Source organism: Leptothrix ochracea, from assembly GCF_041083635.1.
GTDB classification, from domain to species: Bacteria; Pseudomonadota; Gammaproteobacteria; order Burkholderiales; family Burkholderiaceae_C; genus Sphaerotilus; species Sphaerotilus ochraceus.
In genome coordinates this window covers 1-55178 of sequence record NZ_JBFPHB010000040.1, presented here as the reverse complement: position 1 = coordinate 55178, position 55178 = coordinate 1, and the positions used below count along the sequence as shown (strand labels likewise).

The following is a 55178-nucleotide window of genomic DNA, read 5'->3' as shown; positions in this document are numbered from 1 at the left end:
GGCCGTGGGTAGTGCGGTGCGCGAAAGCAAGATGCGCCGTGAGGCTCCCTCGTATTTGACGGCCTGTGGATTGGCCTTGCGGAGATTCAAACAATGATTTTGATCAATCTGCTACCTCACCGGGAAGAGAAGCGTAAATACCGAAAGCAGGTTTTCTTTGTCGGGTTGGGGGTCGCCGCCGCTGTGGGGGTGCTCATCGCCGGGGCTTGGATGATGGTGCTCACCGAGTTGACGTCTCAGCAGCGTGGTCGCAACGATTTTCTCAGTGTTGAGATCAAAAAGCTCGAAGATCAAATTCATGACATTGCGTCTTTGAAGGCTGAGATCGAAAGTTTGAAGGCACGTCAAAAAGTTGTGATTGATTTCCAAATTGATCGCAATATGCCCGTCCATCTGCTTAATGAATTGGCCATTCAGACCCCAGAAGGGGTCTATCTCAGCTCGCTGCGTCAGGACGGGCAAAAAATTGTCGTGACTGGGATCGCACAGACAAACGAGCGTGTCTCGGAGTTGTTGCGCAACATTGCGAACAATTCGATCTGGCTTGAGCGTCCAGAGTTAGCAGAGACCAAGGCATCTTTGGTCGTTACCTCAACGCGTGAGCAGAAACGCTTGTACGATTTCTCTATGAAATTCGATTTGAAGAGACCCCTTGAAAAGCCCAAATCGGCGGTGCCCGCGGTTTCGGCCCCGAGTGCTTCTTCCGCACGGCCCTCTTGATGAGGTATCACCGAGAAAGGGGCGATCATGGCCATAAAAATTGATCTTGAAGGTGTCTTCGAACGCGCGAAGGCCCAATTTAGCAACCTCAATCCGAGCGAGCCTGGGCAGTGGCCGATCCTTCCCAAAGTGGCGGCTTGGGCCGCTGCTTCCGTGGTTGTGGTCTTTGTCGCTTGGTTTGTGCTGGTGTCGGGAGCGATGGGCGACTTGGAAGCTGAAAACGCCAAAGAGCCCGAACTCAAGGACACCTACAACAAAAAATTGGCAGAAGCGATCAATCTTGATGCTTTGCGCAAGCAAAAGCTTGAAGTTCAAGAGTATGTGACACAACTCGAACGACAACTTCCCGCCAAGGCGGAGATGGACGCCTTGCTCTCGGATATCAACCAAGCAGGGTTGGGGCGAGGTTTGCAATTTGAGTTGTTCCGACCGGGTCAAGCGTTGATACGTGAGTACTACGCTGAGCTGCCTATCTCACTGCGTGTGAGTGGTCGCTTCCATGACTTTGGTGCTTTTGTCGCCGATATAGCCAACCTGTCCCGAATAGTGACTCTGCACAACATTGTCATCACCACGCAGACTCAGTCAGCAGTCGGTGGGTCGGGTGCTGCGGGCCTAGCTGTACCGAGTGGTCAATTGACCATGGAGGCGACAGCGAGAACGTATCGATATCTGGACCCCTCTGAAGTGGGTATGGGCCGCAAGGCAGCTGCTGCCAGCGCGGCGAACCCGAGTCCGGGTGGTGCTAAACCTGCAGGAGCTGCCAAATGATGATGCTCCGAGCCCCTTGGTCAAAACGCTGCTGGCCGTTTGCAGCGTCGTCATTTTTGGCAATATGTCTGAGCGCTTGTGGTGATCCAACCGCTGAATTGCATGAATGGATGGATCTTCAGCGCAAGAATGTCAAGCCAAAGGTTTCCCCGCTTGAGAAACCGCGCAAGTTTGATCCGGCCCCTTATGCTGAGTCGAGTGCTGTTGAGCCGTTCAGTACACAGAAATTAGCAGTGGCGGTTCGTCAGGAGAGTCGTCAGCCCAATTCGCTCTTGGCTTCGGAAATGAACCGACGCAAAGAGCCACTTGAGTCGTATCCCCTCGATGGATTGAGAATGGTTGGCAGCATGATGCGCAGTGGGCAGTATTTCGCCATGCTCAAAGCGGATAGCTTGCTTTACCAAGTCAAAGTCGGCGATTACGCCGGCCAGAATTTCGGTCGAATCACTCGTATTAACGAGACAGAAATCGCGCTGCGCGAAGTTGTCCAAGACGCGGCCGGTGAATGGATTGAGCGTACCAGTACGCTACAGCTGCAAGAACAGACCCAGGAGAAGAGTCGATGAAACTCACCGAGAACTGTGCCGAAAATTTCTTCGGTGTGATCCGTCGAGCCCAGCATTGGTTGGCAGCTGTTGCGTTGGTGGTTCCAGCGTTGGTGGCCCATGCGGAGGTGTCCATTCAATCGGTCACAACGTCTGTCCAAGGCGGTAAAGAGGTTGTTCGGATCGAATTGAGTGATGTGCTTGAAATTCAAGCCCCGCTCAGTGGCTTTACGACCAAAACACCGGCACGCGTTGCGGTGGATTTGCCGGGTGTGACCAATGCGACCGGGCGTACAAGTCATGACATGAATCAGGGTAATTTGCGCTCGGTGGTGATTGCGCAGTCCCAAGATCGTTCTCGCTTGGTGTTGAACCTCAAGCAATCGGTGGGGTATCGCGCGGAGGTTCAGGGGAAGGTCGTTTTAGTGACGTTGGATTCGCAGTCTGGGACGGCGATGACACCTGTTGCTGCTGCTTCGGCAGGGCAGGCACCACCACCACCCGTACCGGTTCAGACTGCGCAGCTCGTGACACCACCGATGGGTGTTGCGTCGGATGCGTCCGAACCGATTCACTTTGCCGACAGCATCAATCGCCAATCGTTACCGTTGCGCGACATCGATTTTCGTCGTGGACGTGACGGTGCCGGTCGTGTCGTTGTCGAGTTGCCGAATACCCAAGTTGGCGTTGATATTCGCCAGCAAGGGCAAAGTTTGGTGGTTGAATTTCTTCGAAGCAAGCTCCCCGACAATTTGCGGCGCAAGCTGGATGTGACGGATTTCGGTACACCGGTCCAAAGTGTTTCCTCCAGCCAAGTGGGTGAACGCGTGCGTGTTGTGGTCGAACCACGCGGTGCTTGGGAGCACAGCGCCTATCAAACCGACACTCAATTCGTGCTGGAAGTTCGTCCGCTGAAGGTGGATGCTCAGAAGCTGACACCCGGTGCAGGATTCAATGGCGAGAAGTTGTCGTTGAATTTCCAAAGCATTGAGGTGCGTTCGCTCTTGCAAGTGATTGCGGACTTCACCAACTTCAACGTGGTGACCAGTGATACCGTGACGGGCAGTGTCACGCTGCGTCTCAAAGATGTTCCTTGGGATCAGGCGCTTGAAATCATTCTGCAAGCCAAGGGCTTGGGTGTGCGCAAGAACGGGAACGTGTTACTCGTTGCGCCCAAAGATGAATTGGCGGCCAAAGAGAAACTTGAGTTGGAATCCAAAGCTCAAGTGGCAGCGTTGGAGCCGTTGCGCACCCAAGCGTTTCAGCTCAATTACACCAAGTCAGAGGATGTGGCGAAGGGTTTGATTGGGCAGCAGGGCAACTCTTCCGGCGGAGGGTCTGGCGGTGCTGGTGGTCCTGCCAATGCGATGCGGATTCTGTCGCCGCGTGGTTCAGTCATCTCCGAGCATCGTACCAATCAGCTTTTTGTGACGGACATTGCTGGCAAACTTGAAGAAATTACGCAACTGATTGCCAAGATCGATGTGCCTGTGCGCCAAGTCATGATTGAGGCTCGTATTGTCGAGGCTGATGATAGTTTTGGGCGCTCGCTTGGGGTTCGTTTAGGCTCGTCGGATGCTCGGGGGATCAATGGCGGTGTTCCGGGGTGGCAGGTGTTGGGAGGCCCCCAAGTCGCTGTTGGCGGCAACTACGCATCGGTGGGTGCAACGACTTTGCAGCCCAACAGTTCTGCGACCTTTGCGGATACCCAGTTTGTCAACTTGCCTGCCAATGTGGCCAATGCCAACTTCGGCGGCTCTGCTGCCGGCACTTTTGCCCTGTCACTTTTCAGTGCTACCGCTAATCGGTTCTTGAACCTTGAGTTGTCTGCGCTAGAAGCAGAGAGCAAAGGGAAAGTGGTTTCCAGTCCACGTGTCATCACAGCCGATCAGGTCAAGGCCTTGATTGAGCAAGGGACGGAACTGCCGTATCAAGCGGCGACTTCGAGTGGTGCGACATCGGTGCAGTTTCGTAAAGCCAATCTCAAACTTGAAGTCACGCCGCAAATCACACCTGAAGGCAACATCATCTTGGATGTGGATGTGAACAAGGACAGTGTCGGTGTTCAGACGTCGGCTGGCTTCGCCATCAACACCAAGCATGTCAAAACTCAAGTGCTGGTTGAAAACGGCGGGACTGTTGTCATCGGCGGTATTTTTGAAGTCAATGAGCGTGACCAGATCAGCAAGGTTCCGTTGCTGGGCGATATCCCTTATCTCGGCGAACTCTTTAAGAGTAAGTTGCGTGTGAGCAACAAAACGGAGTTGTTGATATTCCTGACCCCTAAGGTCATCACAGACCGCAATGCGGCTGCGCATTGAATGCGCGGGTTGTCTGAACTGAATGGATAGGGTGGTTTTTATGCGTATTCCAAAGATTTCAGGCTGGTTAGCCATTGGGCTAGTCGCTGCACTAGGCCTCGTCGCGTGTGGTGGTAGCACAGGTAGTGGCAATAGTCTCTACAACACGGGTAGCAATACCGGCACAACAGGGACTGGGACCGGCACAGGGACTGGGACAGGGACGGGGACGGGGACGGGGACGGGGACGGGGACCGGCACAGGGACAGGGACAGGGACGACAACTTCCAACGCAACCTCGATTGAGGTCATGTCCAGCCTGACATCAGTCGGTACAGCTGGCGAGCAAGTGACGATCACGGCCACGGTCAAGGACAGCGGCAATCGTGCTTTGGCGACTGCGCCGGTGCTGTTTTCGACCGATACCGGCACGTTGGTGGTGCCGCCGACTACGACAGATGCGAACGGCATGGCGGCAGCCAAGTTCAATGCTGGCAATAGCAAGAACAACCGCATTGCGACCATCACTGTGACATCGGGTACCAGCACGGCGGTTGGCACCATCACCATTCCGATCGCGGGCTCTCGATTGGCCATTTCCGGTGCGACAACGCTCGTGCTTGGAGCTTCGACCACGCTCACGATCAAAGCGACCGATTCGGCAGGCAATGTCATTGTCAATGCTCCGATCAGTATTGCTAGTGCGCTTTCAAACACCTTATCTGTGACCTCGGGGGTGACCGATAGCAATGGTTTGCTGACGTTGACTTATACCGCCAGAAATCCTGGTTCCGATACCCTGACCTACTCGGGCCTCGGGGTTTCGGGGTCGAGTGCAATGTTGGTCTCGGGTGACAATTTCACATTCGTGAGTCCCGTAGCCAACGTGCAGCTGCCCGTGGGAGCGGCCACATCAGCGCCGTTACAAGTTCAATTCTTGCGTAATGGGGTACCGATCGTGGGCCAAGTCGTGAGTTTTGCGACCACTGGCGGGAGTCTTGACGTGGCCTCTGGGACCACTAACGCTCAGGGTATTGCCGCGACAGGGATTCGTTCCAACTCGGCAGGTCCTGCCACGGTTTTGGCAACTGCTGGTACGGCGCAGGCCACAATTCCATTGAGTTTTATTGCAACCCAGCCAAGCCAGTTGGTTTTGCAAGTCTCGCCGGCAGCGATTGGACCGAATGCCGCCGGTTCGTTCACCAAGTCAGCCCAAGTGGTGGCCAAGGTCACGGATGCCAACAGCAATCCGGTGCCCAATATTGCCGTTAACTTCAGCAAGGTGGTCGATCCGAGCGGCGGTGATGTCTCCTCACCATCGGCTGTCACGGATATCAATGGATTGGCTTCGGTACAGTACTTCTCCGGGCCAAATCCGACCCAAAACAATGGTGTTCAGCTGAAAGCAGTGGTGGCGAATGTTCCGACTGTGGTCGGTACAACCATGCTGACGGTGAATCAGCAAGCCTTATTTCTGTCGCTTGGTACAGGTAATACGATCACCAATCTTGATCCGGCCCAGACGACCTATCGCAAAGATTGGATCGTGACCGTGCTTGATGCTGGTGGCGCGCCTGTGGCTGGCAAGCAGTTGACGGTGAAAATTCTGCCGGTGGCTTATCGTAAGGGCAGCATGATCTGGTGTGCCACGGCTTGGTGTACCTCGTTGTGGGATGGTGCCTTGACGCCTCAGACGATGCCCGATGGTTCCTTGGGTTTGCCCAAGGGAACATTCATTTCTTGCGCCAATGAAGACTCGCTGCTGGGTGTGACGAATCCCTTGTCTTACAACGGGGTGCTTGATGCCGGGGAAGATTTCAACGGGGATGGCAAACTTTGGCCCGGGGGGGTGGTGGCTGTTTCGGCCACGTCGGCTGCTGGAGCCACCACGACAGAAACTGTGTTGATAACCGATGCGACGGGCCGAGCTGCCTTGTCGTTGACATACCCTGAGAGCCTTGTCCCATGGGTTGAGGTTCGTCTGCAAGTTTTGGCGCAAGTAGCGGGCACGGCCGGGATGACCGATGCTGTTTTTGTGGTCGAGGGGATGTCCTCTGATTTGACCGCTCAGGCTGTAACCCCTGCGGGACTCATCAGCCCCTTCGGTCAAGCCACCACGTGCAGTTCCCCCAAGTGATGGTTCAACGCAGCATCAGCCTTGTTGCTTTACCCGGTGCGGGTAAATCAACGGCTGGGCGGCAGTTGGCGGCGTCGTTGGGGTACGCCTTTGCGGATGCGGATGCTGAAATTGAGCGCCGCATCGGCATGAGTATCCGGGCGTACTTCGACCTTGAGGGTGAAGCCGCCTTTCGTGACATCGAGCAGCAAGTGATTGCTGAGTTGGTGCGGCGCCCATTGCAAGTTTTGGCGACCGGTGGCGGCGCGGTGCTGCGAGATATCAATCGCCGTGAGTTAAAGCAAAACACCACGGTGATTTATTTGCGAGCTTCACCGGAGGAACTGTTTCGGCGTCTGCGGCACGACACCAGTCGGCCGTTACTGCAAGTGCCTGATCCATTGCGCAAGCTCCAAGAGCTTTTTCACCAGCGAGATCCGTTTTATCGAGAGGTGGCGCATTACGTGATCGAGACGGGGCGGCCTTCCGTGGCCACCTTGGTGAACATGATCAGCATGCAGCTTGAACTGGCCGGTTTGGTGGATCCACACCGTCCCGGGCGTCAGCGAAGCGCCTGAGCCATCAAGCCTGCCGCTAAACTGGGCGGCATGCAAACCTCCACTTCTTCCCGTTCTAAGCAACTGGTTCACCTTGATCTGGGTGAGCGCAGCTATGACATCCACATCGGTACAGGCTTGCTCGACGCAGCTGATAGCTGGGATGGTTTGCCGCGCAGCGCCACGGCACTGATCGTCACCAACACCACTGTGGGGCCGCTTTACGCTCAGCGCGTAGCTCGTCAGTTGGCTCCTCGTTATGGCCGGGTGCTCGTGATCGAGTTGCCAGATGGTGAAGCCTATAAAGATGCCGCCACGCTTAACTTGATCTATGACCGTTTGTTGGCTGAGGCCTGTGACCGCAAGACCGTGCTTTTTGCCTTGGGTGGTGGGGTGATCGGTGACATGACTGGCTTTGCTGCGTCGTGCTACATGCGCGGTGTGCCCTTTGTGCAGATCGCCACCACGCTGCTGGCCCAAGTGGACTCATCGGTGGGCGGTAAGACCGCCATCAACCACCCCTTGGGCAAGAACATGATCGGTGCGTTCTATCAGCCGCAGCGCGTCATCTGTGATCTGGAGACGTTGGATACTTTGGCCCCGCGTGAATACGCGGCCGGTTTGGCTGAAATTATCAAGTACGGGCCGATCTTTGATGCCGAGTTCATGACGTGGATGGAGGAGCATCAAACCGCTTTGAACGCGCGCGACAAAACGGCTTTGGCCTATGCCGTGCAGCGATCTTGTGAAATCAAAGCGGCCGTGGTTGGCGCGGATGAGCGCGAAGGGGGCCTGCGAGCGATCCTCAACTTTGGCCATACCTTTGGCCACGCGATCGAAGCTGGCATGGGTTACGGGGCGTGGTTGCACGGTGAGGCGGTCGGTGTCGGCATGCTGATGGCTGCCGAGTTATCCGCGCGCTTGGGTTGGATGGATCAGGCCTTCGTATCGCGGCTGCGTCATTTGATTGAATCGATGGGCTTGCCTGTGGTTGGACCTGACCTTGGGCCTGCACGCTATCTTGAACTGATGCGCGTGGACAAAAAGGCGGAGGCCGGTGAGATCCGTTTTGTCTTGATCGACCAACTGGGACACGCCAAAGTCGCGGCGGCACCTGATGACATGGTTGCAGAAGTCATCAGAGCGCATAGCGCCTAACTTTGTACGCGTTAGGTGCCGTTGGCCGTTGGTAGAAATCCATCCACGGTCAGGTAGCGCTCACCGGTGTCGTAGTTGAAGCCCAAGATGCGTGATTTGGGTTCAAAGCTTGCCAATTTCTGGGCGATGGCCGCCAAAGTTGCCCCGCTGGAAATGCCGACGAGTATGCCCTCTTGGCTGGCGCAGCGTCTTGCCATATCCCGTGAGGCGTCGGCATCAACGCGGATCACATCATCCAGAAGGTGGGTGTTCAGGTTTTTAGGAATGAAGCCGGCACCGATGCCTTGGATGGGGTGCGGTGCTGGTTTACCGCCACTGATCACCGGCGAGGCGGTGGGCTCGACGGCGTAGACCCGTAACTTGGGCCATGCCGCCTTGAGGGCTTCGGCGCAGCCGGTCAGGTGTCCTCCGGTACCGACGCCAGCCACCAAAATATCGAGGCCTTCAGGAAAGTCGGCCAAGATTTCTTGGGCGGTGGTGTTGCGATGGCAAGCAACGTTGGCGGGATTCTCAAACTGACGAGGCATCCAAGCGCCGGGTACGGTTGCAAGCAACTCCTCGGCCTTTTCAATGGCGCCGCGCATGCCTTTTTCTCGGGGAGTCAGGACGAAATGGGCCCCGTAAGCCACGATCAGTCGGCGGCGTTCAATACTCATGCTGTCTGGCATCACCAAGGTCAGGGGATAACCTTTGACGGCTGCGACCATGGCCAGACCGATACCCGTATTGCCTGATGTGGGCTCGATGATGGCGCAGCCCGGCTGAAGTAGGCCCTGCGCTTCGGCGTCTTCGATCATGGCCAAAGCGATTCGATCCTTGATGGAGCCACCAGGGTTGCTGCGCTCAGACTTGATCCAGACCTCATGGGTGGTGGCCCCGAATAATCGGTTGATGCGTATATGCGGTGTCTGACCAATGGTCGCAAGTATGTTCATGGCTTTCATGGCTCATCCTCTCGTAGATTTTGTGAATAGCTGGGATCGCGTTGCCTGACCCTGCACGACGTGCATCACAATGCCACATTTTCCTTGCCTTGGCGTCACCTTCACGCTGTCTTTAACCATGGCTCGTTTGCCCCGTCTATCGATTCCTGATTGGCCCCACCATGTGGTGCAGTGTGGACACGATCGGCAGGTGATTTTTCATGATGACGAAGATCGCAAGGCGTATCTGATGGCTCTGAGGGAAGGTGCTGCGACCTTACGCATGGCCGTGCATGCCTACGCCTTGCTTGATCGGGAGGTTCATTTGCTCATCACACCGCCTTCGGCGCAAGCGTTGGGGCAATTGATGCAGGCCATTGGACGGCGCTATGTGACGGCGTTTAATCGCCGCCATGGCAGGACCGGGACTTTATGGGAGGGGCGCTATCGCACCACGATCATTGATCACGGTGCCGATACGCTGACTGCGATGCGCTATATCGAACAAGCACCAGTGCGAGCCGGCCTGAGCGCTGTCGCCGCAGGATGGACATGGTCAAGTGCCGCGCACCATCTTGGGCACGCACGAGATTCTTTGCTTTTGGACGTGCCTGCTTTTTGGTTCTTGGGTAATACGCCGTTTGACCGTCAAGCGGCATGGTTGCGCTCTTTAGAGGACTTTTTACCCGCAGAAGTGGTGGAGCGTATGACGCACAGCGTGATGCATGGTTGGCCTCAAGGGTCGGGTGCATTTCTTGCTTCGTTGGCTCGGTACACTGAGCGACCCTTGTCACCGCGACCGCAGGGTCGTCCGCGTCGCACAGCATAAGCACTTTGTTCTGTCCCTATTTACTTGATTGACTTTATTTTGGCGACAAAAACAGTGTCTGTCCCCATTTAATTGTTCTTGATGCCTTTGCTGCGCCGCAGTAATCTTCCGCCCATTTCCATTTGTTTCCTAGGAGCGCCATGAATCAGGCCGCCTCGGGGTTTTCTGCCCCGCAAGACTTCTCGCCCGCGACGTCTCTCGAAATCGAAGCCCTTGCGCAAGGCGGGTTGTATGACCCTGCGAATGAACACGACGCTTGTGGTGTCGGTTTTGTGGCGCACATCAAGGGGCAAAAGGCCCACGCCATCGTCGAGCAGGGTCTGAAGATTCTTGAAAATCTCGACCACCGTGGTGCGGTGGGCGCTGATGCCTTGATGGGTGACGGTGCCGGTATCCTGATCCAGATTCCGGATGAGTTTTTCCGGGCTGAAATGGCCGCCCAAGGCGTGATGCTGCCACCGCTTGGTGAGTACGGCGTGGGCATGATTTTCTTGCCCAAGGAGCACGCTTCACGCTTGGCCTGCGAGCAAGAAATGGAGCGCGCGATCAAGGCTGAAGGCCAAGTGCTGCTGGGTTGGCGCGATGTGCCGGTGGACGCTGACATGCCGATGTCGCCCACGGTGCGCAAGACTGAGCCGATCATTCGCCAAGTCTTTATCGGCCGTGGCGCTGACGTGATCGTGCCGGATGCGCTGGAGCGCAAGCTGTACGTGATCCGCAAGACCGCGTCTGCGGCCATCCAAGCCTTGAAGCTGACGCACAGCCGCGAGTACTACGTGCCCAGCATGAGCTGCCGCACCATCATCTACAAGGGCCTGCTGCTGGCGGATCAAGTCGGCAAGTACTACAAAGACTTGCAAGACCCGCGCACGGTGTCGGCCTTGGCCTTGGTGCACCAGCGCTTCTCAACCAACACCTTCCCCGAGTGGCCCTTGGCTCACCCGTACCGGATGGTGGCCCACAACGGTGAAATCAACACCGTCAAGGGCAACTTCAACTGGATGCGTGCCCGCGAAGGCGTGATGAAGTCGCCGGTGTTGGGCGACGATTTGAAGAAGCTCTATCCGATCAGCTTTGAAGGCCAGTCGGACACCGCCACCTTCGACAACGCGCTTGAGCTGTTGACCATGTCGGGCTACTCGCTGGCGCACGCCGCGATGATGATGATCCCGGAAGCGTGGGAGCAGCACACCACGATGGACGAGCGTCGTCGGGCCTTCTACGAGTACCACGCTGCCATGATTGAGCCGTGGGATGGTCCCGCCGCGATGGTTTTCACCGACGGTAAGCAAATCGGCGCCACCTTGGACCGCAACGGCCTGCGTCCGGCGCGCTACATCGTCACCGACGACGATCTGGTGGTGATGGCTTCGGAAGCCGGTGTGCTGCCGATTGCTGAAAACAAGATCGTGCGCAAGTGGCGTTTGCAGCCGGGCAAGATGTTCCTGATCGACTTCGAACAAGGTCGGATCGTGGACGACGAAGAGCTGAAGAATCAGTTCGCCTCGGCCAAGCCCTACCGTCAGTGGATTGAGAATGTTCGCATCAAGCTTGACGCGATCCCGGCTGAAGTCACACCCACCGCCTACAGCGAAAGCGTGTTGGATCGCCAACAAGCTTTTGGCTACACCCAGGAAGACATCAAGTTCCTGATGGCGCCGATGGCCGCCAACGGTGAAGAAGCCATTGGTTCGATGGGCAATGACAGCCCGCTGGCGGTGCTGTCGGACAAGAACAAGCCGCTGTACAACTACTTCAAGCAGTTGTTTGCGCAGGTGACGAATCCGCCGATCGACCCGATCCGCGAAGCCATCGTGATGTCGCTCAACAGCTTCATCGGCCCCAAGCCGAACTTGCTGGACATCAACGCGGTGAATCCGCCGATGCGTCTTGAGGTGGCCCAGCCGGTGCTGGACTTTGACGACATGGCGCGTCTGCGTCGCATCGAAAAGCACACGGGCGGCAAGTTCAAGGCCCATGAGCTCGACATCACCTACCCGCTGGCTTGGGGCCCGGAAGGTGTGGAAGCCAAGCTGGCTTCGCTGTGCGCGCAGAGCGTGGACGCCATCAAGAGCGGCCACAACATCTTGATCATCAGTGACCGTGCCATGGACCGTGCCAACGTGGCCATCCCGGCGCTGTTGGCGCTGTCGGCCATCCACCATCATTTGGTGCGTGAAGGCTTGCGCACCACAGCTGGCTTGGTGGTGGAGACGGGCTCAGCACGCGAAGTGCATCACTTTGCTGTGCTGGCCGGTTACGGCGCTGAAGCGGTGCACCCGTACTTGGCGTTGGAAACCTTGGCCGATATGGCCAAGGAACTGCCCGGTGCGTTGTCGGCGGACAAGGCGATCTACAACTACGTCAAGGCGGTTGGCAAGGGTCTGTCGAAGATCATGTCGAAGATGGGCGTTTCGACCTACATGTCTTACTGCGGTGCGCAGTTGTTCGAGGCCATCGGCCTGAACAAGGACTTGGTGGCCAAGTATTTCCGGGGCACGCCGACCCAAGTTGAAGGCATTGGCGTTTTCCAGGTCGCTGAAGAGTCGATTCGCAACCACCGCGCCGCTTTTGGCAACGACCCGGTGCTCGACACCATGCTGGACGCAGGCGGTGAGTACGCTTGGCGTACCCGTGGCGAAGAGCATATGTGGACGCCGGATGCGATCGCCAAGTTGCAGCATTCGACCCGTTCGGGCAAGTTCGAGACCTATAAGGAATACGCCCAGATCGTCAACGATCAAAGCCAGCGTCACTTGACGCTGCGGGGCTTGTTCGAGTTCAAGGTGGACCCCAGCAAGGCGATCCCCTTGGAGCAGGTTGAATCGGCCGCCGAGATCGTCAAGCGTTTTGCCACCGGGGCCATGTCGCTGGGCTCGATTTCTACCGAAGCTCATTCGACCTTGGCCTTGGCCATGAACCGCATCGGCGGCAAGTCCAACACGGGTGAGGGCGGCGAAGATCCGGCGCGTTATCGCAACGAGTTGAAGGGTATTCCGATCAAGCAAGGCACCACGGTGTCGGATGTGATCGGTGCCAAGCAAATCGAAACCGACTACACCATGCAGCAAGGCGACAGCCTGCGCTCCAAGATCAAGCAAGTCGCCTCAGGCCGCTTTGGCGTCACGACCGAATATTTGGCGTCAGCGGATCAGATCCAGATCAAGATGGCTCAAGGGGCCAAGCCGGGCGAGGGCGGACAACTCCCGGGTGGCAAGGTCTCGGAGTACATCGGCAAGTTGCGGCACTCGGTGCCGGGCGTGGGCCTGATCTCGCCGCCGCCGCACCACGATATCTACTCGATCGAGGACTTGGCGCAGCTGATCCACGATCTGAAGAACGTCAATCCGAAGGCGGATATCTCGGTCAAGCTGGTGTCGGAAGTGGGCGTGGGCACCATCGCTGCCGGCGTGACCAAGTGCAAGGCCGATCACATCGTGATCGCTGGCCATGACGGCGGTACCGGCGCATCGCCGTGGTCGTCGATCAAGCATTGCGGCACACCGTGGGAGCTGGGTCTGGCTGAAACCCAGCAGACTTTGGTCCTGAACCGTCTGCGCGGTCGGGTGCGCGTGCAGGCCGATGGTCAGATGAAGACCGGCCGTGACGTGGTCATCGGTGGCTTGTTGGGTGCCGACGAGTTCGGTTTTGCCACCGCTCCTTTGGTGGTGGAAGGCTGCATCATGATGCGCAAGTGCCACCTCAACACCTGCCCGGTGGGTGTGGCCACGCAAGATCCGGTGCTGCGTCAGAAGTTCACCGGCAAGCCTGAGCATGTCGTCAACTACTTCTTCTTTGTGGCTGAAGAAGCACGTCAGATCATGGCGCAGCTGGGTATTGCCAAGTTTGACGACCTGATTGGTCGCGCTGACTTGCTCGATACCAAGAAGGCGCTCAGCCATTGGAAAGCCAAGGGTCTGGACTTCAGCAAGGTGTTCCATCAGCCGGTGGTGCCGGCTGACGTGCCGCGCTTGCATGTCTCCACCCAAGACCATGGTCTGGGCAAGGCGCTGGACATCAAGCTCATCGAAAAAGCCAAGGCAGCCATCGAGAAGGGCGAGAAGGTCCAGTTCATGGAGAACGCGCGCAACGTCAACCGCTCGGTTGGCGCCATGCTGTCGGGTGAACTGATCAAGCACCATCCAGAGGGTCTGCCGGACGACACCGTTTTTGTGCAGATGGAAGGCACCGGCGGGCAGAGCTTCGGCGCTTTCTTGGCCAAGGGCATCACCTTCTATCTGATCGGTGAAGCCAATGACTACACCGGCAAGGGCTTGTCGGGTGGCCGCATCGTGGTGCGTCCGTCGATCGACTTCCGGGGCGACGCGATCCGCAACATCATCGTCGGCAACACCGTGCTGATCGGTGCGACCAGCGGTGAAGCCTTCTTCCGGGGCGTGGCGGGCGAGCGTTTCGCGGTGCGTCTGTCGGGTGCGACAGCGGTGGTGGAAGGCACCGGCGACCACGGTTGTGAATACATGACCGGCGGCACCGCCGTGGTGTTGGGTAAGACGGGGCGCAACTTTGCCGCTGGTATGTCGGGCGGTATCGCCTACGTCTATGACGAAGATGCTTCGTTCGCCAGCCGCTGCAACACCGCCCAAGTGGCGTTGGAAAAGGTTTTGAGCGCTGCCGAGCAGGAAAAGAGCTTGGATCGCGCCATCTGGCACCGCATCGGTGCTGAGGCCCAGACCGACGAAGTCCTGCTCAAGAAGCTGTTGCAGGATCACCATCGCTGGACCGGCTCTTTGCGCGCTCGCGACATCCTTGACAACTGGAGCGAAGCCCGCACCAAGTTCGTCAAGGTCTTCCCGAACGAGTACAAGCGTGCGCTCGGTGAAATGGGTGCGGCCAAAGCGGCTGACGCCACCATCGCCAAGGCCAAAGGCGAGACCAAGGGTGACGGCAAGGCGGTTGCCGCCGCTGCCAAGTAATCGGCACCGTCCTCAAAAAGCTCAGTAAGGAATCGACACCATGGGTAAGGTCACAGGTTTTCTGGAATACGAGCGCCTCGAAGAGGGCTACGAGCCGGTCGAAAAGCGCCTGAAGAACTACAAAGAATTCGTCATCGGTCTCAAGGCCGACGAAGCGAAGATTCAGGGCGCGCGCTGCATGGACTGCGGTACGCCGTTTTGCAACAGCGGCTGCCCGGTCAACAACATCATTCCAGACTTCAACGATTTGGTGTACCGGGGTGATTGGCAAAACGCCATCACGGTGCTGCACAGCACCAACAACTTCCCCGAGTTCACCGGGCGTATTTGTCCGGCACCGTGCGAAGCGGCGTGTGTGATCAATGTCAACGGCGACGCCGTGGGCATCAAGTCGATCGAGCACGCGATCATCGACCGCGCGTGGGAAGAAGGTTGGGTCAAGCCCCAGCCCGCCGCGTTAAAGACCGGCAAGAAGGTGGCGATTGTCGGCGGTGGCCCCGCTGGCTTGGCGGCTGCGCAGCAGTTGGCTCGCATCGGGCACGCGGTCACGGTGTTCGAGAAGAACGACCGTGTGGGTGGCTTGCTGCGCTACGGCATCCCCGACTTCAAGATGGACAAGGCGCACATCGACCGTCGCGTCAAGCAAATGGAGCTGGAGGGTGTGGTCTTCCGCACCAACGTCTTGGTGGGTGAGTTGCCCAAGGGCTCCAAGGTGACCAACTGGGCCAAGGAAACCCTCAGCGCTGAACAGCTCAAGGCCGAGTTTGACGCCGTCTTGCTGACGGGCGGTGCCGAGCAAAGCCGTGATCTGCCGGTACCGGGTCGTGATCTGGCCGGGATCCATTTCGCCATGGAACTGTTGCCGCAGCAAAACAAGGTCAACCACGGTGGCAAGGTGAAAGACGCGATCCGTGCCGATGGCAAGCATGTCATCGTCATCGGCGGTGGTGACACCGGCTCAGACTGCGTTGGCACCAGCAACCGTCACGGTGCTGCCAGCGTCACGCAGTTTGAAGTGATGCCGCAGCCGCCGGTCGAGGAAAACCGCCCGCTGACGTGGCCGTACTGGCCGCTCAAGTTGCGCACCTCGTCGAGTCACGACGAAGGTTGCGTGCGTGAGTTTGCGGTTTCAACCAAGGAGTTCATGGGTGAAAACGGCAAGGTCACGGGTCTGAAGACCGTGAACGTCGAATTCAAGGATGGCAAGCTGGTCGAGATCGCTGGCACCGAAAAGACCTACAAGGCTGATTTGGTGCTGCTGGCCATGGGCTTCGTGAACCCTGTTGCGACCGTGCTCGACGCCTTCGGCGTCGAAAAAGACGGCCGTGGCAATGCCAAGGCTGGTGTGGACGCCGCCATCGGCTATCGCACCAACGTGGCCAAGGTCTTTGCTGCCGGTGATATGCGCCGGGGTCAATCCTTGGTGGTGTGGGCCATCCGCGAAGGCCGCCAAGCGGCTCGGGCGGTGGATGAGTTCCTGATGGGCTCCAGCACACTGCCGCGCTGAGTTTGCTGCGCTTCTTTTTGCGCTTTCGCACCACCTGATCGAGGTGGGTTCCTGAATCAAAGGAGCCCACCTCTTTTTCTTGGCTTCAGGTCATCCCCTATGATTCGGGCTTCTTCGCCCATCCGGGGCGTTTTCCTGGGGTTCCATGACAATTGATGCCAAAGCTGGTTGGTCGCAAGAGACCGACGTGCTGCCGCTGGTGGAGCTGTCTTCGGTCAGTTGCGGCTACGAGGACCGGATCATTCTGAGCGATGTCAACATCGTGGTGCCACGGGGTTCGGTGGTGGCCTTGATGGGGACCTCTGGCGGCGGCAAGACCACCGTGTTGCGGCTGATCGGCCGTCAACTCAGCCCGCTGTCTGGCAAGGTGTTGTTTGATGGTCAAGATCTTGAGCCCTTGAGCCGCGCGCAGATGTTTGCGGCGCGCCGGCGTATGGGCATGCTCTTTCAGTTTGGTGCCTTGTTCACCGATCTTTCGGTGTTCGACAACGTGGCTTTTCCGCTGCGTGAGCACACCGATTTGTCTGAAGAGCTGATCCGCGATCTGGTGCTGATGAAGCTCAACGCGGTGGGCCTGCGCGGTGCGCGTGATTTGATGCCCAGCCAGATTTCTGGTGGCATGGCGCGTCGGGTCGCCTTGGCCCGTGCCATTGCACTGGACCCCGATCTGATCATGTACGACGAGCCTTTTGCCGGGCTGGATCCGATTTCGATGGGTATTTCGGCCCGACTCATCCGGGAACTCAATGACGCCTTGGGGGTGACCTCCATCGTTGTGTCTCACGATGTCGAGGAAACCTTCTCCATCGCCGATCACGTCATCTTCATCGCCAATGGGCGCATTGCGGCTCAAGGCACGCCCGACGAATTGCGCCACAGCGAAGATCCCTTGGTGCGCCAGTTTGTGACGGCTTCGCCCGACGGCCCGGTGTGCTTCCATTACCCCGCACGCTCGATTGCGGAAGATTTGAACTGCGCCCAAGGCGGGAGGTCAGCATGAGGAGTTGGCGTTGGCCGTCGTTATGGGTGGGTCGTGGGGTTCGGCGCTGGCTGGGCAACATCGGCTATGGCACGCGCTTGTTTTTTCGCTTGTTGGCGTTGTGCCCGCAGGCGCTGAAACGTCCTGGTCTGGTGGCGGATCAGGTCCATTTCCTTGGCAACCACTCCTTGGCCATCATCGTGGTCTCGGGCTTGTTTGTCGGGTTTGTGCTCGGTTTGCAGGGCTACTACACCTTGCAGCGCTATGGCTCGGCCGAGGCTTTGGGGCTCTTGGTGGCCTTGTCGCTGGTGCGCGAGTTGGGCCCGGTGGTGGCGACCTTGTTATTTGCTGGTCGGGCCGGAACGTCGCTGACGGCTGAAATCGGCTTGATGAAAGCGGGCGAGCAGTTGGCGGCGATGGAAATGATGGCCATCGATCCGGTGCAGCGGGTGTTGGCGCCGCGCTTTCTGGGGGGGCTGATCGCCTTGCCGGTCTTGGCCACGATCTTCAGTGCGGTGGGGATCCTCGGCGGCTGGGTGGTTGGCGTGGTCCTCATTGGTGTCGATGAGGGCGCTTTTTGGTCGCAGATGGAAGGCGGGGTTGATGTTTTGCGCGATGTCGGCTACGGCGTCATCAAGAGTGTCATCTTCGCCATCACCGTGACCTACATTGCTTTGCTGCAAGGCTATGAAAGCCAACCCACCCCTGAGGGTGTCGCACGTGCTACGACCCGCACGGTGGTGATGTCGGCGTTGGTGGTTCTGGGGATGGACTTCATCCTCACGGCCTTGATGTTCTCGATTTGATAAGGAAAAACGACATGCACAAATCTCGTCACGATCTGTGGGTCGGCGTCTTTGTTTTGCTGGGTGCGCTGGCGCTGCTGTTTCTGGCTTTGAAGGCGGGCAATCTGTTGGCCATTTCCTTCGAAGAGACCTACACGGTGCAAGCGCGCTTTGACAACATTGGCGGGCTCAAGCCGCGCGCGGCGGTCAAGAGTGCTGGGGTGGTGATTGGTCGTGTGACCTCCATTCGCTTCGATGACAAGACTTTCCAGGCCACGGTGGAGTTGGCGTTGCAAAAGCGCTTTGCCTTTCCCAAAGACAGCTCGGCCAAAATTCTGACCGCCGGTTTGCTGGGTGAGCAGTACATCGGCTTGGAGCCTGGCGCGGAAGAAAAGACCTTGGTGGCGGGGGATCTCATTGCCCAGACTCAGTCAGCGGTGGTGCTTGAAGCCTTGTTGAGCCAGTTCCTTTACAACAAGGCTGCTGACAGCGGTGCTGGGACGCATAAATGAAGTTCCGGTTTGGTTCGCTGGTGCTGGTCTGCGTCGTCCTGATCCAGGGCTGTGCAAGCACCAAGGCCGGCTCCGATCCGTATGAGTCGTGGAATCGATCGGTCTTTGATTTCAACGACAAGCTTGATGAGGCTGTGCTGGCCCCTGTGGCCCGGGGCTATCAAACTTGGGTGCCGCAGGCGATACGCACGGGGATCGGTAACTTCACCGCCAATACCCAAGATGCGTGGTCGGCGGCAAACCAGTTTTTCCAAGGGCGTCCGGCCGATGGCATGTCGGATGCCATGCGCTTTTTGACCAATTCGACCTTCGGTCTGCTGGGTTTTTTGGATGTCGCGACCGAGCTTGGACTGGAGCGCCACGGCGAAGATTTTGGTCAGACCTTGGGTGTCTGGGGGGTGAAGCCCGGGCCCTACATCGTCTGGCCTTTGTTTGGCCCGTCCACCGTGCGGGATTCGAGCGTGGCGTTGCTTGACCAGTATGGCTCGGTCGATAACGTGATCACCCCGGTGTACGACCGTTATGCGGTGACGGGCGCCCGGCTGCTTCATACGCGAGCCAGTTTGCTCGGAGCGTCCGGCATGCTGGATTCGATCAGCTTGGACAAGTATCTGTTCATTCGCGACAGCTTTTTGCAGCGCCGTCGCAGTCTGGTTTACAACGGCAACCCACCTGAAGAGGATTTCGACGAGGGTGCTGAGCGCTGAAAAGAGGAGGCAATGCGGGGTTTTGCGCCGGGATGTCCTCCAAACAGCTTGCTGGGCCGTTGTTGTCGTAGCAAAGGAAAAAAGATGATCAAGACCATGCGTTCCATGTTGTGTGCCACGGCTTTGGGGCTGGTGGTGTTTGCGGCTCAAGCCCAAGTGGCTGCTGACGCCTTTGTGCGCCAGTTGTCGGCGGAGGTGGTCGATACCGTCAAGGCCGATAAGGCCATCCAGGCCGGTGATTTGCGCAAGGTGATTGCGTTGGTGGACACCAAGATCTTCCCGCATGTCAATTTTCAGCGCATGACCGCTTCTGCGGTGGGGCGTCACTGGCGTCAAGCCACTCCGGAGCAGCAAAAGCGGTTGCAAGACGAGTTCAAGTTGCTCTTGATTCGCACCTACGCGGGTGCGTTGGCACAAATCAAGGACCAAACCCTTGAATTCAAGCCCCTGCGCGCCAAGCCTGAAGACACCGAAGTGATCGTTCGCTCGGAGCTCAAAGGCAAGGGTGATCCCTTGCAGATTGACTATCGGGTCGAGAAGTCGGGCGATACATGGAAGATCTATGACCTCAATGTCTTGGGTGTCTGGCTGGTGGAAACCTATCGTTCCAGCTTCGCCCAAGAAATCTCGGCGGGCGGGCTCGACGGACTGATCCAAAAGCTCGCAGACAAGAACAAAGCAGCCTCGGCCGCCAAAGGCTGATCCACACCATGACCATCACCTGCCCGTCTAGCCTGACCTTGAGCAACGCTCAAGCTGTTTTGCGGGATTTCCGCGTCGCTTTTGCCCAAGTGGCAGCGGTCGATAAGGGGTGGGCCTTGGATCTTGGCCCCCTAGAGCACTTTGATTCGAGTGCTCTGGCGGTGTTGATCGATTGCCGTCGTCAGGCCCAAGCGGCAGGGCAGCGGTTGATGATCAAAGACGCACCCCATGCGTTGGTGGAATTGGCGCTGGTTTATGGCGTGACGGAGTTGATCGACGTCGATCCAGATTCGTCGCCATAACGGCGTCAGAGGAGGTCAGGCCTCAGGAATCGCGTAGCGTTTGCTGCGCAGATTTTTCTTGATTTCTTGCAGCATGGGTCGCAGGGTGGGGCCCAATCGGAGGGCCACGCCGGTGGTGAGAATGTCCACCACCGTCAGATGCAGCAAGCGCGAAACCATGGGACTGTAGCGATCAAAGTCTTCCGGGTGATCGACGGCGAGCAAGATGCTGGCCTCCCGTGCAAGCGGCGAGCCACTTGCCGTGATGATGATGAGCGTGGCGCCGCGTTTGCGTGCCACTTCCGCCACATCAAGGACATCCCGGCTGCGCCCCGAGTTGGAGATGATCACTGCACAGTCCCCGGGCTCCAGCATCGTGGCTGCCATCAATTGCACGTGGCTGTCGCTGTAGGCAATGGCGTTGACACCGAGTCGGAAAAACTTGTGCTGTGCGTCTTGCACCACAAAGCCGGAATTGCCGACGCCGTAAAACTCGATGCGTTTTTTCTCTTGGCCGGCATGGGCCAAGGCTTCCATGGCGCGCTCAAAAGCATGGCACGAGGCGTCATTACGGTACTTCAGCAAGGCGGAGACGGCGTTGTCGATCACCTTGATGATCAGCTCCGCAGGCTTGTCGTCTTCATCGACGGCGCGGTGAACAAAGGGCACACCCTCGTTCACAGTGCCAGCCAGTTTGAGTTTGAAGTCCGCCAAACCGTCGTAGCCCACGCTGCGGCAAAAGCGCACCACCGTGGGTTTGCTGACGTGCGAGCGTACGGCAAGCTCCACCACAGGCAAGCTTGAAAAGCTGCGTGGATCAGCCAACACCAGCTTGGCGACCCGTTGTTCAGCGGGAGAAAGGGCGGGTAAACAGGCGCGGATGCGATCTAGCATGGGGAGTCTTTGCGGGGGCGCGAACGCCGTGGAGGGGCGTGCCACCCATGAGAGCTGATGGAACATGGCGCGACTTTACTGCTCCTCGCTCCACGCAAAGCCATCGCGGGCGACCAAGGCACTCGAAGCCGCGGGCCCCCAGCTGCCGCAGACGTAGCCCCGGGGACCGCCTGCATCCGCTTCGTCTTCCCGCGCCCACGTGTCCAAGATAGGTTCCACCCAGCGCCAAGCTTGAACTTGTTCATCGCTGCGCACGAATAAATTGAGCCGGCCACTGATGGCGTCCAGCAGTAGACGCTCATAGGCGCCCACCCGTTCGGTGGGGAACGCCTTGCCGAAGTCCAGATCCAAGGAGACGGGAGAAAGGACATCGGCGGCGGCGGCATTTTGAGTTGAGCTTGAGCCTTTGACGGCCATCAAGTGCAATTCCAAGCCGTCTTCTGGCTGGAGCTTGATGACCAGCTTGTTGGCATGTTGTGAACCTCGAAAGATCGGGTGCGGTACGGGACGGAAGTTGACCACGATCTGGGCATCACGGGCGGCAAGGCGTTTGCCCGTGCGCAAGTAAAACGGCACGCCCGCCCAGCGCCAGTTCTGCACTTCGGTGCGCAGGGCCACAAAGGTTTCGCAGCGGCTTTCCTTGGGGACTTTGGGCTCATCCAGATAGCCAGGGGCATTTTGGCCGTGGATGTTGCCACCACGGTACTGGCCGCGCACCACATCTCGGTTCACCGAATCGGGGGTGAAGGGCTTGAGGCTGCGCAACACTTTGAGTTTCTCATCGCGAATAGCATCGGCATCGCTGGAGATGGGCGGCTCCATCGCGATCATGGTGAGCAGTTGCAAGGCGTGGTTTTGCACCATGTCGCGCAGCGCGCCGGTTCGGTCGTAGAAGTCACCTCGGGTGCCCACGCCCAGCGATTCAGCCAAGGTGATCTGAATGTTGGCAATGCTCTCGCGGCGCCACAGGGGTTCAAACAGCGCATTGCCAAATCGCAGCGCCATCAGGTTCTGCACCGAGGGTTTACCGAGGTAATGGTCGATGCGCAGGGCTTGGTTTTCGTTGAAGACCGAACTGACGGCCCGGTTGATTTCGAGGGCGCTCTTCAGATCGTGGCCCAAGGGTTTTTCCAGCACCAAACGGGTGTTGGGTCCATTCAGGCCGGCTTGTCCGAGTCGTTCACAGACTTGGGTGAACAAATGCGGGCTGGTGGCGAGGAAGAACACGACGGTATCGGCGCTGCGTTCGGCCAGCCAGTCTTTGAGTCGGTCGTAGTCCTGTGCTTGGGAGAGATCCATCCGGCGGTAATGGACCATGCTGGCAAATTGCGCGAACTCATCGTCCGACGGCCGTTTGGGGGTGTCCACATGATGGAAACGCTCTTTGAGCCAAGCTCGGTAAGCTTCGTCACTTTGTTCATCGCGGGCCACGGCCAAGATGCGGCCCTCGGTCGGGAGCTTGCCATGCCTGAAGGCCTGAAACAGCGCGGGCATGAGCTTGCGCCAAGTCAGATCGCCGGTGCCACCGAAAAACACGAGATCGAAAGACATGGTCGAGTCCGGATCAAAAAAGTTGTATGGGGGACAACGTCAAACGTTGCTGTGAAACAAAGTTTCATGCGCATGATGCCCATCGTGTGACGTGACGTCAATCAAGAAATTGGTGGCCTCAAGGGTTATCACGTAATTTGGTTACTTATTTCTTGTGTGGTGGAGTACCATAGATATCGCATCAGATCATCTTTTTGAAGTCATGCCGACGCAACTGGAACACCTCAAACAGTTCACCACGGTGGTCGCCGATACCGGTAACTTCCGACAACTGGCACAGTTCGCACCCCAAGATGCGACCACCAACCCTTCATTGATCCTCAAGGCCGTGCAGCAGCCCGAGTACGCCCCTTTGTTGACCGATTGTGTGGCAGCGCACAGGGATTTTCCTCGCCCAGATATCGTGGACCAATTGCTGGTCCGTTTTGGCTGTGAAATCTTGGCACTGATTCCGGGGCGTGTTTCGACGGAAGTCGATGCCTGCCTCAGCTTCGATACGGCGGCGACCGTGGCACGCGCTCACCGACTGATTCGTTTGTATGAGCAGTCCGGGGTGCCTCGTGAGCGTGTCTTGATCAAGATTGCGGCCACATGGGAAGGTATTCAAGCGGCGCGGGTTTTGGAGCGCGAAGGTATTCACTGCAATCTGACCTTGTTGTTCTCCTTTTGTCAGGCCGTGGCCTGTGGTGATGCCGGGGTGACGCTGATTTCACCCTTCGTAGGCCGTATCTACGACTGGTACAAGAAGTCCGCAGGCACCACGTGGGATGAAGCTGCGCACGCTGGATTGAACGATCCGGGGGTCAAATCAGTCTGCCAGATCTATACCTACTACAAGCACTTCGGTCTTTCAACCGAAGTGATGGGTGCGAGCTTTCGCAACGTGGGGCAAATTTTGGCCTTGGCCGGATGCGATCTGCTCACCATCAGCCCGGATTTGCTGGCGCTGCTGCAAAGCGCCGATGTCGAGGCCGCCCCTGTGGTGCGCATCCTTGATCCTGACACCGCGAAGGTGGCTCACATGCCGGCCATCAGTTATCACGAGGCAGCTTTCCGCTACGCACTCAACGATGACGCTATGGCGACCGAAAAACTCGCCGAAGGGATCCGGGCTTTTGCTGCGGATGCCGTCAAGCTCGACAAGCTGATCGAACTGGCTCTTGGTTGAAAAGGCACTATCCATGGTTACTCACGCGCCACGTTGCGATCAGACGGCCACTTGGGCTGCCTTGCGCCAGCATTTCGACACGCAAGGCCATGCCTTCGATGTGCGTCAAGCCTTCGTCCATGAAACGAAGCGTTTTGAGCGCTTCAGCGTGCAAGCGCCCGAGGTGTTTGCGGATCTGTCCAAGAACCGCTGGGATGGTGACGCTCGCGCGATGTTGGTGCAATTGGCGCGGGAGTGTCAGCTTGAGGCTCGGCGCGATGCCATGCTTGCAGGGGCCGAAAGCAACTTGACCGAAGGTCGCGCTGTTTTGCACACCGCGCTACGCGCCCCGCGTGGTGCTGGCCTGTTCAGCGACGAAGTGCACCGCGTGCTTGACGCCATGTTGACCTATGCCGAGAGCGTGCGGGCCGTGGCGGGGGTGGGTGAGAACGGCTTTACCGATGTGGTGAATATTGGCATCGGCGGCTCGGATCTGGGACCGCAGATGGTGGTGCCAGCGCTGGATGCCTTTGTGCATCCCAAGCTGCGCTTTCACTTTGTCAGCAACGTTGATGGCCATGATCTGGTGCCGGTGCTGCGCAAGCTCCATCCTGCGACCACGCTGTTCATCATCGCCTCGAAGACCTTCACCACCCAAGAAACCATGGCCAATGCGCATGCAGCGCGGGCTTGGTTTGTGGCCAACGGGGGCACCGATGTGGCACGCCATTTTGTGGCGACCACCACCAACCTAGAAACGGCTGCGGCCTTTGGGGTGACCACCACCTTTGGTTTTTGGGACTGGGTGGGGGGGCGTTACTCGCTCTGGAGCGCGATTGGTTTGCCCCTGGCCATTGCGCTGGGCGAGCAGGGTTTTCGGGCTTTGCTGGCTGGTGCACACGCCATGGATCAGCATTTCGCCACCGCACCGCTTGAAGCCAATTTGCCGGTTCAGTTGGGTTTACTGGACATTTGGTATCGCAACTTCCATGGGTTCACGAGTCGATCGCTGGCGCCGTATCACCAAGGCTTGCGTCGTCTGCCGGCCTATTTGCAGCAGATGGAGATGGAATCCAACGGCAAGTGCGTGGATCTGAGTGGCGATGCCTTGCCTTTTGCGACCTCCCCTGTGGTGTGGGGCGAAGCCGGCACCAACGGGCAGCACGCTTACTTTCAGATGCTGCATCAAGGCACCGATGTGATCCCCGTGGAATTCATCGCGGTCAAAACCCCCGATTACGGTCCGGCCCCGTTGCCGCAGACCGTGCGTAACGGTCTGGCCGATCAGCATCGCAAGTTGCTGGCCAACTGCTTGGCCCAGAGCCAAGCGCTGATGCTGGGCAAATCAACCGATGAAGCGCTGGCGGAAAAAGCCCCCACGGCCTCAAAAGCCTTGGATGCACAGACCGTGGCGCGCCATCGCACGTTCCCGGGTAACCGGCCCAGTACCACCTTGGTGCTAGAGGCGCTCACACCGACATCGCTTGGGGCCTTGATTGCGATGTACGAGCACCGCGTTTTCACCAGCGGTGCGATCTGGGGCATCAACAGCTTCGATCAATGGGGGGTAGAGCTTGGCAAGGCGCTGTGCAGCCAGCTGCTGCCGCGTTTGGGCAGTGGCGAGGTCACGGGGTTGGACGGCTCCACGGCAGGCTTGTTAAGCCGTCTCAGATCGGTTTAAGCCACGTTTCGGCCAGTCGTACCCAAAACGTAGCGCCCAGCGGCAGCAGGGTGTCGTTGAAGTCGTAGTTGGGGTTGTGCAGCGTGCATGGCCCCAAGCCGTGGCCGGTGGCGCGGTGGTCACCGTCACCGTTGCCGATCACGAAATAGGCCCCAGGTTTTTCCAGCAAGAAATAGCTGAAGTCTTCAGCCCCCATGGTGGGCTCGAAGACGTGGGTTCGTGCTTCGCCCGCCACGTCCTGCATCACTTGGCGCACAAAGCGTGCTTCATGAGCGTGGTTGATGGTCGGCGGGTAATTGCGCTGAAACTCGAAATCACACTCGGCGCCGAAAGCCGCCACGGTGTGCTCTGCGATTTGGCGCATGCGTGCCTCAATCATGTCGAGCACATCCAGCGTGAAGGTGCGCACTGTGCCTTGAACCACACAGTCGTCTGGCACCACATTGGTGGCTTCGCCGGTATGGATCATCGTGACGGATAAGACGGCGGCGTCCACCGGTTTTTTATTGCGCGTGATGATGCTTTGGAAGGCCTGCACCATCTGGCAGGCGATCAGCACCGGGTCGATGCCGTTGTGCGGCAGGGCGGCGTGCGAGCCTTTGCCTCGGATCTTGATGCGAAACTCGTTGCTCGAAGCCATGCAGGGGCCTTCGCAAACGGCGAAATCCCCTTCCGGCAATCCGGGCCAGTTGTGCATGCCAAAGACTGCATCCATCGGGAAGCGCTCGAACAGGCCGTCTTGCATCATGGCTCGCGCGCCGCCGCCGCCTTCTTCGGCCGGTTGAAAGATCAGGTAGACCGTGCCGTCAAAGTTGCGTTGCAGGGCCATGTAGCGCGCTGCGGCCAGCAGCATGGCGGTGTGACCGTCGTGACCACAGGCATGCATGCGTCCGGGGTGTGTGCTGGCGTGGGCGAACTGGTTGTGTTCGGTCATGGGCAAGGCGTCCATGTCGGCTCGCAGACCGATGGCACGTGTGCTGCTACCGTGGCGCAAGATGCCGACCACGCCAGTGCCGCCCAGACCTCGATATACCGGTATGCCCCATTCGGTCAGCTGGGCTGCGACACGCTCAGCGGTGCGGAATTCCTGAAAGCACAGTTCCGGATGGGCGTGCAAGTCGCGGCGGAAGGCGGTCATTTCCGCAGTGGCATCCGCGATGGCGTCGATTGGCTTCATGCGACGAAACTCCGGTCGGCGTGATTGAGCGTGAGTGGCTGTGAGTGATCGGCTTTGATCATAGCCGGGTGGGAGGGGGACTGTTTAGACTGGTGCCATGAAAAAAAGTCGATCGCGGTGTTGGCGTGCAGTGGTGTGGGTGAGCCTGAGCTTGGGGTTGCTGGGGGGCTTGATGGCAGGTTGCTCATCCACCGGTTATCTGTTGCAGTCCGTACGCGGGCATGTTGGTATCTTGCAAGCAGCAAGGCCGGTGGATGACGTTTTGGCGGATCCTCAGAGCTCATCCAAGCTTCAAGAGCGCCTACGCCTGACGCAACAGATGCGAGACTTTGCTGTTTCCAACTTGGCCTTACCGGATAACGCCAGCTACAGGCGTTATGCCGATCTGGGGCGAAGCGCCGCAGTTTGGAACGTGGTGGCGGCCCCCGAAATTTCGCTGACGCTGACGTCCTCGTGTTTTCCTGTGGTCGGTTGTGTGGGATATCGCGGATTTTTTCAGCGTGAGCAGGCGGACGCTCATGCACAGACGCTGCGTGATCAAGGGTTGGACGTGATGGTGTACGGCGTGCCCGCCTATTCAACCTTGGGCCGATTACCTGGGCGCTACTTTGCTGATCCTTTGCTCAACACGTTTATCAACGACACCCCGGCTGATTTGGCCAAGCTGATTTTCCATGAATTGGCGCATCAAGTGGCCTTTGCCGCTGGGGACACCGTGTTCAACGAATCCTTTGCCACAGCGGTGGAGCGCTTGGGGGTCCAGCGCTGGTTGAGCACGCAAGAAGAAGCAAGTTTTCGGCGCGATTTTGAGCGTTTAGAGCAGCATCGCGCCGAGTTCAGGGCCTTGACGATGCGTTTTCGCACGGAGCTAGAGCAGGTTTTTCAGCGTTCTGGCAGCGATGTTGAAAAACGTCAGCGCAAAGTACAGCTTTACGCCGACATGCGGGCCGAATATCGACGGATCAAGACAGAACGTTGGGGGGGCTATGCCGGGTATGACCGCTGGTTCGAACGGGCTAACAATGCCTCGTTGGCTGTTCTGGCGGCCTACAACACCCAAGTTCCCGCTTTTGAAAGCCTGTTTGAACGGTGTGATCGGGATTTCCCGCGCTTTTACGCCGAGGTCCGGCGCCTAGCGGCCTTGCCCAAGGCGGAGCGGGATGCTTTTTTGGTACGTTGAGGCCTGATGGAGATCATCTTTCCACCTGATAATGCCCCATGGTCCGACTTCTCATCGTTGCCCACGCGCCTCTAGCATCTGCTTTGCAGGATGTTGCTCGACATGTTTTTCCGGAGCCTGTCGTTGCTCTGGAAGCTGTCGATGTGCAGCCACAGCATCGTCCAGAGGACATTGAGGCGGCGGTGCGTGCCGCCCTTGATCGGCATCGTCCCACCAATGCAACGGATCCGGATGAAGCGTTGATCCTGACGGATGTTTTTGGCGCCACCCCTGCCAATGTGGCTCAGAGAGTGGCGGACGGTCAGCATGTCCGGATCTTGGCTGGTGTCAATGTTCCGATGCTGTGGCGGGCGCTCGCTTATGCTGCCTTGCCTTTGGATGAATTGATCAATCGTGCGATGGTGGGCGGAGCCCAAGGGGTCATGCCGATCACGCCAACGCGTCCTCAAAACCAGGTTTTACAACCTAGCCATGATTCAAAGCACCATCACCATCAGCAATAAGCTCGGGCTGCATGCTCGGGCTTCGGCCAAGTTCACCAAGCTGGCGGCCAGTTTCCCCTGCGAAGTCTTCTTGACGCGCAACAGCAGGCGGGTGAATGCCAAGAGCATCATGGGCGTCATGATGTTGGCTGCCGGCATGGGGACTCAAGTCGAGATCGAAACCCATGGCGAGCGTGAGCAAGACGCCATGGATGCTTTGCGCGCCTTGATCGCCGACAAGTTCGGCGAGGGCGAATAGGGAGATTTGCCATGAGCATGCAGATCTTCGGGTTGCACGTTTCGCGGGGTGTCGCCATCGGTCGGGCTGTGCTGGTGGCTTCCAGTCGCATCGACGTGGCGCATTACTTCATCGATGTGACCCAGATCGATGCTGAGATTGCCCGCTTGCGCCAAGCCAGAGATCGGGTTGGGGCCGAGTTGCTGGCGCTGAAGCGAGATTTGCCTGAAGACGCGCCCCAAGAGTTGGCGGCTTTGATGGACGTCCATCTCATGCTGTTGCATGACGAGTCTCTCGAAGAGGCGATTCGACTCTGGATCACGGAGCGGCATTACAACGCTGAGTGGGCGTTAACGGCGCAGCTTGATGTTCTGGTCCGTCAATTTGACGAGATGGAGGACGAGTATCTGCGCGAGCGCAAGGCCGATATTGAGCAGGTGGCTGAGCGCGTGCTCTCGGCGTTGGTGGCGACGCATGAACGCCCCCGTTCGGCGTGGTCTTTGGGTGCCGGTTCGGGCCCTGACGCTGGCACAGAGGGGCCGTTGGTGCTGATTGCCAATGACATCGCTCCGGCCGATATGCTGCATTTCAAGCGCAGTGTTTTTACCGGGTTTGTGACGGACGTGGGCGGGCGGAACTCGCACACGGCCATCGTGGCCCGCAGTCTCGATATTCCGGCCGTGGTGGGTGCGCGCGAGGCCAGTCGGCTGATCCGCCAAGATGACTGGGTGATCATCGACGGTGATGCGGGCTTGGTCATCGTGGATCCCTCGCCGATCGTCTTGGAAGAGTATGTCTTTCGCCAAAGGCAGGGGCGACTGGAGCGTGAGCGACTTTCTCGGATCAAACATCGCTCAGCGGTGACCTTGGATGGCGAACGCGTGACCTTGATGGCGAACATCGAGATGCCTGAAGATGCTCAAAGTGCCTTTGAGGCGGGTGCTGAAGGTGTTGGGCTCTTTCGGAGTGAATTCCTCTTCATGAATCGGGGCGGTCAATTGCCTGATGAAGAAGAGCAATTCGAGGCTTACCGTGCGGTGGTCATGGCGATGAAGGGCATGCCGGTCACGATTCGCACGGTGGATATCGGCGCCGATAAACCCTTGGAACGGCTGTCCAACGCCGAACTGCGCCATGAACATACGCTCAATCCCGCATTGGGCCTACGCGCCATCCGCTGGAGCTTGGCCGATCCAAGCATGTTCCGCCGTCAGGTGCGGGCCATTTTGCGTGCTGCCGTTGACGGTCCTGTGAAGTTGCTGTTCCCGATGATTTCGCGAGCCAGCGAAATTCGCCAAACCCTCGACATTCTCAAGCGTTGCCGTGAGCAACTGCGTGATGCCAAGGTGAATTACGGGGATGTCGAGATTGGCGCCATGATCGAAATTCCGGCGGCCACCATGATCCTGCCGGTTTTTCTACGGCACTTTGATTTCGTGTCACTCGGCACGAATGATCTTATTCAGTACACCTTGGCCATCGATCGTGCAGATGAGGCTGTGGCGCATCTTTACGATCCATGGCATCCAGCCGTCTTGCATCAGATTGAACGCACGATCCGGCTGGCCCGTGAGGCGGGCAAGGGTGTGAGTGTCTGCGGTGAAATGGCCGGCGATCTGGAGTTCACCGACTTGCTGCTGGGCATGGGGTTGCGCAGCTTTAGCATGCATCCGACGCGGGTGCTTTCCGTCAAACAGCGGGTGTTGCGGGCTGATACCAGCCGGTTAGCACGCATGGCGGGCCAGATCATGGAGGCTGAAGAGCCTCGCAGTCTGGCTGCCGTGATGTCGCTGGATGGCGGCGCGGGCATTTGACCACGCGTCGCCATCATGTCCTTCTTGATGGGCTTTAAGCGCGACGGCGGGCTGCGACAGCGTCGCTGAAGATCGCCAAAACGCGCTCTGAATCGTCCCAGCCGATGCAGGCATCGGTGATGCTCTGACCGTAGTTCAGCTGAGCTGGGTCGTCTTTGCCGGCGCTGAACTTTTGTGCACCCGCCACCAAGTGGCTTTCCACCATCACACCGAAGATCGCGCGTTGGCCTTGGGCCATTTGGGCCGCGATGTCTTGGGCGACGTTGACTTGGCGCTCATGCTGTTTGCTGGAGTTGGCGTGCGAGCAGTCGATCATCAAGGATGTTTCGAGCTTGGCGCTTTCCAAGGCTTTGCAAGCTTCGCCCACCGCCGCGGCGTCATAGTTCGGGGCTTTGCCGCCGCGCAGGATCACGTGGCAATCCTTGTTGCCACGCGTTTCGACGATGGCCACTTGGCCATTTTTGTGCACTGAGAGGAAATGGTGCGGGCGTGCTGCCGCTTGGATGGCATCGATGGCGATGCGGGTGTTACCGTCGGTGCCGTTCTTGAAACCGATCGCGGCTGACAAGCCCGAAGCCAATTCACGGTGCACTTGGCTTTCCGTGGTCCGGGCACCAATGGCGCCCCAGCTGATCAGATCGCCGATGTATTGCGGGCTGATGGTGTCGAGGAACTCGCTGCCGGCGGGCATGCCCAAGCGATTGATGTCGATCAGCAACTGGCGGGCCATGCGCAGGCCTTCGTCGATGCGATAGCTCTCATCAAGGTATGGGTCATTGATCAAACCCTTCCAGCCGACGGTGGTGCGGGGTTTTTCGAAGTACACCCGCATGACGATTTCGAGCGTGTCGGCATAACGCTGACGCAGCGGCAGCAGACGGCGAGCGTAGTCGAGCGCCGCAGCCGGGTCATGGATGGAGCACGGACCGATGACGACCAGCAGCCGATCATCTTTCTTTTGCAGAATTTGCCGAATGTGATGCCGTGTCTGGGCCACCAAGGTTTCCACCGCCGTGCCACGGATCGGGAAAAAACGGATCAGGTGTTCGGGAGGGGGCAGGGGGGTCACGTCGCTGATCCTTTCATCGTCGGTCTGCGAGGTCTTGTCCATCAGGCTGTCGGTCGTGTTCATCGGTGAGTTCCGCGAGCGGTGGGGGTTCATAAAAAAACCCGCCGGGTTGGATGCCCGGCGGGTTGGAGATGGTTCGTGTGGGTTTCGATGCGCCTACACGTCTCCGCCGCCGCAGCGGTACGAGAACCAAAAGTAGACAAAAAAGAAAGCCAACAAGCGCATGGGCTTCAATGTAGCACGTCAGGCGGTCCCGCCGACCGTCATGCCGTCGATGCGCAGGGTGGGTTGTCCGACGCCGACGGGGACGCTTTGACCGTCCTTGCCGCAGGTGCCGACACCACTATCGAGCTCAAGATCGTTACCAATCATCGACACCCGGGTGAGGGCATCGGGGCCATTGCCGATGATGGTGGCGCCCTTGACGGGATACAAAATCTTGCCTTTTTCGACCCAATAAGCCTCGCTGGCCGAGAACACGAACTTGCCGCTGGTGATATCCACTTGGCCGCCGCCGAAATTGGTGGCGTACAGGCCCCGATCGATCGAGGCGATGATTTCCTCACGGCTGCGCTCACCCGCCAGCATGTAGGTGTTGGTCATGCGCGGCAGGGGCACGTGGGCATAACTTTCGCGTCGGCCATTGCCGGTGGGTTTGCGGCGTGAGAGTCGGGCATTCATGCTGTCTTGCAGGTAGGTTTTGAGGATGCCGTCCTCAATCAAGACATTGCGCTGGGTGGTGTGTCCTTCATCGTCGATGTTGAGCGAGCCGCGTCGATCGGGCAAGGTGCCGTCATCAAGCACCGTGACACCCTTGGCGGCCACCCGCTGCCCGATCCGACCCGCGAAAGCGCTGGAGCCCTTGCGGTTGAAGTCGCCCTCTAAGCCATGGCCGATGGCTTCATGCAGCAGCACACCGGGCCACCCTGGGCCCAAGACCACGGTCATTTCGCCGGCCGGGGCGGGGCGGCTTTCAAGGTTGGTGAGGGCCGCATCGACAGCTTCCTTGGCGTATTGCTCAAGGACCGCGTCGCGGAAATAGCTGAAATCGAACCGACCACCACCGCCCGAAGAGCCCACCTCGCGGCGGCCGTTTTGTTCGGCGATCACCGTGACCGAGAGGCGCACGAGCGGGCGGATATCCGCTGCCAAGGTCCCATCCGCGCGGGCGATCAGCACGACGTCGTATTCACCAGCCAGTCCAGCCATCACCTGAACCACGCGCGGATCACGTGCTTTGGCGAGCCGCTCGACCCGTTCAAGCAGGGCAACTTTGGCCGTGCTGTCGAGGCTGGGCAGCGGGTCGCGACCGACATAGAGTGAGCGACTCGGAGCAATGCTGCGCACAGGGTTGACCTTGATGCGCCGTGATTGGCCGGCTGCGGCAATGCTGCGTACCGTGCGCGCCGCGTCGAGCAAGGCGGCCTCGGAGATGTCATCCGAGTAGGCAAAGGCAGTCTTCTCACCGCTGATGGCCCGCACGCCCACACCTTGATCAATGCTGAAACTGCCACTTTTGACGATGCCCTCTTCAAGGCTCCAACCTTCGCTGCGGGTGTACTGGAAGTAGAGGTCGGCGTCATCAACCTTGTGAGCCGTGATGGTGTTCAAGGCTCGACGCAGGGCGCTCTCATTGAGACCGAAGGGGGTGAGCAAAAGCTCTTGGGCCGTATGGAGGCGCTCAAGGGTGGGTTCAATGGCAATCATGGCCCGATTCTAGGGGGCGAAGGCCTTGGCTCGTTTTTGAGGGCCCACGATCGACTGGGCAAAAAAAGCCCCTGAAGAGTCAGGGGCTTCGGCGCGACTGGAAAAAGAGTCTTGACTTGGTGTCGCGCCAACCGGGGGGAGATCAATGTGGGAAATTATCCCATTTAAAGGAAAGATTGCAAGGGTGTTTTGCATTATTTTGTGGGTGTAGACGCGTCGCACACCCTTTGATCGGGGTTGAGCGATACCGCATGTTGAGGTGCGGGTTTCTATAATCACCGCTTTCCTTGCGTCACCATGCGCTTGGCCGATCCACTGACAAGCCTCTTCCGTGAACAACGCTGTGCCCGAAACACTGACACCGCTGCAACTGATGGCCGAAGACATGGCGCAAGTTGATGCTGTGATTCGACGCCGACTCGACTCGGAAGTTGCGCTGATCAATCAGATCTCTCACTACATCATCGGGGCCGGAGGCAAACGTTTACGGCCCTTGCTGGTCTTGCTTTGTTCGCGAGCGTTGAACTTCCAGGGCGTGGACCGCTTTGAAATGGCGGCGACCGTGGAATTCATTCACACCGCCACGCTGCTGCACGACGATGTGGTCGATGAGTCGGATCTGCGCCGTGGTCGCAGCACAGCCAATGCGATGTTTGGCAATGCTGCCAGTGTCTTGGTGGGGGATTTCCTCTACTCCCGATCCTTTCAGATGATGGTGTCGGTCAATCGCATGCGCGTTTTGGACGTGTTGGCGGATGCCACCAATGTGATTGCGGAAGGCGAAGTGCTTCAGTTGCTCAACATGCACGACCCAGATGCCACCGTAGAGAGCTATCTACGCGTGATCCGCTACAAGACAGCCAAGCTTTTCGAAGCCAGTGCCCGGCTTGGGGCGGTCTTGGCTGATGTCGCACCTGACGTGGAAGAAGCTTGTGCCACTTATGGGCGCTGCCTAGGTACAGCCTTCCAGTTGGTGGACGATCTGCTCGATTACGAAGGGGCTACCGAGCAGTTGGGCAAGAACGTGGGTGACGATTTGCGTGAGGGTAAGCCCACCTTGCCCCTGTTGTTGGCCATGAGTCGGGGATCTGAAGAAGAGCGGCAACTGATTCGACACGCCATTGAGCATGGTGAAGTGGACCGGTTGCCGCAGATCATCGCCATCGTGAAGGCTACGGGAGCTTTAGAGGCCACGCGTGAAGCGGCGCGGGCCGAGGCGGCCAAGGCCTGCGAGCAGCTTTCTCACTTAGGCCCTTCACAGTTTAAAAATGCTCTGCTACAATTGCCGGCTCTTGCGATAGATCGTTCGTCTTGATCGATTCATTGGTGAGTCACGGGGTGTAGCTTAGCCTGGTAGAGCGCTACGTTCGGGACGTAGAGGCCGGAGGTTCGAATCCTCTCACCCCGACCAATTCAAATGCCTGTACATGCTCAGTGTGTACAGGCATTTCCTTGTGTACTTCGCGTTGCTATTTTTGGCGGCGTGGTACAATCAAAAGCTTGATCCAGCGTTGGCTGGGTCGGTTTCATGTTGAAAGGCTGATATGTACGCGGTCATAAAAACCGGTGGCAAACAGTACAAAGTTGTTGCCGGCGAAAAAATTAAAGTAGAACAGATTGCTGCGGAAGTTGGCCAAGAGGTTGTCATTGATCAAGTTTTGGCTGTCGGTAGCGGCGCTGAACTGAAAATTGGCACGCCCTTGGTTGCAGGCGCATCGGTGACGGCGACGGTGTTGTCGCAAGGTCGGCACGACAAGGTTCGCATCTTCAAGATGCGTCGTCGTAAGCACTACCAGCGCCACCAAGGCCACCGTCAGAACTACACCGAATTGCAAATCAACGTGGTTCAGGCCTAAGACGTTTGACGTCTAGGTTGTTGCTGAATCCAAGGAGCTAGGTCATGGCACAGAAAAAAGGCGGCGGTTCCACGCGGAACGGCCGTGATTCCAAGCCCAAAATGCTGGGCGTGAAGGCGTTTGGTGGCGAAGCCATCAGCGCAGGTTCGATCATCGTGCGTCAGCGCGGTACGCGTTTCCATGCTGGCACCAATGTCGGTATGGGTCGTGATCACACCTTGTTTGCATTGGTCGATGGGACGGTGTCCTTCGACGTTAAGGGTTCACAGAACCGCAAGACGGTCTTCATCACACCGCTTTGAGCCGTGTCTGACTGAAGCACCAAGCCCCGGCTCGCCGGGGCTTTTTTGCTTTCGACAGATTCAAGGTCGGCGTGAGAGGGCTTTCAGGCCGGGTCGATTCAGGAGAAGTCATGAAATTCGTTGACGAAGTGGTGATCGATATCGCCGCTGGCAATGGTGGCAGTGGTTGTGCGAGCTTTCGTCGCGAGAAGTGCATTCCGTTCGGCGGCCCCAATGGGGGCGATGGTGGCCGAGGTGGGCATGTCTACGCTGTCGGCGACATCAATCTGAACACGCTGGTCGATTTTCGCTACACGCGTCGCCATGAGGCTCGCAATGGCGAGCAAGGTCGGGGTTCGGATCAGTTCGGTGCGGCGGGGCCTGACGTGGTGCTGCACATGCCCGTGGGCACGATCATTGCCGATGCAGAAACCGGGGATATTCTGGCCGAGCTGCTGGTCCCGGGTGAACAGATCATGCTCGCCAAGGGCGGCGATGGCGGTTTTGGTAACTTGCATTACAAGACCAGCACCAATCGGGCTCCGCGTCAAAAAACGCCCGGCTGGCCCGGTGAGCACAAGACCTTGCGCCTTGAGTTGCGTGTGCTGGCCGATGTGGGCCTGCTGGGCATGCCCAATGCCGGCAAATCGACCCTGATTGCGGCCATCTCGAACGCCCGGCCCAAGATCGCCGACTATCCCTTCACCACGCTCTATCCCAATCTTGGGGTGGTTCGCGTTGGACCAAGCCAGAGCTTTGTCGTGGCCGATGTGCCTGGTTTGATTGAAGGTGCGGCCGAAGGCGCGGGTTTGGGGCATCAGTTTTTGCGCCATTTGCAACGCACCCGCGTGTTGTTGCACATGGTCGATATGGCGCCGTTTGATGACAGCATTGATCCGGTGGCCCAAGCGCGCGCCATCGTGGGCGAGCTTAAAAAGTACGACAAGGCGCTGTTTGAAAAACCGCGTTGGTTGGTGCTGAACAAGCTGGACATGGTGCCGGTCGAGCAGCGCGCCGCGTTGGTCAAACAGTTTGTGCGGCGTTTGCGTTGGAAGGGGCCAGTGTTTGAGATTTCCGCCTTGACCCGCGAAGGTTGCGAGCCGTTGATCCGAGCCATCTACAACCATGTCGCCTCGCTCAAGGTGCCGGTGGTGGAAGTTCCGGACGTGCGCTTCATGCCTGAAGCCACGGTGGTTCCCGCCTCTGCATCGGTCCCAGCCAGCCTAGATCTGAACGACGATCCGCGTTTTCGCGTGGATCCCGCCTGATCGACTGAGTTTGCGCCTTGTTCTGAATCACTGATCGTTCTGCCTCATTTCTGTCTCATGAGTGACATCCTGATCCAAGCCCGCCGTATCGTGGTCAAGGTGGGTTCCAGTCTGGTGACCAATGAAGGGCGCGGCTTGGATGCCGACGCCATCAACGGTTGGTGTGTTCAGCTGGCCGAACTGGTTCGGCAAGGGCGCGAGGTGGTGATGGTGTCTTCAGGCGCCATTGCTGAAGGCATGAAGCGCCTTGGTTGGACGACCCGACCCAAGGAGCTGCATGAGCTTCAGGCCGCCGCTGCGGTGGGGCAGATGGGGTTGGCACAGATCTACGAAACGCGCCTGCGTGAACAAGGGCTGGGCAGCGCCCAAGTCTTGTTGACGCACGCCGATTTGGCGGATCGCGAGCGTTACCTCAACGCGCGTTCGACCTTGTTGACCTTGCTCGGCTTGGGTGTGATCCCGGTGATCAACGAAAACGACACGGTGGTCAACGACGAGATCAAGTTTGGCGACAACGACACCTTGGGTGCGTTGGTGGCCAATTTGGTCGATGCCGATGCGCTGGTGATCCTGACCGATCAAAAAGGCTTGTATTCAGCGGATCCGCGCAAGGACCCCAACGCGCGCTTTATCCATGAAGCCCAAGCCGGTGATCCTGAGCTGGAGTTGATGGCCGGTGGCGCCGGCTCCAGCATTGGTCGCGGCGGCATGATCACCAAGATTTTGGCGGCCAAGCGCGCGGCAGGCAGTGGTGCCAGCACCGTGATCGCTTGGGGACGTGAACCGAGCGCCTTGCTGCGTTTGGTGGCGGGTGAGTCGATTGGCACGCTCTTGGTGGCGACCACCGCCAAGGTGGCCGCACGCAAGCAGTGGATGGCCGATCACCTGCAACTCAAGGGGGCGGTGCTGGTCGATGACGGTGCGGCGCTCAAATTGCGCGCCGAAGGCAAAAGCTTGCTGCCGATCGGTGTGATTGATGTGCAGGGTGAATTTGCCCGGGGGGATGTGATTGCGGTGCGCTCGGCCAATGGGGTGGATATTGCACGGGGTTTGGCCAATTACGCCGCCAGCGAAACCCGGCTTATTTCGCGCAAACCCTCCTCGCAAATCGAAGGTTTGTTGGGCTACGCCAACGAACCCGAATTGATTCACCGCGATAACTTGGTGTTGTGCTGAGCCGCTGACGTTTGTCGTACCTCAAGGCCGCATCAGGAACGATGCGGCCCAAAGGCTGACGTTGAACCAGAGGTGGAGCATGACGGGGACGCGTAAGCGACCGCTCCACTCAAAGCTGAGACCGAGCAGCAACGACACCGGCAAAACAGCCAAAGCGGCTGGCGCTGGATGGCGCCACAGATGCATCAAGGCAAAGATCACGCCCGTGATCAAATTGGCGCTGGTCAGGCTAAGCCAAGGCAACCTAGCCACCGGCATCCAACGCCACTGACCCCAATAACGTTGGGCCAAGGCCACTTGCAAGCCACCTCGGAACACAATTTCCTCAGCCGTTGCTGCCAAGACCAACAGGGGTAGGTCCCGCAGGGGATCTGATGTGGGTAAGCCGAAACCGTACGATGCCACCAGCCAAGCGATACCGGGCGATGCCACCGTGCAACCGAGCAACAATTGTTGCCAAGCTGCACTGCGAAAAGCACGGGAGTGGTGAAGGATACGATCGCGAATCATGCCCACAGCTTACGGGCCCAGAGGTGGCGCGTAGCTTACGCCGCGACATCACGGCCGTTTCATCGTGGGTCTTGATCGTGTCTTTTTGTCAGATCACACCCGCTTGTTGCATCAAGCGTCTTGCGGGTTCAAGGTCGGCGACATCAATGGCTTCTAGGGCACTGAATCCCAAATCCGTCAAAACATTTTTCCCTTTGGGATCGGTATTCATGCCGACCAAAATCTGGCGAATTTGTTCAGCTTGATCGGCCCACTCAGGGCTGATGCAGAAGCAGTGGAACGCCGTGCCGTCACGAGTTTCACCCACGACCTCCAAGTCCGCCTTGGTGGTTGCCGACAGACCGCGCCATGTTTCGTTGAAGACAAAACCAGCATGCGCCTCACCCTTGAGCACGGCTTGGGCGGCCTTGGGGTGCGTGCCGACAAACTGGTAGCGCACGCGCGAAGGATCCAAACCGATGCCGGGCAGAAGCGTTTGTCCCAGCGGGTGAACGATCAGTTTGTCGGTGGCAGAGGCGATCACCACCTCGCCATCCGCTGGAATGGGGCGATCTTTGCGAACCACCATCAGGGTTTCGTCGCGCAAACCCACCACACGGGCGACGGGAATATGGCCCTTCTTGGCCGCGAAGATCAACGCGGAATAGGGGTTGGCGTAAACCACTTGAACGTCGTTGTCGAGCACTTGCTGGCGCTCGACCAGAAAGCTATCTGCCGGTTCAAAGTGGATGCCGCAGGCCATCATGCGTTGCAAGTAGGTGTTCAGGGCGAACCAACCGAACAGATTCTTGGCCGTGTCATGAGGACAAACGGATAAACGAAAACGTGCAGCCATGAAGGAATACTCCCGAGAAGAACAGGCACCAAATCAGGCTGAGATGATATTGGTGTCGTCTGCCCATGGTCTGGTGAGTTCTGCAAGCGTTTGCAAAATCTTGCCGCTTTAAAAATATATAGTGCGCCCGTTCTCGCCCATGCAAGTCCTTATCCGGCTTGAGATCGATTCGCCAAGGCAGTTAGAATGCGCGCCACGCCTCCGTAGCTCAGTGGATAGAGCGATCCCCTCCTGAACAAGTTGGGCACCCATCGGCGAAAGCGATGACGTGAATGGAATCAAAGTCGGTGAACTCGTCCTGATGATGCAGACGACAACGCCGAGCCAAGTTCAATGCCTTGCTGGTGTTGAGAAGGTGTAGAGACTAGACGGTTCCGGCCTAACGACATGCGAGGCATGTCTAGGGTCAAGGCATAGTCCAGACCACGAACGCATGAGTCACCTATACGCATGCGGCGGCGAAAGCCGAAGTGGGATGAAGGGATAGGTCGCAGGTTCGATTCCTGCCGAAGGCACCACATCTTCCTGATTGCATCCTCGCCTGAAAACCATGAAGTTAACCATGTCCAAGGGGATGCGCCGTGCACTGATGAGCGCACTGACTCTGGGGGTGCTGGGGGTGCTTTTCTTCTTGGCGATCGGGGGCTGGTATCTCTGGACCCAGCACGACCGCAACTTCCACACGGTCATCCCGGGCGTTTTGTATCGCTCAGCGCAGATGAATGGCGACCAGATCAAGTCCCGGGTCGAGGCCTCTGGCGCGCGCGCCATGCTCAATCTGCGTGGGTTGCGTCCGGGCCAAGATTGGTACGAGGAGGAGATCGCTGTGACCAAGGCCATCGGGATCACCCATCTCGACTACGGTATCTCGGCCAATGCACCCGTCACACTCGCACAGATGAAAGAGATTCTTGCGCTGATCGAGCAAGCGCCTAAACCGCTGCTGATTCACTGCGAAGCGGGGGCCGACCGGACGGGATTGGTCGTGGCACTTTATTTGTTAACGCATGGTCGCAGTGAGGCTCAGGCTCGTGAAGCCTTGGCCTTGCGTTTTGGGCATTTCCCCTACCTGATGTGGGCGAGTACCCAAAGCATGGATGACAGCCTCGATCTTTTTGTCGCCGATTTCAAGACCCACCCTCAAACGCCTTGAGGCCCATCCTTGGTGATTTCTGGGGCTGCCGGGGTGGGTTCGATCACGGGTTCAGGCGGGCGCCAGCGCCAGATCCAAATCAGATCGATGGCCCGATCTGATCCTGATTGGGCCCGCAGCGTGAAGCGCTGCGCAATACGGTAGATCAGTTGCCACGTCCCTGAGGCGGCGTTCAGGCTTCGTTCGTAGCCGACATACCAGCGTCTTGAGAGTTGTTTGCCCAAAGACACCACGGTTTCTGCGGCATCACCGTCAGATTTGCGCACCGAGACCTGATCAAGCCCCACACGTTCGAGCAGGGAAGGACTGTCCCCCTCACCGGAGATCAATGCATAGGCCGCACGTTGCAGCAGCGCCAAATCCGTGCGCCCGAGTCCATCGGGGGCCCGGCCCAAGATGAGCCATGAGAGTTTGTCGGTGTCGTTCAACGCCGGATCGCTGAACAGGCGAACACGCATGTTTTCGACGGTACCCGTGACAGCCACGCCGACCCGGACTTCATCGATATCTGGTCGTGTGGCTTCGATATCCAGTTGTGGATTGCTGGGGGGGCCCGTGAAAGTCATCCGTCCTCGATCGATCGCCAGTTTTTGTCCGTAGGCGGAATAGGTGCCATCGTCACCGGTATGAATGGTGCCGTGGATCGCCAGTTTTCCTCCTGGGTTGGACAAGGCGAGTGAGCCCACAAGCGCGGTGTGAAGGCCTCGGCCTTGCACGGTAAAGGCATCACCCATATCGAGTTTCATATCGACCACGGTATTGCGCGCTGATGCTGTGGGACTGCGGGGCGGCGCGTCTTCAGTGCGCTTGGTCTGCCGGGGTAGGCCATGGGCGGTGCTGACCAACACGTCATCCGACAAACCCGGGGCATCTCCTTGACTGAAGTCGATGTGACCTTCATCGGCACGCAGCGCCCCTTGAATCGACGTGCGTTGTTGATCGATCTCTATCTGGGTGGTGCCGCTCACCACCACACGACGATCCACCCGCTGTAGCAAGGCAAAACGTTGTGCCGTTGCGGTCATGTGTGCGTGGGGATGGCTGGCATTGAGGACCAGATCGCCACTGGCTTGCACGTGGCCCTCCCCAGCTTTCATCGTCAATGTTTCGATGTGCGCGGTGTTGCCTGTCAGGGTGGCTTTCAATTCCGCATCGTGCCAATCGATGCCGTTCAGCGCGTTTTGGATGCCAATCTTGGTGCCATGCATGTCTCCACGAAGGTTGGGATTGCCCAACTGACCTTGAATGCGTGCTTGGGTTTCAAGCTTGCCGCTTAGAAGCCAGCCGGGAGGAAGCCATCGCCCCCAGCGACCGAGTTCAGCAATGCGCACATCAAGACTGCCATCGATCACATCTTCCTTGGTGGGCCAAGGAGATTGGGTGCTGCGGGTCTGGAGATTTTGTTGGCCCTCTAAAGAGCCCAAATGGCCGCCAGCCACGTGTTGTTGTAGTTGCCAGTGGCCTTGATGACCCTGTAAGGCCAAGCGCAATTCGGCCAGTCCCAAGGGCTGTGGGCCCAGTGGATTGTCTGGATCATTCACCTGCAAGTCACCCGCCAGACGCTCCAAGGCGATGTCCGCCGAGAGATTGCGTGGGTCCAGCGAAAGATTGGCATGACCGCCCATTTTCAAATCACCCTCCCAGCCAAAACCGGGTTGTGCGCGTGCCAGTAGTGGGGCGATCTCAAGCGGTTCCAACCTTGATCGGAAGATGAGGTGCGGTGTTGTGCTGTCGGCCTGGGTTTGAAACAGGCATTCATCCAGCACCAAATGCAAGGCGAGCCATTGAAGCCGGGTCGGCTGGATTCGGAAGGTCTGAGACCGTTCATCACGGTGATAGCTCAGGCTGGTTGGATCCAATTGCAAGAAATCCGGGGCCGATGCGGGCGCTTTGGCGTCTTTCAGATGCAAAGCTTGAATCTCGCCTTCCCAGTGATCACTGCCGGAATCACTCTTGGCGGTCTCGGGGTGGATGTTGGGACTGGGGTGATGTTGCCAGCGTCCATCGGCCAACAGCTCCATACGCAAGGGCGTGGGCAGCATGCTGTTGAGTTCGCCGGTGGTGGGGTCGGAGAATTGGGCGAGCGATTGCAGTTGCAAGCGGTGGCGGTTGGCGCTGCCTTGCACCGTCAGTTCGGTGCTCCCCAGATGCAGCCCCGGCCAAGAGGCTTCCCCAAGGCTTGCTTGGATATCGAGTTGATCGCGAGGATGGCTGCCGGCATCAAAACGGGTTTTGAACTTTTGCAGATGCAGCCCCGGCTTGTGATCCCGATGGTTCGGGTCCATCTGTAGGTCTTGGGCTTGGGCATGACCACTGGCGTAGGCATCAGGCCAGCGGCCCTGAATGTCAACGTCCATGTCCAAATCACCCGCGATATCGGCTGAACTGCCGACGAGGTTCAGCCAAGGTTGGAGCCGTTGCAAAGCGGGGCTGTGGAGTTTGACGTGCCACTGATCGTTGGTGGGATCGGTGTGCCAAGTACCGCGTACGCTGATATCGGTGGAGTTTTGCTTGGCGCCCAGTTGCCAGCTCGTGTCCACGCTCAAGGGCCAAGGCGCGGCGTGTTCATTCTGGGGTGTCGCCCCTTCTTGGGTTTGCAGACGCAAGGTGCCGGTCAACGCCAGGCCCGCCAGCAAGCTGTCACGGAGTTGCACCAGGGCGTGGCCTTGTAGGGTGCTCATCAGCGCGGGCGAAGCATCCAAGCGATCGAGCCTGTCAAAGACGGCGGTCGATTGGCGTAGATCCGCCGTGATCGTGCCGTCCAAGCGCGTGGGGGGGGCTCGCCACGGTTGCTCAGCCGCGTCCCCGGGCCACCAGATGCGTGGATCGAAATGTTCGAGCGTTGCATCCACACCGACATGGTGCTGCGCCGATGACACTTGGTGTTCCCATTGCCCTTGCGCATGGAGGATGGCCGTCCCGGCTTGAGCGTGAAGTTGTTCGATGTGTAGGCGCTGTGGCGTGATGCGACCGTTGAGTTGAAGTTGGACCGCAGGCACGTCATGGGGCGCCAGTTGCTGACCACGCAGATCGGCTTTCACACTCATGAACAGATCTGAAGCCCCTTTGAGCCAGGCCGTTGAGGTCAGTGGCCAAGGCAGTTGCGCCTCGACCGCCAAGGGGCCGGTGATCTCGAAGGCTGGGCCATGTCGATCGATGTCGGCGGGATGCAGTTGGGCGATGTAGGTGTCAACTTGTAGGCTCAGACGCTCAGGTTGATGATGCTCATCAAGCACCCACTGACCATGGCCCTCGATCTTGGCTGGGCCGGCGGTGTTCGGTTCTCGGTGCAGTTCCGCCACAAAGTTTTGAACATCACCGCTGGTGATGCCATGGTTGTGTTGCGCCGTCATGTGGCACTGCAAGCGACTTACTGGCAAACCGTGACGGTCAAGGCGGTCCGGCTTGGCATTGCGCAGATCGGCCTGCACTTGCCAGCGCATGGATGCGGCTTGCCACTGCGTTTGCACATCGCCACTGAGGAGGGTCTGAGGCGCATGGGGGTGCAGGGCCGCAAGATTGAGTTGATCTGTATGCAGATTCAACTGTGGCAAGGGCCATGGCGCAAAGGGTTGGACCGTGGCTGTGCCTTGAAGGGTTTGGGTCCATCCGTGCAGATCGACCTGCACCGTCATGGTTTCGAGCCCCCCTTTGGCGATCGCTTGGGCTTGCCAAGCGATGGGCGCGGTTGCGGTCGTCTCGATCGTGGCTTCAACGTTCAACTTGAACGGTGCCGTCGAGGCGATCTGCCCATGGCCTTGCCAGCGTAGATGTGACCAAGCACCCTCCACTCGGTCGATGTGGTGCAGCCCCAACGGGCCGGCAGCCAACGACAGCCGTGCCTTGAGATGTTGCACAGGCTCATCGCCCAAGGCCGAAAGGGACAAGGTTTCCAGGGTGACGTTCTCAATCTCCAGTCCGATGGGGAGCACCAGTGTGCTCGGGGGCATGAGGGGCGATGCGGGTGGTGGGGGGGATGTTTGGGTGGGGTGATGCAACGTCACACTTTGGACACGCACATGGTCAAAGTGCAAAACAGGCCATGGCGCCACGCTGATTCGGTCCAAGTGCCAATCCACGTGATCAATCACCAAGGTTTGGGTGGGGTTGATGGCCCAGCGGATCTGTTGGATCTGTCCTTGACCCAACAGGGCCCCTTCGGCGTGCTCAAGATGGAGCGATGGCACAACGCGTTGTGCCAGGCTCGCCACGGCTTGCGTGCCCCACGAGGTGCTGACCAGCAAGGCCAGCAAAAGGCCCACGACAAGCAAGAGCGCGCCGATCAGGAGCATCGGCACGATCACCGCCTTGGCGATGCGCCGCCGCCATGCTCCCCCACCGCCGCCAGCGGCCGTGCTGGGTGATGGCGGTGTGGGGGGTGTGGGATCAGGCTGAGCCAGCGGTGTGGGGATCATGCTCAGAAGGTGATGCCGATGCTGAAATGCAAACGCAAACGCTCAAGGCGTTCGGCCCACGCCAAATCAATGCGCAACGGGCCCACGGGACTGCGCCAACGCACGCCCAAGCCATAGCCTTTATCGGGTTTGAACGCTGCCCAGTTGACGGCCGCTTGGCCTGCATCGTAGAAGGCTGCCCACCACCACGCCGGTGTATTGCGGGTGAAGGGGTGCGCGATCTCGAAGCTGGTGGTTCCCAGCACATGACCGCCAATCGCCGTGCCATCCAAGGCTTGGGGGCCGAGGGATTGGTAGGCATAGCCCCGTATGGACTCATCACCACCGGCTCGGAAAAGCAAGGTGTAGGGCACGCTGGTGCTTGGAATGGGCGAGAAAACTTGTCCCAGTTGGATCCGTCCTTGGCCGTACCATGAGTCTCCCAGCGGGTAATACCCTGTCACGCGCAATGTGCCGCGTGAGAAGTAGCCACTGTCCGTGAGGGTGTGGAACGAGCGCCCCACGCCAGCTTCAGCGGAAAGACCGACCCCTTGTGTTGGCAAGATGGGGTGATCGAGATTGCGCCAGACCCATTGGTAATTCAGGGTGGCGGAGGTGGAGTCATCGGTGAGGCTCGTCCCATAGGTGGGGCGCGTGGTGGCCCGTAGCCATTCGAGATAGAACAGGCGTTCGATCCGTTCGCTATCTTGAGTTCGGCCCACACGGACTCGCTCGTTGGTGATCACCAAGCCCCCGGCTTCCGTTTGCGAGAGGGCGCCGGACAGCAGATTGCGAAAGGGGCCCAGCACGGGATGGGAAGTCAGATCCAGCGAGACCAGTTGTTCCGTCCGACCCCATTGCACTTTGGTTTTGCCTTGCCAAGGTTGATTGGCAAAGCGTTGATGCAGGTGTTCGAACGTGACGCGTGGCCCGGCGTTGTCGGAGTAACCCAGACCGACCGTGGTTTGGTGCAAAGCCCGTTCACGCAGGTTGATCGTGATCGGTACCGACTCGGGGTGATTGGCGTCAGGGTTGAAGGTGACGCCGACCGTTTCAAACAAGGTGGTTTTGACGAGCCGGTCTTGGAAGTCAAGCAGCGGTTTTTCACGCAGCGGCTCGCCCTCACCGAAGGTAAACAAGGGAAAGATCCCGTCATAGTTGACGTGTTCCAGCCCGTTGACACTGATGCGACCGATGCGATATAGCGGGCCACTGTCCAACACCAAGGTCAAGGTGGCTTGATGGTTGATGGGATCGATCTGGGCATGGGTACTTTTCCAAGCTGCATGCGTATAGCCTTGGGCACGCAACAACGCGATCAAGGTGGCCTTGGCATCACTCCATGAGGCTTGGGTGAAGGGATGGCCTGGTTGCAGGGCCCATTTGTCATGCAGTCGAGCCATCAGCACCGATGGGGCTATTTCGACGGCATCAGGATCGACGCTTGCTGTGGTTGGAAGCGCGGCGCGTTCGGCCAAAGCCCCTTGCACGTCGAGATGAAAAGCTTCCACGCGTGTGATGGGGCCAAGGACAACGTGCACTTTGAGATGCAGATGCGTCACGGCTGGCGTAGCGAGCATCTCAACATGGGCGGTGCTACCGAAATAACCTTCGGTTTCGAGCAATCCCCGGACTTGCGATGGTGTTGCTGCGATCAATCGTTGCAGTTCGCTGCGGGCAATGCGGTCATTGCCCAGTCGTTTGAAGCGACTTAGATCGAGGTATTTATCCAGCAACGGCTTTAAATCATCCGGCGCATCCAGATCCGTTTGCCAAGTCACATGTCCGGTTTCAGGGGCGTCATCGCTGGGCGTTGCGGCGAGCGTCCCGTGGGAGACAACGCAGCAGCCCAAGATCCCAACCAGCCATAGGCTACGCCTTGCTTGGGATGCTCTGAACGATCGGCGAGTGTGTGCCATGAATGTAGGACCCGCCATATGAGCGCTGTAGGGGTGCTATTTATGCGCTATTGAGGGGCGCTATTGTGGCCGATACTGCTGTCATGCGCGCCCTCCATGGGTTCAAAAATCGGCTTGAATACCGGTGCTGAGCCAGCCATAGAGATGGTCCATGTGTTGCGCGGTGAGCGTGTTGTAGCTCATTGGCATCTCGCCGACCCAAGATTGGGTCATCACTTGAGCGCGGACCACCAGCGACCAGCCGGGTTCGATCTGATACCCCATTTGGGCGATGCCGATGTGGTTGCGATCGACGGGACGACCACCGCGTTGCGTGATCAGGCGATCGATGTGATCGCGGTCGAGTCGCTGATGTTCGTAGCCGAGTTGCATCGACCATGAGGGCGGCATCGGCAGCGACCAAGAGCCGCCGAGATGCCAAAAACGCGCTTGGTAACGGGTCTCGCCTTGAAGATCAAACGGCAACAGGTTCAGCGGTACACGCACCGTCATCGGACTGGGGCAACTTGGCGCGGGCCGAGCGATGAGGGCCGTGGTATCGAACTGCAAGCGATAGGTGCATCCCGACAACGTCGCCTGACCCGAGATGTCGCTGTGATCGACGCGGCTTTGACCTGCGCCGACAAAGGCCGAGAGTCGGTACGCGCGCCAGCTACCGATCAAATCAGCTTGCAGCTGGGTGTCGCGTGGTTGATCGATGCGGATCTGTTGCACCGTGGCTCGCAAGCCCATGGCTTGCAGACTCAGGGTGCTGGCGCGCTCAATGGCTTGAGACTGATTGCCCCAGCTGGAGAGCCGTACAGCGTAGGACTGATCTGCACTCCGATCGTCGTTCATGCGCCATTGCACCCCCGTTTGCCAACTGGTGACCCGAATGACACTGTCTCGATCTTGCATGTTGCGTTGCCAAACTTGGCCCTCCAAACGCAAGCGATCGGCATGAGTTCTCAGCAGGCCACGGACGTGTTGGCCGGCATAGTCACCGATGTGTGTGCCTTGGAGTGCCGGGTCTTGTCCACGTATCTGAAAGACATCGATCTGTGAGTTGACCAAGTCGCGCATGACCTCGATCTGCACCGGATTTGAAGCCTTGGCCCCGCCAAAGCCGACCGAGGCCGCCTGAAGCAGGGCGTCTAAGGGCATCCGTTCTAACCATCAGAAGTGCAACAGACCGGCGAGGCTCGGTCCGCTGATGATCGGGCCCGAGCGAGTGACGCGCATCGTGCCCGTGGCTAGCGCGGTGCCATCGGCTTGGCGCAGGATCAAGCCACCGAGCACGATCTGTAGATCAAAGTCTCCGGTGGTGTTGAGCAAGCTATCCAAGGCTTGAGCTTGGGCCGGAAACTGGCGCAGCAGCAAGGCTTGGAGACGTGCCGGGCTGGTGCTCAAGCTGATGGCCCCGGCGGTTTGGATCACGTCAGCGCCGACGTTGACGATGCCTTGGCCTTCGGTGCCGACTTCGATGCCGCTGGCGCTGCGAGCGTAGGCGTGCAATTGGGCCCCCGCCGGAACCACGATGCTTAGACGGGTGAGGTCCGCTGGATCACGCTGCAATTGCACGCGGTCGAGCAGCACTTCGAGCTTTTTCAGGCTGTGGCGATCCGTGACCGTCAAACCCAAAGCGAATTCAGTGCGACCCTCTGGCAAGGCAAAGGCCGTGCTGCGTAAAGGCAGCTCGATGCTGGCGAGGCTGCTGAGTGTTTGGCCACGGAGATTGAGGCCGGTGGCGGTGAAGTCCGCCAAGGTGGCGGTGATGGCTGGGCCTTGGGTGGGCGTGATCAGCATCTGATCTTGGGCGACGTAGATATATTGCGCTGCTTGCACAGCGGTTCTGATCGTTGAGACAGCAACACTCACGGATTGGGCATTAGACAGGTTGGTCTGGGTAATCAGTGTCGGTACGGCCCCATTGCGCAAAATATCGGCGGCGTCCGGCATATTCTTCTTGGTAAGAATCACGCCGACTGAGGATGCAATGCCTTGTGAGGCAATGGAGGCGGCATTATCTTTCTGATTCGCCGACCAAGCAGCGATGTGGTCAAGACCGCGACGGGCGGTGCGTTGAATCACTCCTGATATCACGGTGGTGTCCGAGAAGATCGATGCACCAGATACTGTGCTTTGGTTTTGCTTGAGAATTTCTTGCGTGAGGGTTTTGGCTGATTCTCGAAATGCCGTCTCACCGCTTCCACCGGCCGCCACGGACGTTTCTGCAATGTCATTGAGGATTTTTGCCGCCGCCGCCGCTGCCATGGCCGTTTGTGCCGGTTGAGCCACCGGATTGAAGGTGGCGGGATCTTGAACCCCCAAACCCATGGTCTGCATCACCGCTTGGAAGTCGGGCGTCGATAGACCGCTTTCAACCTGCATGGTGGTGAAGGGGGAAATCACGCTCGAACCGGCGAGGGCGCGATAAGAACCCTGGGGTGCGCGCTGCGTTGTTTTGTCGATGCCGGTGCCCGCGACAGAAACAATCGGCGCGGCGCATGTCGAGGAGAAAACAAATTGACCGTTTTGATCGGTGACAGATGAGGTTTCACCGGCCTCTAAAATGCCATTGTTATTTTGATCGCAAAATACCGTCGCGCCGATGATAATGTCATCCACAAAGATACCGCTTGATGTCCCATGGGCCGGGTTGGTGGACATACCGCATCCAGAGAGATAAAAAGCCATTCCGATGGAAATGGCCAGCGCGCTTAACTTTGGCATGGATAGACTCCGAAAACCTGAGGGGCTTGGTTGGCTCAGGTTTCAAAGTATCCGTGGATAAAGTTTATCGATGTGTTGAATAGTTGTTAAATCAACACCCAGTGCGTGATAAATGAGGGACTTTTTCTGACGTTGTGATGCATGCCGTGGGGCAAGCGGTTTTTTTACAACAAGGCTTCTTCATAGGGGTGCTAGGCCGTAACGGCGGCGGGCGCGGTTGCAGGCCGGCTCGCCGGCACTGAACTCTCGACAGGGGGAGGGGCGCCATTCGTAAATGCCACAGGTGGTGTGTTCACCGACTTTGCCCATCAGCGCTGCGCAGCGTGGTTGGGCGTGGTCGGTGCCGCGCAGGCGCATCAGGCCCGGGAGCAGATCCACGGCCAGTCCGTCCGGGACATGGCCACCCTGACTTGAGAGTTCTTCGCTGGCAAAGTCCACCCGAAAGCAAGCACAGCAAGCGCCGCAGTTCAGGCAGGGGTTGCTCAGCAGGCTCATGCCAGTCGCGCCTGGTGGCGCGCAATCTGTGCTCGCACTTGGCTCGGTGCCGTGCCACCCAAGGTGTTGCGGGCGTTGAGCGAGCCAGCCAGCGTCAGCGCTTCATGCACATCGGCGGTGATGCTCGCGTTGTAGCTCTGTAGCGTCTCCAGCGGCAACTCAGACAAATCTTTGCCCAGAGCGATGGCGTCTTTCACAGCGTGTGCCACCACTTCGTGGGCGTCACGGAAAGGCAGGCCCTTCTTGACCAAGTAGTCGGCCAAGTCGGTCGCGGTGGCGTAGCCCTTGAGCGCAGCGCGCTCCATGGCGTCTTTTTTCACCGTCAGGCCGCCAGCGCGGCTGCCGTCACTGGCGACTTCGCCGCCGATCATCTCGGCCATGATGCGCAGCGTGTCTTTGACGGTATCGACCGTGTCAAAGAGCGGCTCCTTGTCTTCTTGGTTGTCCTTGTTGTAGGCCAGCGGTTGACCCTTCATCAAGGTGATCAGACCCATCAGATGACCGACCACGCGGCCCGACTTGCCTCGGGCCAGCTCGGCCACATCGGGGTTGCGCTTCTGCGGCATGATGCTTGAGCCGGTGCAATAGCGGTCCGAGAGGTTGATGAAGCCGAAGTTTTGGCTCATCCAGACCACGATTTCTTCGGCCAGTCGGGAGACGTGCACCATCACCAACGTCGCAAAGCTGGTGAACTCGATGGCAAAATCACGGTCGCTGACGGCGTCAAGGCTGTTTTGGCAGACGGCTTCGAAGCCGAGCGTGCGTGCGACGCGTTCGCGGTCCAGCGGATAACTGGTGCCGGCCAGCGCCGCCGAGCCCAGCGGCAGGCGGTTGACGCGCTTGCGCAGATCGGCCAAACGTTCAGCGTCACGCGCGAACATCTCCACATAAGCCAGCAAGTGGTGCGCGAAGCTCACCGGCTGGGCGACTTGCAAGTGCGTGAAGCCCGGCAGGATCACCTCGACGTTTTGGCTCGCCACATGGACGAGGGCGCGTTGCATCTCGTCAAGCAGCAAGGCGGTGGCGTCGATCTCGCCGCGCAGCCACAGACGCACATCGGTGGCCACTTGATCGTTGCGGCTACGACCTGTGTGCAGGCGTTTGCCCGCGTCGCCCACCAAGCTGGTCAGGCGGGCCTCAATGTTCAGGTGCACGTCTTCCAGATCCAACTTCCACGCGAAGGTGCCGGACTCAATCTCAGCGCGGATCTGGCCCATGCCGCGTTGGATGTCGGCCAAGTCCTGTGCGCTGATGATGCCTTGTGCTGCGAGCATCTCGGCGTGCGCCAAGCTACCGTCGATATCTGCTTGCCAAAGACGCTTGTCAAAGAACACGCTGGCGGTGTAACGCTTGACCAGTTCGCTCATGGGTTCAGAAAACAGGGCGGACCAGGCTTGGGATTTCTTGTCGAGTTGGTTGCGGTTCATGTTCTGGACGTGTTCTGATAGAGGGCTCGCAGCTTTGAATTCGTTCTGGAGGCTGTGGGAAGGGGTTTGCTCCCCCCCGAACCCGATGAAAATCAATTGTTAAGCCCGAAATGCGTGGGCTAGGGCCGCGAGGTTAGCGACAATTCGCACAGTTGTGGAAATTTTAGAGATTGCTTCCGGCGTTGCACGCTGGTGCGGTCGTTGATTCAGCCGTCGATGCCGACACGAGACCCCTTACTGGATTTTCCCATCGAGCCGACCCAGCCCTTGGTGCACACCGCCCCAGGGGATGTCGGCGGCGAGAGCTACCGTCATCGATCGGGATCGGCGCAGGTGCGTGCTTCTGCCGATGAGCGCTCGGGGGGCGGGCGTGACGGCTCATCAAGTTATGACGCTCGCCAAGGGAAAAGTCGCAGCCGTCGGTTGCCGGCCATGCCGGTGATTCGTAAAGTCAAACTGGCCATGTCGGCCTTTGATGTTTGCCATGTTGGCGTGGTGCTGCGCGCGGTGCTGTTTGTGCATGGCACGGTGACGTTAGGGCTACTTTTCACCTCTCAGGATTGGTTGGCTTGGCTTGCCAACGGGGCCGTCGCGGCCACCATGACCTTGCCGGCAACGTTGGCTTGGTTGATTTTGGCTTGTTTGGGCCGTCGCAAGCTGGCTGCCCAAACGGTCGGTGCGCAGTGGGTGGCGGCGATTTTGTTGGGGGCCATCTGTGCCATCTACGGTTGGGGGCAGATGGTTTTGTTGGACTTGGCTCCCGTGGTGGAGTTGGGTTGGTGGCCGCCACTTGCGGTGGGCATGGCGCTGTCTGCGGCGTTGTTCTTGTGGTTGCGTCAGCGAGCCGGTTTGCAGTTGCCAGCGGCGGCAGCGGCGCGCTTGGCCGAGTTGCAGTCGCGCATCCAACCGCATTTCCTCTTCAATGCGCTCAACAGCGCGATCGCCTTGGTGCGATCCGACCCTGAGCGGGCGGAGTCGGTGATGGAGGACTTGGCGGAGTTGTTTCGCGCCGCCTTGGCCAGCTCTTCCGCCACGCAGACCTTGGGCGAGGAGCTGGCGCTGGCCAAGCGTTATCTAGAGATTGAACGGGTGCGTTTTGGTGAGCGGATGAAAGTTCGTTGGGAGCTTGACCCAGCGGCCCACTCCGCCTTGCTGCCGGTCTTGGTGTTGCAGCCGCTGGTGGAAAACGCCGTCAAACACGGTATTGAACCCTCAGAAACCGGCGGTGAGATCCGTATCCGTACCCGGGCGCGTCAAGGCCAAGCTCGCATCGAGATCAGCAACACGGTGCCTCCGGTGCCGGGTAAGGCGGGGATGGGCGTGGCGTTGCGTAACGTGCGCGAGCGGCTCATCCTGATGCATGACGTGAGTCTGCGTTTCGAGGTCAGTCGTGTGGGCACCACCAGCTTTCGTATCCGCATTGGTGTGCCGCTGACGGGGCGTTATTGAACTGGATGAGGCGATATAGGAGAGGGTACGGCCATGTTGTCTTCTTCCAGCGATGTCGCGCCTGCCCTGCGGATCTTCTTGATCGATGACGAGCCGTTGGCTCGGCTGCGGCTGCGCCAACTGTTGGCCGATATGGTGGTGCCGACAGTCACCGTGGTGGGTGAGGCCGGCAGTGCAGCTGCTGCCCTACAGTGGTTATCGCAGCATCGCGCTGATTTATTGCTGTTGGATATCCGTATGCCGGGCTTGGACGGCTTGGCCTTGGCTGAGCGCTTGCGCCACTGGCACGACGTGCCAGCGGTGGTGTTTGTCACCGCTCATCCTGAACATGCTCTGGCTGCTTTTGACGTCGAGGCGTTCGATTACCTGACCAAACCCGTGCGACGTGTTCGCTTGCAAGAGGCGTTGATGCGGGTGATGCATCGCTTGGGGCGAGCGCCTCGAACGATGGTTGAGACCACCCATCCCATGGGCTTGGAGGAAGAGCCCGCCATCATGGTCAGCGTGCGCGGTCAGGTCATTCGTGTGCCTTTGACCGAGGTGCTCTATCTCAAGGCCGAGCTCAAGTACGTGACGCTGCGAACCGCCCGCAGCATCTTTGTGCTGGATGAGTCGCTGACCGATCTTGAACCCCGTTTGGGCCCGCGCTTTTTGCGTGTGCATCGCAATGCGTTGGTGGCGCGTCAGGCGATTCGGGAATTGATGCGCCGTCCTGCTGCGGCCCCTGACAGTGACGATGAGCGTGATGGTGGCGAGCTTTGGTCGGTGTTGATTGCCGAGGTCGATGAATGGTTGACTGTCTCGCGGCGGCAACTTCCAGCGGTGCGTGAAGCCTTGGTGGCTGAGGGTTTGTGAGGCTTGCGGCCCTCGCTCTGTAACGATGTGCGGCTTCTTACGCACGCATCGTTGCAAAGGCCATGGTGATGGGTGTTGGTGCGAGCGTAGGATGGTTTTGTGTCCCCATCGATCCATCCGCTCTTTGATTCTCGGAGTTGTTATGAAGCCGAATCGCTCGCATGTTCAAGGGCCTCTTGCGCTTGAGGCCTGTGCTCATCCCTTCACACCGTCATCGACTTGGGCGATGCCTCGCTGGGTCGCCGTGGCGGCCATGACCCTTGGGGTGGTGGCCGCATCCGGTGGTGTCGAAGCCCAAACACCGCCGGTGGTGGCCGGGTGCACGATCTTTCCGCAAAGCGCGATCTTCAATCAGCGTATCGATGATCCAGCGCGTTTCCCGGTGCACGCCAGCAGTGCCAAGTGGATCAAATCGGTGGGCGCTGCCAGGCAGCTTCACGCGGATTGGGGCACCAGCGAGGATGCCAATCAGCCGGGTAGTTACTACGGCATTCCCTACAACGTGATCGATGGCAGCCCGGCCACCACGGCGTGGCCTGTTCAAGCCTACGAGATCGTCGATCCACGTGATGGCAATGGGGCGGGTGTCCCAGCAGAGAGTGACTGTGCTGTTCTGACGAACGGCACGATGTCGATGCGTCGCGGTTGTTCGACCGTCCCGGTCACGGAGCGCCGCTTCCCCTATCCCTTGGATGCTGTGATCAAAGCGGAACATGGTCACTGCAATGATCCCGAAACCTGTGGTGATCGCCATGTGTTGGTGCTGGAACGCGGTGCCACGTGCCGACTCTGGGAAAGTTACTTTGCCTACCAAGTCGCGGGTCAATGGAAGTCGTATTCGACGGCCGCTTGGGACTTGGGCTCATTGGCGATGCGGCCTAAGGGGTGGACGTCAGCGGATGCGGGGGGCTTGCCGATTCTGCCGCTGCTGGCACGCATCGATGAGGCCGATGTGGGTGAGATTCACCACGCCTTGCGAGTGACCTTCCGCGACGGTGTGCTCGACAACAAGTTTGTTTGGCCAGCGGGTCACACCGCCGGCAACGCCGTGAACCACGGCATTCCCTTGGGGGCGGTGATGCGTCTGAAGGCTGATTTCCAACCGCCGTTTTATTGGGCAGCCCAAGCCCGAACCTTGGCTCGGGCGATGCAGCAGCACGGGGTCTACGTGGCTGATTTGGGCTCGGACTTCTTCATCCAAGGTGAGCCCAGTGTGCGGTGGAGCAGCGTGGCCATCAAGCAAATCCAAGGTCTGAAAATGAGCGACTTTGAATTTGTGGATCTGCATGCCATCACCAGCGATCCACGCTTCAAGCCGGACTCTTTCCAGGCGGCTTGGTAATCGGCTTATTTGACGCTGATCTTGGCCGTGACTTGGGTCGCCGCCTTCCATGCGCTGTTGCCCGCTTGATTGGCGGCCAGCGTGCAGGTCCCGGCCCGTGTCCCGCTAAAGACGGTGAAGGCCGTGCCCACGGCCGTGACCGAGCAGATGGTCGGCGTGGTGCTCGTGACCGTGACCGCCAGTCCCGAGTTGCTGCTGGCTGTCAGCGCGGCTGAACTGCTCAACGCCAGCTTGGTGGGC

At 58.7% G+C, this 55178-nt stretch carries 46 protein-coding genes, 1 tRNA gene and 1 pseudogene; 33 read left to right on the top strand and 15 right to left on the bottom strand.

Going from position 1 to position 55178, the window contains the following annotated elements:
* The 8 genes from pilM to aroB all read left to right on the top strand — a co-directional run.
* A partial coding sequence (gene pilM, locus AB3X39_RS12685) for a pilus assembly protein PilM (protein WP_369417749.1) occupies positions 1 to 97 on the top strand: 97 nt, incomplete at its 5' end.
* A complete protein-coding gene (locus AB3X39_RS12680; RefSeq protein ID WP_369417745.1) occupies positions 94 to 720 on the top strand; it encodes a PilN domain-containing protein in 627 nt (208 codons plus the stop codon). The genes pilM and AB3X39_RS12680, both read left to right, overlap by 4 nt.
* A gap of 27 nt (positions 721 to 747) precedes the next feature.
* A complete protein-coding gene (locus AB3X39_RS12675) occupies positions 748 to 1491 on the top strand; it encodes a type IV pilus inner membrane component PilO (protein ID WP_369417744.1) in 744 nt (247 codons plus the stop codon).
* A 2-nt stretch (positions 1492 to 1493) separates the two neighbouring features.
* The gene (locus tag AB3X39_RS12670; RefSeq protein ID WP_407069248.1) at positions 1494 to 2057 is read left to right on the top strand and encodes a pilus assembly protein PilP; all 564 of its coding nucleotides are present in this window, start codon (positions 1494 to 1496) and stop codon (positions 2055 to 2057) included.
* Complete coding sequence (locus tag AB3X39_RS12665; RefSeq protein ID WP_369417743.1) at positions 2054 to 4357, top strand: type IV pilus secretin PilQ; 2304 nt, start codon at positions 2054 to 2056, stop codon at positions 4355 to 4357. Before AB3X39_RS12670 ends, AB3X39_RS12665 begins: the two co-directional genes overlap by 4 nt.
* Positions 4358 to 4805: 448 nt before the next feature.
* Entirely contained in the window at positions 4806 to 6473 is a 1668-nt protein-coding gene (locus AB3X39_RS12660) for an Ig-like domain-containing protein (protein ID WP_369417742.1), read from the top strand.
* Positions 6473 to 7030, top strand: coding sequence for a shikimate kinase (locus AB3X39_RS12655; RefSeq protein ID WP_369417741.1), 558 nt, complete (start codon positions 6473 to 6475; stop codon positions 7028 to 7030). The genes AB3X39_RS12660 and AB3X39_RS12655 overlap by 1 nt, the downstream gene beginning before the upstream one ends.
* 30 nt (positions 7031 to 7060) lie before the next feature.
* Positions 7061 to 8167, top strand: coding sequence for a 3-dehydroquinate synthase (gene aroB / locus AB3X39_RS12650; protein ID WP_369417740.1), 1107 nt, complete (start codon positions 7061 to 7063; stop codon positions 8165 to 8167).
* Between the two features lie 11 nt (positions 8168 to 8178).
* On the opposite strand, the gene cysK is transcribed toward aroB, so the two are convergent.
* Positions 8179 to 9111, bottom strand: a complete 933-nt coding sequence (gene cysK, locus AB3X39_RS12645) for a cysteine synthase A (RefSeq protein ID WP_369417739.1) — start codon at positions 9109 to 9111, stop codon at positions 8179 to 8181.
* A 70-nt stretch (positions 9112 to 9181) separates the two neighbouring features.
* On the opposite strand from cysK, the gene AB3X39_RS12640 reads away from it, so the two are divergent.
* The 9 genes from AB3X39_RS12640 (at position 9182) to AB3X39_RS12600 (ending at position 20347) form a co-directional block, all read left to right on the top strand.
* On the top strand, positions 9182 to 9919 hold the full coding sequence (locus AB3X39_RS12640) for a transposase (protein WP_369417738.1): 738 nt from the start codon (positions 9182 to 9184) through the stop codon (positions 9917 to 9919).
* 140 nt (positions 9920 to 10059) lie between these two features.
* Positions 10060 to 14853 carry a glutamate synthase-related protein gene (locus AB3X39_RS12635; RefSeq protein WP_369417737.1) on the top strand — a complete coding sequence of 1598 codons (4794 nt, stop codon included), beginning with the start codon at positions 10060 to 10062 and terminating at the stop codon, positions 14851 to 14853.
* 40 nt (positions 14854 to 14893) lie between these two features.
* Positions 14894 to 16360 carry a glutamate synthase subunit beta gene (locus AB3X39_RS12630; protein ID WP_369417736.1) on the top strand — a complete coding sequence of 489 codons (1467 nt, stop codon included), beginning with the start codon at positions 14894 to 14896 and terminating at the stop codon, positions 16358 to 16360.
* Positions 16361 to 16505: 145 nt separating this feature from the next.
* Positions 16506 to 17360: an ABC transporter ATP-binding protein gene (locus AB3X39_RS12625; RefSeq protein WP_369417735.1), complete on the top strand. Its 855-nt coding sequence runs from the start codon at positions 16506 to 16508 to the stop codon at positions 17358 to 17360.
* Positions 17357 to 18145 carry a lipid asymmetry maintenance ABC transporter permease subunit MlaE gene (gene mlaE, locus AB3X39_RS12620; protein ID WP_369417734.1) on the top strand — a complete coding sequence of 263 codons (789 nt, stop codon included), beginning with the start codon at positions 17357 to 17359 and terminating at the stop codon, positions 18143 to 18145. Before AB3X39_RS12625 ends, mlaE begins: the two co-directional genes overlap by 4 nt.
* A 14-nt stretch (positions 18146 to 18159) precedes the next feature.
* Complete coding sequence (mlaD, locus tag AB3X39_RS12615; RefSeq protein ID WP_369417733.1) at positions 18160 to 18636, top strand: outer membrane lipid asymmetry maintenance protein MlaD; 477 nt, start codon at positions 18160 to 18162, stop codon at positions 18634 to 18636.
* Positions 18633 to 19343, top strand: a complete 711-nt coding sequence (locus tag AB3X39_RS12610) for an MlaA family lipoprotein (protein ID WP_369417732.1) — start codon at positions 18633 to 18635, stop codon at positions 19341 to 19343. Before mlaD ends, AB3X39_RS12610 begins: the two co-directional genes overlap by 4 nt.
* A gap of 96 nt (positions 19344 to 19439) precedes the next feature.
* Positions 19440 to 20045 (top strand): MlaC/ttg2D family ABC transporter substrate-binding protein, encoded by a 606-nt coding sequence (locus tag AB3X39_RS12605; protein WP_407069238.1) that lies wholly within the window; start codon positions 19440 to 19442, stop codon positions 20043 to 20045.
* A gap of 8 nt (positions 20046 to 20053) precedes the next feature.
* Positions 20054 to 20347, top strand: coding sequence for an STAS domain-containing protein (locus tag AB3X39_RS12600; protein WP_369417731.1), 294 nt, complete (start codon positions 20054 to 20056; stop codon positions 20345 to 20347).
* Positions 20348 to 20362: 15 nt separating this feature from the next.
* Here the strand turns inward: AB3X39_RS12600 and AB3X39_RS12595 are convergent, their stop codons facing one another.
* A complete protein-coding gene (locus tag AB3X39_RS12595) occupies positions 20363 to 21220 on the bottom strand; it encodes an SIS domain-containing protein (RefSeq protein WP_369417730.1) in 858 nt (285 codons plus the stop codon).
* Positions 21221 to 21295: 75 nt separating this feature from the next.
* Positions 21296 to 22771: a glucose-6-phosphate dehydrogenase gene (zwf, locus tag AB3X39_RS12590; RefSeq protein WP_369417729.1), complete on the bottom strand. Its 1476-nt coding sequence runs from the start codon at positions 22769 to 22771 to the stop codon at positions 21296 to 21298.
* A 202-nt stretch (positions 22772 to 22973) separates the two neighbouring features.
* Between zwf and tal the strand changes: the two genes are divergently transcribed.
* Positions 22974 to 23939 carry a transaldolase gene (gene tal / locus AB3X39_RS12585; RefSeq protein ID WP_369417728.1) on the top strand — a complete coding sequence of 322 codons (966 nt, stop codon included), beginning with the start codon at positions 22974 to 22976 and terminating at the stop codon, positions 23937 to 23939.
* A gap of 13 nt (positions 23940 to 23952) precedes the next feature.
* Positions 23953 to 25599 carry a glucose-6-phosphate isomerase gene (pgi, locus tag AB3X39_RS12580; RefSeq protein WP_369417727.1) on the top strand — a complete coding sequence of 549 codons (1647 nt, stop codon included), beginning with the start codon at positions 23953 to 23955 and terminating at the stop codon, positions 25597 to 25599.
* On the opposite strand, the gene AB3X39_RS12575 is transcribed toward pgi, so the two are convergent.
* Positions 25586 to 26776, bottom strand: coding sequence for a M20 aminoacylase family protein (locus AB3X39_RS12575; RefSeq protein ID WP_369417726.1), 1191 nt, complete (start codon positions 26774 to 26776; stop codon positions 25586 to 25588). The genes pgi and AB3X39_RS12575 overlap by 14 nt on opposite strands.
* A gap of 97 nt (positions 26777 to 26873) precedes the next feature.
* Between AB3X39_RS12575 and AB3X39_RS12570 the strand changes: the two genes are divergently transcribed.
* The 4 genes from AB3X39_RS12570 to ptsP are packed head-to-tail and all read left to right on the top strand — an operon-like array spanning position 26874 to position 30490.
* Positions 26874 to 27956 carry an aminopeptidase gene (locus AB3X39_RS12570; protein ID WP_369417725.1) on the top strand — a complete coding sequence of 361 codons (1083 nt, stop codon included), beginning with the start codon at positions 26874 to 26876 and terminating at the stop codon, positions 27954 to 27956.
* A gap of 38 nt (positions 27957 to 27994) precedes the next feature.
* Positions 27995 to 28459 carry a PTS sugar transporter subunit IIA gene (locus AB3X39_RS12565; protein WP_369417724.1) on the top strand — a complete coding sequence of 155 codons (465 nt, stop codon included), beginning with the start codon at positions 27995 to 27997 and terminating at the stop codon, positions 28457 to 28459.
* Positions 28428 to 28697: an HPr family phosphocarrier protein gene (locus AB3X39_RS12560; protein WP_369417723.1), complete on the top strand. Its 270-nt coding sequence runs from the start codon at positions 28428 to 28430 to the stop codon at positions 28695 to 28697. Before AB3X39_RS12565 ends, AB3X39_RS12560 begins: the two co-directional genes overlap by 32 nt.
* Positions 28698 to 28708: 11 nt before the next feature.
* On the top strand, positions 28709 to 30490 hold the full coding sequence (gene ptsP, locus AB3X39_RS12555; RefSeq protein WP_369417722.1) for a phosphoenolpyruvate--protein phosphotransferase: 1782 nt from the start codon (positions 28709 to 28711) through the stop codon (positions 30488 to 30490).
* A gap of 34 nt (positions 30491 to 30524) precedes the next feature.
* Here the strand turns inward: ptsP and AB3X39_RS12550 are convergent, their stop codons facing one another.
* Together AB3X39_RS12550 and tldD are read right to left on the bottom strand one after the other, a co-directional pair.
* Positions 30525 to 31622 carry a 3-deoxy-7-phosphoheptulonate synthase gene (locus tag AB3X39_RS12550; RefSeq protein WP_369417721.1) on the bottom strand — a complete coding sequence of 366 codons (1098 nt, stop codon included), beginning with the start codon at positions 31620 to 31622 and terminating at the stop codon, positions 30525 to 30527.
* A 180-nt stretch (positions 31623 to 31802) separates the two neighbouring features.
* Positions 31803 to 33266 carry a metalloprotease TldD gene (tldD, locus tag AB3X39_RS12545; RefSeq protein ID WP_369417720.1) on the bottom strand — a complete coding sequence of 488 codons (1464 nt, stop codon included), beginning with the start codon at positions 33264 to 33266 and terminating at the stop codon, positions 31803 to 31805.
* Positions 33267 to 33639: 373 nt separating this feature from the next.
* Here tldD and ispB point away from each other — a divergent pair, with 373 nt between their 5' ends.
* The 6 genes from ispB (at position 33640) to proB (ending at position 37847) form a co-directional block, all read left to right on the top strand.
* Positions 33640 to 34581, top strand: coding sequence for an octaprenyl diphosphate synthase (gene ispB, locus AB3X39_RS12540; RefSeq protein WP_369417746.1), 942 nt, complete (start codon positions 33640 to 33642; stop codon positions 34579 to 34581).
* A 19-nt stretch (positions 34582 to 34600) separates the two neighbouring features.
* Positions 34601 to 34677 (top strand) — tRNA-Pro (locus AB3X39_RS12535).
* Positions 34678 to 34810: 133 nt separating this feature from the next.
* Complete coding sequence (gene rplU / locus AB3X39_RS12530) at positions 34811 to 35122, top strand: 50S ribosomal protein L21 (RefSeq protein WP_369417719.1); 312 nt, start codon at positions 34811 to 34813, stop codon at positions 35120 to 35122.
* A 44-nt stretch (positions 35123 to 35166) separates the two neighbouring features.
* Positions 35167 to 35424, top strand: coding sequence for a 50S ribosomal protein L27 (gene rpmA / locus AB3X39_RS12525; protein WP_009453290.1), 258 nt, complete (start codon positions 35167 to 35169; stop codon positions 35422 to 35424).
* A gap of 110 nt (positions 35425 to 35534) precedes the next feature.
* Entirely contained in the window at positions 35535 to 36671 is a 1137-nt protein-coding gene (gene cgtA / locus AB3X39_RS12520; protein ID WP_369417718.1) for an Obg family GTPase CgtA, read from the top strand.
* Between the two features lie 57 nt (positions 36672 to 36728).
* Complete coding sequence (gene proB, locus AB3X39_RS12515) at positions 36729 to 37847, top strand: glutamate 5-kinase (RefSeq protein ID WP_369417717.1); 1119 nt, start codon at positions 36729 to 36731, stop codon at positions 37845 to 37847.
* A 21-nt stretch (positions 37848 to 37868) separates the two neighbouring features.
* On the opposite strand, the gene AB3X39_RS12510 is transcribed toward proB, so the two are convergent.
* Positions 37869 to 38357 (bottom strand): CPBP family glutamic-type intramembrane protease, encoded by a 489-nt coding sequence (locus tag AB3X39_RS12510; protein WP_369417716.1) that lies wholly within the window; start codon positions 38355 to 38357, stop codon positions 37869 to 37871.
* A gap of 88 nt (positions 38358 to 38445) precedes the next feature.
* Positions 38446 to 39192 carry a phosphate/phosphite/phosphonate ABC transporter substrate-binding protein gene (locus tag AB3X39_RS12505; protein WP_369417715.1) on the bottom strand — a complete coding sequence of 249 codons (747 nt, stop codon included), beginning with the start codon at positions 39190 to 39192 and terminating at the stop codon, positions 38446 to 38448.
* Positions 39193 to 39754: 562 nt separating this feature from the next.
* On the opposite strand from AB3X39_RS12505, the gene AB3X39_RS12500 reads away from it, so the two are divergent.
* Positions 39755 to 40345 carry a phosphatase domain-containing protein gene (locus AB3X39_RS12500; RefSeq protein ID WP_369417714.1) on the top strand — a complete coding sequence of 197 codons (591 nt, stop codon included), beginning with the start codon at positions 39755 to 39757 and terminating at the stop codon, positions 40343 to 40345.
* Here AB3X39_RS12500 and AB3X39_RS12495 read toward each other — a convergent pair.
* The 6 genes from AB3X39_RS12495 to argH form a co-directional block, all read right to left on the bottom strand.
* The gene (locus AB3X39_RS12495; RefSeq protein ID WP_369417713.1) at positions 40333 to 44760 is read right to left on the bottom strand and encodes a translocation/assembly module TamB domain-containing protein; all 4428 of its coding nucleotides are present in this window, start codon (positions 44758 to 44760) and stop codon (positions 40333 to 40335) included. The genes AB3X39_RS12500 and AB3X39_RS12495 overlap by 13 nt on opposite strands.
* A 2-nt stretch (positions 44761 to 44762) precedes the next feature.
* Positions 44763 to 46520 carry an autotransporter assembly complex protein TamA gene (locus tag AB3X39_RS12490; RefSeq protein WP_369417712.1) on the bottom strand — a complete coding sequence of 586 codons (1758 nt, stop codon included), beginning with the start codon at positions 46518 to 46520 and terminating at the stop codon, positions 44763 to 44765.
* A gap of 240 nt (positions 46521 to 46760) precedes the next feature.
* Positions 46761 to 47801 carry a hypothetical protein gene (locus AB3X39_RS12485; RefSeq protein WP_369417711.1) on the bottom strand — a complete coding sequence of 347 codons (1041 nt, stop codon included), beginning with the start codon at positions 47799 to 47801 and terminating at the stop codon, positions 46761 to 46763.
* 12 nt (positions 47802 to 47813) lie between these two features.
* Complete coding sequence (locus AB3X39_RS12480; RefSeq protein WP_369417710.1) at positions 47814 to 49028, bottom strand: hypothetical protein; 1215 nt, start codon at positions 49026 to 49028, stop codon at positions 47814 to 47816.
* Positions 49029 to 49550: 522 nt separating this feature from the next.
* On the bottom strand, positions 49551 to 49865 hold the full coding sequence (locus AB3X39_RS12475; protein ID WP_369417709.1) for a YkgJ family cysteine cluster protein: 315 nt from the start codon (positions 49863 to 49865) through the stop codon (positions 49551 to 49553).
* Entirely contained in the window at positions 49862 to 51292 is a 1431-nt protein-coding gene (gene argH / locus AB3X39_RS12470; protein WP_369417708.1) for an argininosuccinate lyase, read from the bottom strand. The genes AB3X39_RS12475 and argH overlap by 4 nt, the downstream gene beginning before the upstream one ends.
* 216 nt (positions 51293 to 51508) lie before the next feature.
* On the opposite strand from argH, the gene AB3X39_RS12465 reads away from it, so the two are divergent.
* The 3 genes from AB3X39_RS12465 to AB3X39_RS12455 all read left to right on the top strand — a co-directional run bounded on the left by AB3X39_RS12465 (position 51509) and on the right by AB3X39_RS12455 (position 54938).
* Positions 51509 to 52741, top strand: coding sequence for a sensor histidine kinase (locus AB3X39_RS12465; protein WP_369417707.1), 1233 nt, complete (start codon positions 51509 to 51511; stop codon positions 52739 to 52741).
* A 33-nt stretch (positions 52742 to 52774) separates the two neighbouring features.
* The gene (locus tag AB3X39_RS12460; protein WP_369417706.1) at positions 52775 to 53596 is read left to right on the top strand and encodes a LytR/AlgR family response regulator transcription factor; all 822 of its coding nucleotides are present in this window, start codon (positions 52775 to 52777) and stop codon (positions 53594 to 53596) included.
* Between the two features lie 142 nt (positions 53597 to 53738).
* Positions 53739 to 54938, top strand: a complete 1200-nt coding sequence (locus tag AB3X39_RS12455; RefSeq protein WP_369417705.1) for a hypothetical protein — start codon at positions 53739 to 53741, stop codon at positions 54936 to 54938.
* Between the two features lie 5 nt (positions 54939 to 54943).
* On the opposite strand, the pseudogene AB3X39_RS12450 reads toward AB3X39_RS12455, so the two are convergent.
* Positions 54944 to 55178: pseudogene (locus AB3X39_RS12450) on the bottom strand (hypothetical protein); the annotation flags it as partial.

Bases quoted from the DNA above. Each gene is read 5' to 3' on its own strand.
- AB3X39_RS12680 (WP_369417745.1), top strand. From the start codon at position 94: ATGATTTTGATCAATCTGCTACCTCACCGGGAAGAGAAGCGTAAATAC.
- AB3X39_RS12675 (WP_369417744.1), top strand. From the start codon at position 748: ATGGCCATAAAAATTGATCTTGAAGGTGTCTTCGAACGCGCGAAGGCC.
- AB3X39_RS12670 (WP_407069248.1), top strand. From the start codon at position 1,494: ATGCTCCGAGCCCCTTGGTCAAAACGCTGCTGGCCGTTTGCAGCGTCG.
- AB3X39_RS12665 (WP_369417743.1), top strand. From the start codon at position 2,054: ATGAAACTCACCGAGAACTGTGCCGAAAATTTCTTCGGTGTGATCCGT.
- AB3X39_RS12660 (WP_369417742.1), top strand. From the start codon at position 4,806: ATGGCGGCAGCCAAGTTCAATGCTGGCAATAGCAAGAACAACCGCATT.
- AB3X39_RS12655 (WP_369417741.1), top strand. From the start codon at position 6,473: ATGGTTCAACGCAGCATCAGCCTTGTTGCTTTACCCGGTGCGGGTAAA.
- aroB (WP_369417740.1), top strand. From the start codon at position 7,061: ATGCAAACCTCCACTTCTTCCCGTTCTAAGCAACTGGTTCACCTTGAT.
- cysK (WP_369417739.1), bottom strand. From the start codon at position 9,111: ATGAAAGCCATGAACATACTTGCGACCATTGGTCAGACACCGCATATA.
- AB3X39_RS12640 (WP_369417738.1), top strand. From the start codon at position 9,182: ATGCCACATTTTCCTTGCCTTGGCGTCACCTTCACGCTGTCTTTAACC.
- AB3X39_RS12635 (WP_369417737.1), top strand. From the start codon at position 10,060: ATGAATCAGGCCGCCTCGGGGTTTTCTGCCCCGCAAGACTTCTCGCCC.
- AB3X39_RS12630 (WP_369417736.1), top strand. From the start codon at position 14,894: ATGGGTAAGGTCACAGGTTTTCTGGAATACGAGCGCCTCGAAGAGGGC.
- AB3X39_RS12625 (WP_369417735.1), top strand. From the start codon at position 16,506: ATGACAATTGATGCCAAAGCTGGTTGGTCGCAAGAGACCGACGTGCTG.
- mlaE (WP_369417734.1), top strand. From the start codon at position 17,357: ATGAGGAGTTGGCGTTGGCCGTCGTTATGGGTGGGTCGTGGGGTTCGG.
- mlaD (WP_369417733.1), top strand. From the start codon at position 18,160: ATGCACAAATCTCGTCACGATCTGTGGGTCGGCGTCTTTGTTTTGCTG.
- AB3X39_RS12610 (WP_369417732.1), top strand. From the start codon at position 18,633: ATGAAGTTCCGGTTTGGTTCGCTGGTGCTGGTCTGCGTCGTCCTGATC.
- AB3X39_RS12605 (WP_407069238.1), top strand. From the start codon at position 19,440: ATGCGTTCCATGTTGTGTGCCACGGCTTTGGGGCTGGTGGTGTTTGCG.
- AB3X39_RS12600 (WP_369417731.1), top strand. From the start codon at position 20,054: ATGACCATCACCTGCCCGTCTAGCCTGACCTTGAGCAACGCTCAAGCT.
- AB3X39_RS12595 (WP_369417730.1), bottom strand. From the start codon at position 21,220: ATGCTAGATCGCATCCGCGCCTGTTTACCCGCCCTTTCTCCCGCTGAA.
- zwf (WP_369417729.1), bottom strand. From the start codon at position 22,771: ATGTCTTTCGATCTCGTGTTTTTCGGTGGCACCGGCGATCTGACTTGG.
- tal (WP_369417728.1), top strand. From the start codon at position 22,974: ATGCCGACGCAACTGGAACACCTCAAACAGTTCACCACGGTGGTCGCC.
- pgi (WP_369417727.1), top strand. From the start codon at position 23,953: ATGGTTACTCACGCGCCACGTTGCGATCAGACGGCCACTTGGGCTGCC.
- AB3X39_RS12575 (WP_369417726.1), bottom strand. From the start codon at position 26,776: ATGAAGCCAATCGACGCCATCGCGGATGCCACTGCGGAAATGACCGCC.
- AB3X39_RS12570 (WP_369417725.1), top strand. From the start codon at position 26,874: ATGAAAAAAAGTCGATCGCGGTGTTGGCGTGCAGTGGTGTGGGTGAGC.
- AB3X39_RS12565 (WP_369417724.1), top strand. From the start codon at position 27,995: ATGGTCCGACTTCTCATCGTTGCCCACGCGCCTCTAGCATCTGCTTTG.
- AB3X39_RS12560 (WP_369417723.1), top strand. From the start codon at position 28,428: ATGATTCAAAGCACCATCACCATCAGCAATAAGCTCGGGCTGCATGCT.
- ptsP (WP_369417722.1), top strand. From the start codon at position 28,709: ATGAGCATGCAGATCTTCGGGTTGCACGTTTCGCGGGGTGTCGCCATC.
- AB3X39_RS12550 (WP_369417721.1), bottom strand. From the start codon at position 31,622: ATGAACACGACCGACAGCCTGATGGACAAGACCTCGCAGACCGACGAT.
- tldD (WP_369417720.1), bottom strand. From the start codon at position 33,266: ATGATTGCCATTGAACCCACCCTTGAGCGCCTCCATACGGCCCAAGAG.
- ispB (WP_369417746.1), top strand. From the start codon at position 33,640: ATGGCCGAAGACATGGCGCAAGTTGATGCTGTGATTCGACGCCGACTC.
- rplU (WP_369417719.1), top strand. From the start codon at position 34,811: ATGTACGCGGTCATAAAAACCGGTGGCAAACAGTACAAAGTTGTTGCC.
- rpmA (WP_009453290.1), top strand. From the start codon at position 35,167: ATGGCACAGAAAAAAGGCGGCGGTTCCACGCGGAACGGCCGTGATTCC.
- cgtA (WP_369417718.1), top strand. From the start codon at position 35,535: ATGAAATTCGTTGACGAAGTGGTGATCGATATCGCCGCTGGCAATGGT.
- proB (WP_369417717.1), top strand. From the start codon at position 36,729: ATGAGTGACATCCTGATCCAAGCCCGCCGTATCGTGGTCAAGGTGGGT.
- AB3X39_RS12510 (WP_369417716.1), bottom strand. From the start codon at position 38,357: ATGATTCGCGATCGTATCCTTCACCACTCCCGTGCTTTTCGCAGTGCA.
- AB3X39_RS12505 (WP_369417715.1), bottom strand. From the start codon at position 39,192: ATGGCTGCACGTTTTCGTTTATCCGTTTGTCCTCATGACACGGCCAAG.
- AB3X39_RS12500 (WP_369417714.1), top strand. From the start codon at position 39,755: ATGTCCAAGGGGATGCGCCGTGCACTGATGAGCGCACTGACTCTGGGG.
- AB3X39_RS12495 (WP_369417713.1), bottom strand. From the start codon at position 44,760: ATGATCCCCACACCGCTGGCTCAGCCTGATCCCACACCCCCCACACCG.
- AB3X39_RS12485 (WP_369417711.1), bottom strand. From the start codon at position 47,801: ATGCCCTTAGACGCCCTGCTTCAGGCGGCCTCGGTCGGCTTTGGCGGG.
- AB3X39_RS12480 (WP_369417710.1), bottom strand. From the start codon at position 49,028: ATGCAGGTTGAAAGCGGTCTATCGACGCCCGACTTCCAAGCGGTGATG.
- AB3X39_RS12475 (WP_369417709.1), bottom strand. From the start codon at position 49,865: ATGAGCCTGCTGAGCAACCCCTGCCTGAACTGCGGCGCTTGCTGTGCT.
- argH (WP_369417708.1), bottom strand. From the start codon at position 51,292: ATGAACCGCAACCAACTCGACAAGAAATCCCAAGCCTGGTCCGCCCTG.
- AB3X39_RS12465 (WP_369417707.1), top strand. From the start codon at position 51,509: ATGCCGACACGAGACCCCTTACTGGATTTTCCCATCGAGCCGACCCAG.
- AB3X39_RS12460 (WP_369417706.1), top strand. From the start codon at position 52,775: ATGTTGTCTTCTTCCAGCGATGTCGCGCCTGCCCTGCGGATCTTCTTG.
- AB3X39_RS12455 (WP_369417705.1), top strand. From the start codon at position 53,739: ATGAAGCCGAATCGCTCGCATGTTCAAGGGCCTCTTGCGCTTGAGGCC.